General features: G+C 63.8%; 49 protein-coding genes and 1 riboswitch (1 of these 50 running past the window's edge). Of the genes, 29 read left to right on the top strand and 20 right to left on the bottom strand.

Annotated elements, in window-relative coordinates; all coding sequences use genetic code 11:
• A protein-coding gene (locus FJ964_RS08955; RefSeq protein ID WP_140550059.1) for a type II secretion system F family protein crosses the window boundary here: on the top strand, positions 1 to 826 show its 3' portion. It extends 191 nt beyond the left edge of the window; the window shows 826 of its 1017 coding nt (coding positions 192-1017); the start codon falls outside the window, past its left edge; the stop codon is at positions 824 to 826.
• An 82-nt stretch (positions 827 to 908) separates the two neighbouring features.
• On the opposite strand, the gene FJ964_RS08950 is transcribed toward FJ964_RS08955, so the two are convergent.
• Complete coding sequence (locus tag FJ964_RS08950; protein WP_140550483.1) at positions 909 to 1730, bottom strand: tetratricopeptide repeat protein; 822 nt, start codon at positions 1728 to 1730, stop codon at positions 909 to 911.
• Positions 1731 to 1860: 130 nt separating this feature from the next.
• On the opposite strand from FJ964_RS08950, the gene FJ964_RS08945 reads away from it, so the two are divergent.
• The 5 genes from FJ964_RS08945 to pdeM all read left to right on the top strand — a co-directional run bounded on the left by FJ964_RS08945 (position 1861) and on the right by pdeM (position 7905).
• Positions 1861 to 3225 carry a leucyl aminopeptidase family protein gene (locus FJ964_RS08945; protein ID WP_140550058.1) on the top strand — a complete coding sequence of 455 codons (1365 nt, stop codon included), beginning with the start codon at positions 1861 to 1863 and terminating at the stop codon, positions 3223 to 3225.
• A 77-nt stretch (positions 3226 to 3302) separates the two neighbouring features.
• The gene (locus FJ964_RS08940) at positions 3303 to 3653 is read left to right on the top strand and encodes a MarR family winged helix-turn-helix transcriptional regulator (RefSeq protein WP_140513216.1); all 351 of its coding nucleotides are present in this window, start codon (positions 3303 to 3305) and stop codon (positions 3651 to 3653) included.
• Between the two features lie 29 nt (positions 3654 to 3682).
• Positions 3683 to 4543: an NlpC/P60 family protein gene (locus FJ964_RS08935; protein WP_140550057.1), complete on the top strand. Its 861-nt coding sequence runs from the start codon at positions 3683 to 3685 to the stop codon at positions 4541 to 4543.
• Positions 4544 to 4642: 99 nt separating this feature from the next.
• Positions 4643 to 7192, top strand: a complete 2550-nt coding sequence (locus tag FJ964_RS08930; RefSeq protein WP_140550056.1) for a ligase-associated DNA damage response DEXH box helicase — start codon at positions 4643 to 4645, stop codon at positions 7190 to 7192.
• On the top strand, positions 7189 to 7905 hold the full coding sequence (gene pdeM / locus FJ964_RS08925) for a ligase-associated DNA damage response endonuclease PdeM (RefSeq protein ID WP_140550055.1): 717 nt from the start codon (positions 7189 to 7191) through the stop codon (positions 7903 to 7905). The genes FJ964_RS08930 and pdeM overlap by 4 nt, the downstream gene beginning before the upstream one ends.
• Positions 7906 to 7910: 5 nt before the next feature.
• On the opposite strand, the gene FJ964_RS08920 is transcribed toward pdeM, so the two are convergent.
• Genes FJ964_RS08920 through FJ964_RS30945 form a run of 4 tightly spaced genes read right to left on the bottom strand, consistent with a single transcriptional unit; the run spans position 7911 to position 12669 of the window.
• Positions 7911 to 8846: a DmsC/YnfH family molybdoenzyme membrane anchor subunit gene (locus FJ964_RS08920; RefSeq protein ID WP_140550054.1), complete on the bottom strand. Its 936-nt coding sequence runs from the start codon at positions 8844 to 8846 to the stop codon at positions 7911 to 7913.
• A 6-nt stretch (positions 8847 to 8852) separates the two neighbouring features.
• Positions 8853 to 9587, bottom strand: a complete 735-nt coding sequence (locus tag FJ964_RS08915; protein WP_140550053.1) for a 4Fe-4S dicluster domain-containing protein — start codon at positions 9585 to 9587, stop codon at positions 8853 to 8855.
• Positions 9584 to 12514 (bottom strand): molybdopterin oxidoreductase family protein, encoded by a 2931-nt coding sequence (locus FJ964_RS08910; protein WP_140550052.1) that lies wholly within the window; start codon positions 12512 to 12514, stop codon positions 9584 to 9586. The genes FJ964_RS08915 and FJ964_RS08910 overlap by 4 nt, the downstream gene beginning before the upstream one ends.
• On the bottom strand, positions 12511 to 12669 hold the full coding sequence (locus tag FJ964_RS30945; RefSeq protein ID WP_181172418.1) for a hypothetical protein: 159 nt from the start codon (positions 12667 to 12669) through the stop codon (positions 12511 to 12513). The genes FJ964_RS08910 and FJ964_RS30945 overlap by 4 nt, the downstream gene beginning before the upstream one ends.
• 122 nt (positions 12670 to 12791) lie before the next feature.
• Between FJ964_RS30945 and FJ964_RS08905 the strand changes: the two genes are divergently transcribed.
• Positions 12792 to 13694 (top strand): LysR family transcriptional regulator, encoded by a 903-nt coding sequence (locus tag FJ964_RS08905; protein WP_140496685.1) that lies wholly within the window; start codon positions 12792 to 12794, stop codon positions 13692 to 13694.
• 12 nt (positions 13695 to 13706) lie between these two features.
• On the opposite strand, the gene FJ964_RS08900 is transcribed toward FJ964_RS08905, so the two are convergent.
• From FJ964_RS08900 to FJ964_RS08885, 4 genes are all read right to left on the bottom strand, one after another.
• Positions 13707 to 14963: an Hsp70 family protein gene (locus FJ964_RS08900; RefSeq protein ID WP_140550051.1), complete on the bottom strand. Its 1257-nt coding sequence runs from the start codon at positions 14961 to 14963 to the stop codon at positions 13707 to 13709.
• 179 nt (positions 14964 to 15142) lie between these two features.
• Entirely contained in the window at positions 15143 to 15931 is a 789-nt protein-coding gene (locus FJ964_RS08895) for a TIGR02186 family protein (protein WP_140550050.1), read from the bottom strand.
• Positions 15931 to 16854 (bottom strand): sulfite exporter TauE/SafE family protein, encoded by a 924-nt coding sequence (locus FJ964_RS08890; RefSeq protein ID WP_140550049.1) that lies wholly within the window; start codon positions 16852 to 16854, stop codon positions 15931 to 15933. The genes FJ964_RS08895 and FJ964_RS08890 overlap by 1 nt, the downstream gene beginning before the upstream one ends.
• A 191-nt stretch (positions 16855 to 17045) precedes the next feature.
• The gene (locus FJ964_RS08885) at positions 17046 to 21050 is read right to left on the bottom strand and encodes a peptidoglycan-binding protein (RefSeq protein WP_140550048.1); all 4005 of its coding nucleotides are present in this window, start codon (positions 21048 to 21050) and stop codon (positions 17046 to 17048) included.
• A gap of 446 nt (positions 21051 to 21496) precedes the next feature.
• Between FJ964_RS08885 and FJ964_RS08880 the strand changes: the two genes are divergently transcribed.
• The 8 genes from FJ964_RS08880 to FJ964_RS08845 all read left to right on the top strand — a co-directional run bounded on the left by FJ964_RS08880 (position 21497) and on the right by FJ964_RS08845 (position 31006).
• Entirely contained in the window at positions 21497 to 21958 is a 462-nt protein-coding gene (locus FJ964_RS08880) for a MerR family DNA-binding transcriptional regulator (RefSeq protein WP_140497287.1), read from the top strand.
• A 266-nt stretch (positions 21959 to 22224) separates the two neighbouring features.
• Positions 22225 to 24015: an acyl-CoA dehydrogenase gene (locus FJ964_RS08875; protein ID WP_140550047.1), complete on the top strand. Its 1791-nt coding sequence runs from the start codon at positions 22225 to 22227 to the stop codon at positions 24013 to 24015.
• A 108-nt stretch (positions 24016 to 24123) separates the two neighbouring features.
• Positions 24124 to 25293, top strand: coding sequence for an acyl-CoA dehydrogenase family protein (locus FJ964_RS08870; protein WP_140550046.1), 1170 nt, complete (start codon positions 24124 to 24126; stop codon positions 25291 to 25293).
• 31 nt (positions 25294 to 25324) lie between these two features.
• The gene (locus FJ964_RS08865; protein ID WP_140550045.1) at positions 25325 to 26533 is read left to right on the top strand and encodes an acetyl-CoA C-acetyltransferase; all 1209 of its coding nucleotides are present in this window, start codon (positions 25325 to 25327) and stop codon (positions 26531 to 26533) included.
• A gap of 14 nt (positions 26534 to 26547) precedes the next feature.
• Complete coding sequence (locus tag FJ964_RS08860) at positions 26548 to 28767, top strand: 3-hydroxyacyl-CoA dehydrogenase NAD-binding domain-containing protein (protein ID WP_140550044.1); 2220 nt, start codon at positions 26548 to 26550, stop codon at positions 28765 to 28767.
• A 64-nt stretch (positions 28768 to 28831) separates the two neighbouring features.
• Entirely contained in the window at positions 28832 to 29377 is a 546-nt protein-coding gene (locus tag FJ964_RS08855; RefSeq protein ID WP_140550043.1) for a thioesterase family protein, read from the top strand.
• A 121-nt stretch (positions 29378 to 29498) separates the two neighbouring features.
• Positions 29499 to 30143 (top strand): helix-turn-helix transcriptional regulator, encoded by a 645-nt coding sequence (locus FJ964_RS08850; RefSeq protein WP_140496665.1) that lies wholly within the window; start codon positions 29499 to 29501, stop codon positions 30141 to 30143.
• 11 nt (positions 30144 to 30154) lie between these two features.
• The gene (locus FJ964_RS08845; protein WP_348642853.1) at positions 30155 to 31006 is read left to right on the top strand and encodes a thermonuclease family protein; all 852 of its coding nucleotides are present in this window, start codon (positions 30155 to 30157) and stop codon (positions 31004 to 31006) included.
• Here FJ964_RS08845 and FJ964_RS08840 read toward each other — a convergent pair.
• A complete protein-coding gene (locus FJ964_RS08840; RefSeq protein WP_140550042.1) occupies positions 30972 to 32618 on the bottom strand; it encodes a lysine--tRNA ligase in 1647 nt (548 codons plus the stop codon). The two genes, FJ964_RS08845 and FJ964_RS08840, sit on opposite strands and share 35 nt — an antisense overlap.
• Positions 32619 to 32778: 160 nt before the next feature.
• Here FJ964_RS08840 and FJ964_RS08835 point away from each other — a divergent pair, with 160 nt between their 5' ends.
• Positions 32779 to 33186, top strand: coding sequence for a tellurite resistance TerB family protein (locus FJ964_RS08835; RefSeq protein WP_140550041.1), 408 nt, complete (start codon positions 32779 to 32781; stop codon positions 33184 to 33186).
• A gap of 69 nt (positions 33187 to 33255) precedes the next feature.
• Here FJ964_RS08835 and FJ964_RS08830 read toward each other — a convergent pair whose 3' ends face one another.
• Positions 33256 to 34107 (bottom strand): transporter substrate-binding domain-containing protein, encoded by an 852-nt coding sequence (locus tag FJ964_RS08830; protein WP_140550040.1) that lies wholly within the window; start codon positions 34105 to 34107, stop codon positions 33256 to 33258.
• Positions 34108 to 34168: 61 nt separating this feature from the next.
• Here FJ964_RS08830 and FJ964_RS08825 point away from each other — a divergent pair, with 61 nt between their 5' ends.
• The 3 genes from FJ964_RS08825 to FJ964_RS08815 all read left to right on the top strand — a co-directional run bounded on the left by FJ964_RS08825 (position 34169) and on the right by FJ964_RS08815 (position 36594).
• Positions 34169 to 35095: a LuxR family transcriptional regulator gene (locus FJ964_RS08825; protein ID WP_224713275.1), complete on the top strand. Its 927-nt coding sequence runs from the start codon at positions 34169 to 34171 to the stop codon at positions 35093 to 35095.
• 96 nt (positions 35096 to 35191) lie between these two features.
• The gene (locus FJ964_RS08820; RefSeq protein WP_140496654.1) at positions 35192 to 35830 is read left to right on the top strand and encodes an acyl-homoserine-lactone synthase; all 639 of its coding nucleotides are present in this window, start codon (positions 35192 to 35194) and stop codon (positions 35828 to 35830) included.
• Complete coding sequence (locus tag FJ964_RS08815; protein ID WP_224660301.1) at positions 35827 to 36594, top strand: enoyl-CoA hydratase-related protein; 768 nt, start codon at positions 35827 to 35829, stop codon at positions 36592 to 36594. Before FJ964_RS08820 ends, FJ964_RS08815 begins: the two co-directional genes overlap by 4 nt.
• Before the next feature lie 56 nt (positions 36595 to 36650).
• Here FJ964_RS08815 and ppk2 read toward each other — a convergent pair whose 3' ends face one another.
• Complete coding sequence (gene ppk2 / locus FJ964_RS08810) at positions 36651 to 37559, bottom strand: polyphosphate kinase 2 (protein ID WP_140550039.1); 909 nt, start codon at positions 37557 to 37559, stop codon at positions 36651 to 36653.
• A 194-nt stretch (positions 37560 to 37753) separates the two neighbouring features.
• Between ppk2 and FJ964_RS08805 the strand changes: the two genes are divergently transcribed.
• From FJ964_RS08805 to FJ964_RS08795, 3 genes are all read left to right on the top strand, one after another.
• Positions 37754 to 39019, top strand: coding sequence for an ATP-binding protein (locus tag FJ964_RS08805; protein WP_140550038.1), 1266 nt, complete (start codon positions 37754 to 37756; stop codon positions 39017 to 39019).
• Positions 39020 to 39131: 112 nt separating this feature from the next.
• Entirely contained in the window at positions 39132 to 39857 is a 726-nt protein-coding gene (gene phoU, locus FJ964_RS08800) for a phosphate signaling complex protein PhoU (protein ID WP_140550037.1), read from the top strand.
• A gap of 97 nt (positions 39858 to 39954) precedes the next feature.
• Positions 39955 to 40962: a magnesium and cobalt transport protein CorA gene (locus FJ964_RS08795; RefSeq protein WP_140550036.1), complete on the top strand. Its 1008-nt coding sequence runs from the start codon at positions 39955 to 39957 to the stop codon at positions 40960 to 40962.
• Between the two features lie 65 nt (positions 40963 to 41027).
• Here FJ964_RS08795 and FJ964_RS08790 read toward each other — a convergent pair whose 3' ends face one another.
• Entirely contained in the window at positions 41028 to 41546 is a 519-nt protein-coding gene (locus tag FJ964_RS08790; RefSeq protein ID WP_140550035.1) for a GcrA family cell cycle regulator, read from the bottom strand.
• 355 nt (positions 41547 to 41901) lie between these two features.
• On the opposite strand from FJ964_RS08790, the gene FJ964_RS08785 reads away from it, so the two are divergent.
• The 3 genes from FJ964_RS08785 to FJ964_RS08775 all read left to right on the top strand — a co-directional run bounded on the left by FJ964_RS08785 (position 41902) and on the right by FJ964_RS08775 (position 45183).
• On the top strand, positions 41902 to 43101 hold the full coding sequence (locus FJ964_RS08785; RefSeq protein ID WP_140550034.1) for an aspartate aminotransferase family protein: 1200 nt from the start codon (positions 41902 to 41904) through the stop codon (positions 43099 to 43101).
• Between the two features lie 15 nt (positions 43102 to 43116).
• On the top strand, positions 43117 to 44028 hold the full coding sequence (argF, locus tag FJ964_RS08780; protein WP_140550033.1) for an ornithine carbamoyltransferase: 912 nt from the start codon (positions 43117 to 43119) through the stop codon (positions 44026 to 44028).
• 123 nt (positions 44029 to 44151) lie between these two features.
• Positions 44152 to 45183, top strand: coding sequence for an Hsp33 family molecular chaperone (locus FJ964_RS08775; RefSeq protein ID WP_140550032.1), 1032 nt, complete (start codon positions 44152 to 44154; stop codon positions 45181 to 45183).
• 198 nt (positions 45184 to 45381) lie between these two features.
• On the opposite strand, the gene apaG is transcribed toward FJ964_RS08775, so the two are convergent.
• On the bottom strand, positions 45382 to 45774 hold the full coding sequence (gene apaG, locus FJ964_RS08770) for a Co2+/Mg2+ efflux protein ApaG (protein WP_140550031.1): 393 nt from the start codon (positions 45772 to 45774) through the stop codon (positions 45382 to 45384).
• A gap of 231 nt (positions 45775 to 46005) precedes the next feature.
• On the opposite strand from apaG, the gene FJ964_RS08765 reads away from it, so the two are divergent.
• The gene (locus tag FJ964_RS08765; protein ID WP_140550030.1) at positions 46006 to 47157 is read left to right on the top strand and encodes a ceramide glucosyltransferase; all 1152 of its coding nucleotides are present in this window, start codon (positions 46006 to 46008) and stop codon (positions 47155 to 47157) included.
• A gap of 22 nt (positions 47158 to 47179) precedes the next feature.
• On the opposite strand, the gene FJ964_RS08760 is transcribed toward FJ964_RS08765, so the two are convergent.
• On the bottom strand, positions 47180 to 48370 hold the full coding sequence (locus FJ964_RS08760; RefSeq protein WP_140550029.1) for an O-succinylhomoserine sulfhydrylase: 1191 nt from the start codon (positions 48368 to 48370) through the stop codon (positions 47180 to 47182).
• 57 nt (positions 48371 to 48427) lie between these two features.
• A riboswitch (SAM riboswitch) is annotated at positions 48428 to 48505 on the bottom strand.
• Between the two features lie 77 nt (positions 48506 to 48582).
• Between FJ964_RS08760 and FJ964_RS08755 the strand changes: the two genes are divergently transcribed.
• Positions 48583 to 49677 (top strand): 2'-deoxycytidine 5'-triphosphate deaminase, encoded by a 1095-nt coding sequence (locus tag FJ964_RS08755; protein ID WP_140550028.1) that lies wholly within the window; start codon positions 48583 to 48585, stop codon positions 49675 to 49677.
• A 98-nt stretch (positions 49678 to 49775) separates the two neighbouring features.
• Positions 49776 to 50549, top strand: coding sequence for an ABC transporter substrate-binding protein (locus FJ964_RS08750; RefSeq protein WP_140550027.1), 774 nt, complete (start codon positions 49776 to 49778; stop codon positions 50547 to 50549).
• 48 nt (positions 50550 to 50597) lie between these two features.
• Here FJ964_RS08750 and araD1 read toward each other — a convergent pair whose 3' ends face one another.
• The 4 genes from araD1 to chvE form a co-directional block, all read right to left on the bottom strand.
• Positions 50598 to 51590 carry an AraD1 family protein gene (araD1, locus tag FJ964_RS08745; protein ID WP_140550479.1) on the bottom strand — a complete coding sequence of 331 codons (993 nt, stop codon included), beginning with the start codon at positions 51588 to 51590 and terminating at the stop codon, positions 50598 to 50600.
• A 199-nt stretch (positions 51591 to 51789) separates the two neighbouring features.
• Positions 51790 to 53082 carry a multiple monosaccharide ABC transporter permease gene (gene mmsB, locus FJ964_RS08740; RefSeq protein ID WP_140550026.1) on the bottom strand — a complete coding sequence of 431 codons (1293 nt, stop codon included), beginning with the start codon at positions 53080 to 53082 and terminating at the stop codon, positions 51790 to 51792.
• On the bottom strand, positions 53079 to 54611 hold the full coding sequence (mmsA, locus tag FJ964_RS08735; RefSeq protein ID WP_140550025.1) for a multiple monosaccharide ABC transporter ATP-binding protein: 1533 nt from the start codon (positions 54609 to 54611) through the stop codon (positions 53079 to 53081). The genes mmsB and mmsA overlap by 4 nt, the downstream gene beginning before the upstream one ends.
• 98 nt (positions 54612 to 54709) lie before the next feature.
• On the bottom strand, positions 54710 to 55780 hold the full coding sequence (gene chvE / locus FJ964_RS08730; protein WP_140496611.1) for a multiple monosaccharide ABC transporter substrate-binding protein: 1071 nt from the start codon (positions 55778 to 55780) through the stop codon (positions 54710 to 54712).
• A 290-nt stretch (positions 55781 to 56070) separates the two neighbouring features.
• Between chvE and FJ964_RS08725 the strand changes: the two genes are divergently transcribed.
• The gene (locus tag FJ964_RS08725; RefSeq protein WP_140550024.1) at positions 56071 to 57060 is read left to right on the top strand and encodes a LysR family transcriptional regulator; all 990 of its coding nucleotides are present in this window, start codon (positions 56071 to 56073) and stop codon (positions 57058 to 57060) included.
• Here FJ964_RS08725 and FJ964_RS31205 read toward each other — a convergent pair.
• On the bottom strand, positions 57038 to 57671 hold a 634-nt coding region (locus tag FJ964_RS31205), incomplete at its 5' end, for a hypothetical protein (protein ID WP_210243365.1). The genes FJ964_RS08725 and FJ964_RS31205 overlap by 23 nt on opposite strands.

The raw sequence follows: 57671 nt of genomic DNA, 5'->3' as shown, positions 1-57671 counted from the left end.
CGAGGCGGATCGCCGCCGCAAGGGCCTGCGCGAGGAACAGTCGATCGGCATGCGCAACATCGTCGACCGGCTCGACCTGCGGCGCGCCCTCGCCGACGAGGGTACCTTGCAGAAGCTCAAGGTTGCCGGCTTTCGTGGGCAGAACCCGCTGACGCGGTTCCTCTTCTTCCGCCTCGTGCTTCCGTTTGCCGGCTTCGCACTGGGCGTGATCTACATATTCGTGCTCGGAGGACTGCCGCAGCAGCCATTGTTCATTCGGCTGTTCGTCTGCGTCCTCGTTGCCTATGGCGGCTTCTACGCACCGGTCGTCTACGTCAACAACCGCGCCACCAAGCGCAAGCAATCGATCCAGATGGCATGGCCGGACGCGCTTGACCTGATGCTGATATGCGTCGAGTCTGGCATGTCGGTGGAAGCGGCACTGCGCAAGGTCGCCGACGAGATCGGCGTCCAATCGGTGGCCTTGGCGGAAGAATTCATCCTGACGAACGCCGAGCTTTCCTATCTGCAGGAGCGCAAGCAGGCCTATGAGAACCTCGCCAGCCGCACCGGCCTGGAATCCGTCAAGTCGGTGTCGCAGGCACTTGTCCAGGCCGAGCGTTATGGCACCCCTGTGGCGCATGCGTTGCGGGTGCTCGCGGGTGAAAGCCGGGACCAGCGCATGAATGCCGCCGAGAAGAAGGCCGCCGCCTTGCCGCCCAAGCTCACCGTGCCGATGATCCTGTTTTTCCTGCCGGTGCTGTTCGCCATCATCCTCGGCCCTGCCGGTATCCAGGTCAGCCAGCGCGGCATCTTCGGCCAGGCGCACGAAACCAGCAGCCAGTAGGTGGATCTGACCGATCCAAAGAAAAACCGCGCGGCCGACGCAGCGCGGTTCTCTTATGCATGGTTTGGTGGCTGGGTGTCGCTCAGTTGGTCGCGGCTTTCGCCTTGTCCTGGTCCTTGAGCTGGCTCCAGGCATTTTGCTGAGCCAGCATCTGCCTGAGATAAGCGACATTGGCCTGCGCCTGTTCGGGTGACAGCTCCTGCGAGGCGATCTTCTCGGCTTCGTCGAAGCGGCCCTGCAGGCCGATGACCAGCGCCAGGTTCTGTCGCACGCGGCTGTCAGCATTCGGCTGCTGTGCGGCCGAGCGCATATAGGTTTCGGCAGTGCGCAGGTCGCCTCCCAGCACATAGGACATGCCAAGGTTGGAAAGCACCGAAGGTTCGTTCGGCTTGAGCTCCAGCGCCTTGCGGTAGAGTTGGCGCGCGTCGTCCTTGTGTCCGAGCTGATCGAGAATGGCCGCTTCCGCCGACACCAGCCTCCAGTCGGGATATTCCGGCGTCTGCGCCCGGCGCACCGCGTCAAGCGCCGCCTCGAACTGGCCGTTGGCGGCCAGCGCCTTGCCGTAGGCGGCAAGCACGTCGCGATCCTTGGGATAGGCGATCGCCAGCTTGCGCATCACGGCAAGCGACTGGTCGGCATCGCCATCCATCTGCAGCGCAGCGGCGAAGTTGGTCGCTATCCGCTTGTCGTTGGGATTCCTGGAATAGGACTGGCCAAGCGCTGCCGTCGCATTGTGCAATTCTCCCGCCGACATGGTCTCCAACGGCTTGCCGCTGGTGCGTCCGATCGAGCCTGTGCTGATCTTGTCGGTTCCGCAGCCGGCAACACCTGCGGCGAGGGCGAGCATGAAGGCCGTGGTGATGAGCCGCTTTCCGGTGGTGTTAATCGTGCGGTTCGTCGGCATCGGCACCCTGGGCCTCCATTCATGCGCGCGGCCATTGCGTGGCCATCTTCCCTGTCGAAGAAATATTCTGTTAACCCTAACGGACAGTTAAGAAGCGCCGAATCGACGGACGTCGGCAGGAGAACATCGAATGTCAGTGGAACTGGTCGAGAACAAGCTGAACAACCCGCTTCCTGTCCATCTGGTGGCCAAGGACGGTCTGGAGACGGCCGGTCTGGCGTCATCTGCCGTGGCGTGGGCCAGGGCCAACGGCTTCTCCGGCGAAGCGGGCAGGACGCTCATCGTGCCTGCAGAAAACGGCGCACTCGGCGGTGCCTTGTTCGGTATTGGCGACGGCGAGGGCGCGCTGGCCGTCGGCGCGCTGGCGAAAGGCCTGGCGGAGGGCGACTGGCACTTCGCCTCCTCGCCGGCCCGGCCGGAACTGGCGGCAATCGCGCTGGCCCTCGGCGGCTATGTCTTTACCCGCTATGGCAAGAAACCGGGCAAGGCGCTGCGCTTCGAATTGCCGGCCGGCGTAGAGGCAAAACGCGTTCGTCGCATCGTCGAAGGCATCTTCCTGACGCGCGATCTTGTCAACACGCCGACCAGCGACATGGGGCCGGACGAGCTGGAGAAAACGGTTCGAGCCCTGGCCGAAATTCACAAGGCCGAAGTGTCGGTTATCAAGGGCGACGATCTCATCAAGCAGAATTTCCCGATGATCCATGCCGTCGGCCGGGCTTCGTCCAGTGCGCCGCGCCTTATCGACATGGGCTGGGGGCCAAGGAGCGCGCCGAAAGTGACGTTGGTCGGCAAGGGCGTCTGTTTCGACACCGGCGGCCTCGACATCAAGCCGTCGTCCGGCATGCTGTTGATGAAGAAAGACATGGGGGGTGCCGCCAATGTGCTGGGTCTGGCCTCGATGATCATGGCCTCCGGATTGAACGTGCGGCTGCGCGTGCTTATCCCGGCCGTCGAGAATTCGATCGCCGGCAATGCCTTCAGGCCTGGCGACGTGTTGGCGAGCCGCAAGGGCATGTCAGTCGAGATCGGCAACACCGATGCCGAGGGAAGACTGGTTCTGGGCGATGCGCTGGCGCTGGCCGACGAGGAGGAGCCGCAATTGCTTGTCGACATGGCGACGCTGACCGGCGCTGCTCGTGTCGCGCTAGGTCCGGACCTGCCCCCCTTCTACACCGGCGACGAGGCATTGGCCTCGGAACTGGCGGCCGCCTCGCTGGCGGTCGAGGATCCGCTGTGGCGCATGCCGCTGTGGCGGCCCTATGATGCGAAGCTGTCGTCGAAGATCGCCGACATCAACAATGTCACCACGGATGGGTTCGCCGGTTCCATCACCGCGGCGCTGTTTCTCAAGCGCTTTGTCGAGAAGACGGCAAGCTGGGCGCATTTCGACATCTTCGCCTGGAACCCCGCCGATCGTCCGCACGGACCTGCCGGCGGCGAGGCGCAAGGCATCCGCGCACTGGAGCACGTCATCTCGAAGCGTTTTGGCTGATGTGGAGGTGATTTTCAGGGCCGGCAGATTGCCGAAACTGAAACGGAACCGAAACAATTTGCCGTCATTCTCGTGCGATGTCGATTTCGATGCGCCCGAGCCAGGCCTTGCGACTGTGGCAGCAAGTGATGCTGTCGCAGGTGCGCGACGACGCGCCTGATCTCACCATGCGCCAGACGGCTATCCTGTTCACCATCTATCTCGATCCGCCGCCGCACACGGTGCGCGGGCTGGCGGCCCGTCTCAACGTCACCAAACCGGTCATCACCCGCGCGCTCGATACGATGGGTGCGCTCAAACTGGTGTCGCGCCATCGCGACGAACTCGACAAGCGCAACGTGCTGATCAAGCGCACGGTCGAGGGTGCGCTCTTTGTCGAGCGCTTCGGTGATGGTATCATCGCCAAGGCACAAGAGCTGCCTATCTGACGACCAGCCGTCTCAATGGATGAACTAATTTGACCGCCAGGGATGCCCGCCTCCACGCCTTTCGGCCCGATCTTGCCGATGCGAGATTGAAAGGAGAGGTCGCTGCCGACCGCTTTGTCGCCGGCCGGCCGGCGCGGATTTCGGTCCCGGTGGCCGATATCCGCAAGGCTCCGCGTCCGGACGCTGGTGTCAACACGCAAGCCCTATTCGGCGATGACGTGCTCGTTTTCGAGGACAGAGAGGGCTGGGCCTGGATCCAGGCCGAACGGGACGGTTATGTCGGCTATGTCGCCGACGCCATGTTGGGCGGGCGGGATCATGCGCTCACCCATATCGTCTGCGTGCCCCGAACTTTCCTCTATCCGGGCCCGGATCTGCGCCTTCCGATCGCGGGCCAGCTATCGATGGGGTCCGCCGTCACGGTGACGGGTTCCGCCGAAACGCGCGGCACCCACTATGCCGTCCTGCCCTCCGGTCAGGCAATCATCGCCGGTCATCTGCGCCCTGTCAGCAATGTGGCTGGCGACTATGTTTCTGTGGCCGAGATGTTTCTCGGCACTCCTTATCTCTGGGGCGGCGTTTCGGGTTTCGGCATAGATTGCTCCGGCCTCGTGCAACTGGCGATGCGCATGGCCGGCGCCGATGTCCTGCGCGATTCCGACATGCAGGCGCAGAGCATCGGCGAGCCGCTCGATCCGGGCCCGGATTATTCCGGCCTGCGCCGCGGCGATCTCGTTTTCTGGAAAGGCCATGTCGCCATCATGGCCGACGCCGAGACAATGATCCACGCCAACGGCCACACCATGCTGGTGTCGCGCGAAGGTCTGAAGGAAGCCGTCGCCCGCATCGGCTATCTCTACGGCGGGCCGACGGGGTTCCGGCGGCCGTAGGCCGATCCTCCCTTTCCCTGGGGAAAGGAAAAAACTGCTCGATCACCTTTTGTTCCGATTGTTCTTGGCGTTCGCGCGCCGTCGCGCTACCTCTGACGCGTGACAGAGAAGCCGCGCCTTGCCGACCAGAATGCCGCCGTCGTCCTGCCCGAGCCATTCCTCAGATGGTTCGGCGAGAAGGGCTGGTCGCCGCGCGCGCACCAGCTCGAATTGCTGGCGAGGGCCCAAGCAGGGCAGTCGGTGCTGCTGATCGCGCCGACCGGCGCCGGCAAGACCCTGGCCGGGTTCCTGCCTTCGCTGACTGAACTGGCCGTCAGAGCCAGGCGAAAGCCGGGGCAGGCCTATCGCGGCATCCACACGCTCTACATCTCGCCGCTGAAGGCGCTGGCTGTCGACATCGAGCGCAACCTCGGCAAGCCGGTGGAAGAGATCGGGCTCTCCCTCACCATCGAGACCCGCACCGGCGACACGCCGGCGCACAAGCGCCAGCGGCAGAAGCTGGTGCCGCCCGACATCCTGCTCACCACGCCCGAGCAGCTTGCGCTGCTGATCGCGGCACCCGATGCCAGGCGTTTCTTCGAGGACCTGCGCTATGTCGTGCTCGACGAGTTGCACTCGCTGGTGATTTCGAAGCGGGGTCATCTCCTGGCGCTTGGCCTGGCGCGGCTGCGCCAGTTCAGGCCCGAGCTTCAGACCATCGGACTTTCCGCCACGGTGGCAGAACCGGACGAATTGCGCCGCTGGCTGGTCGGCCAGAATCCGTCCGAAAATACGGCGAGCCCCGACATGGCCGAGCTGATCGTCGTTACCGGCGGCGCGAAGCCCGAAATATCCATCCTGGACTCGGAAGAGCGCGTGCCCTGGGCCGGGCATTCGGCCCGCTACGCGACGCCCGAGATCTACCGCGAGATCAAGCGCCACAAGACGACCCTGCTGTTCGTCAACACGCGCAGCCAGGCGGAGTTGCTGTTCCAGGAATTGTGGCGCGTCAACGAAGATACCTTGCCGATCGCGCTGCATCACGGATCGCTCGATGTCGCGCAGCGGCGGCGGGTCGAGAAGGCGATGGGCGACAATGCGCTGCGCGCCATCGTCGCCACCTCGACGCTCGACCTCGGCATCGACTGGGGCGACGTCGACCTCGTCGTGCATGTCGGCGCACCGAAAGGAGCGAGCCGGCTGGCACAGCGCATCGGCCGCGCCAACCACCGCATGGACGAACCGTCCAAAGCCATCCTCATTCCGGCCAACCGCTTCGAGGTGCTCGAATGCCGGGCAGCGCTGGACGCCAACTATTTCGGCGCGCAGGATACGCCTCCACTGGTCGATGGCGGGCTCGACGTGCTGGCGCAACATGTCCTTGGCTGCGCTTGCGGCGCGCCGTTCCGCGCGGATGATCTTTACGAGGAGGTGCGGTCGGCCGCTCCCTATGCCGGGCTCGATCGGCCGACATTCGACCGCGTCGTCGATTTCGTCGCCACCGGTGGCTATGCCTTGAAGAGCTACGAGCGATACGCCCGCATCCGCCTCAACAAGGAGGGGTTGTGGCGGGTATCCAATCCGCGCGTGGCCCAGCAATACAGGCTGAATGTCGGCACCATCATCGAGGTGCCGGCGCTCAACGTGCGTTATGTCCAGGCAGGCAGCAAGGGTTCCGCGTCGCGCGGCGGCCGGGTTTTAGGCAAGATCGAAGAGGCTTTCCTCGAGACGCTGACGCATGGCGATACCTTCATGTTTGCCGGCAAAGTTCTTCGCTTCGAAGGCATTCGCGAGAATGAGTGCTTCGTCTCTAACGCGCCCGGCAGCGACGCGAAGGTGCCTTATTATGGCGGCGGCAAGTTCCCGCTTTCGACCTATCTCGCCGAACAGGTCCGCGCCATGTTGGACGATCCGCAGCGATGGAAGAAACTGCCCGAGCAGGTGGCCGACTGGTTGCGCTTCCAGGCCGACAAATCGGTGCTGCCTAAACGCGACGATCTGTTGATCGAGACCTTTCCGCGCGGCAACCGCCATTATCTGGTGGCCTATCCCTTCGAGGGCAGACTGGCCCATCAGACGCTCGGCATGCTGCTTACCCGCCGTCTCGACAGGGTCGGCGCCAGGCCGCTTGGCTTCGTCGCTACCGATTATGCCTTGGCCATTTGGTCGCTGGGCGACATGGGCGCGATGTTCAAAGCCGGAAAACCCTCGCTCGGCGCGCTTTTCGATGAGGACATGCTGGGCGACGATCTCGAGGCCTGGCTGGCAGACAGCTGGCTTCTCAAGCGCACTTTCCGCAATTGCGCGCTGATTTCAGGGCTGATCGAAAAGCGTCATCCCGGCAAGGAGAAGAGTGGGCGTCAGGTGACCGTCTCGACGGACCTCATTTATGACGTCCTGCGCAGCCATGAGCCGGATCACATATTGCTTCAGGCGACGCGCGCGGATGCGGCGGCGGGCCTGCTCGATGTCAGCAGACTTGCGGACATGCTCTCGCGCATTCAAGGTCGAATCATGCATAAGAACCTCGAACAGATATCACCGCTCGCCGTGCCGATCATGCTCGAGATCGGCAAGATGCCGGTTCACGGCGAAGCCGATGAAACGCTGCTGATGGATGCGGCGACGCTGGTTGAGGAAGCCATGGGGCCGGAGATGGCTGAGGAATGAATTTTTCGCTGGCGCGCTCATCGTTGATCGCCGAGGCAGATCTGGTCGGCATCGCCGGCGAACGTGCGATCTGCGATCCGCGCGGCGTGCTCTACTTTCCCGAGCTCAAGCTTCTGGCCGTTTCCGATCTGCATCTGGAGAAAGGCTCATCGCTGGCAAGGCGCGGCACGCTGCTCCCGCCCTATGACACCGGCGCGACCTTGCTGAGACTGCAGGCCGTCATCTCAGACTACCAGCCGGCAATCGTCATTAGCCTGGGCGATTCCTTCCACGATGGCGGCGGCGCCGAGCGCATGCATCGAAGTTTCCGCGAACGGCTGGAGGCGCTGATGGCGGGCCGCGACTGGTTCTGGGTGGCCGGCAACCATGACCCGGAGGCGCCGGCCGACCTGCCGGGCGAGACGGTGCGCGAACTCGCCATCGGCTCGTTGCTGTTCCGGCACGAGCCGTCGAAGCTGCGCGTCGAGGGCGAGATATCGGGCCATCTCCATCCCTGCGCCCGCATCGTCCAGCAGGGCCGTTCCGTGCGGCGGCGCTGCTTCGCAGGCGACGGCGGCCGCATGATCATGCCCGCCTTCGGCGCCTATACCGGCTCGCTCAACGTGCTCGACCGCGCCTATGCAGGCCTGTTCCGCCTGGAATCGCTGATGGCCTATATGCTCGGCACGGACCGCATCTTTGCGATCTCGGGCTCGATGCTGCGGCCCGGCTGAAGCCGCTATTTCCCGTAGTAGAGGGTGACCGTGTGCTTCGCTTCGGCGAAGAACAGCCAACGCTCGACCAGCATGCCGGCAAATTGTGCGACAGCGGCGAACGCCGATGCGAGGGCCGCCAAAGGTGACGGCAAGGCGAAGGCCGCAATCAGCAGCAAGGCGGGCAGCGCGAAGCCCAGGAGTTGGGTGATCCGCCGCAGCTTTGCGCTGTGCTTGCGCGCGATGCGGAAACCCATTTCCTTGAGCAAATAATTTTCCTCGGTATGCGGCCATTCCAGCGACCGAACCGTCCCCCCGGCAAGCCCGGTTGCGGTGTTGGCGTTAGTGGGGATTTCCAATCGGTCGTTGTACCGCCAGGTCGCAAGCTTCCAGGCCCAACCGAGCAGGATCAGCAGTACGCAGGCCGCCAGAAGCATTTTCGAGCCGACAGCAAAACCTTGGCATAGCGCGGCCAGAAGCACACTGCCGGTCATCGCCGAGAAGATGAGGTAGCCAGGCAAAGTATAGCAGCTGTGCCACTGGGCGATCGGCTTCAGCGAGGCGTAGATCATGCCGGTCATGCACACGGTGACGATGGCGCCTATCGTTGCCAGAAGTCCGGCGGCGGCGACCCAGCCATCGAGCCGGCCAAGTATGACCCAGCCGACGCCGAACAGTCCCGCGGGGACGAAGGTGGCGATCGAGGCGACGCCTTCGCGCGACAGCCAGGAACTGCGCCATTGCGAGAAGGCGCGCCAGGCGCGTTCGGGGCGGCCGAGATGTCCGGTCGAGGACAACAGGCCGGCGGTGATCAGGCCGATCGCCAGTCCCGTGCTGATGAAGCCCAGCCAGAAATCGGGTGCGATGACGCCAAGTGGCGCCAGCACGCCAAGCAGCGCAAGCAGGCCGTAGCCGGCGCCGGTGGCGGTGGTGAAGAAGACGACGGAGAAGGCTGGATGCATGGGTGGTCAGTTCGAGAGCATGCGGTCGACCCAGCCGAGGAACCCACCCTCGGCCCGCACCGGCTCCAGGGTTGGCGCTGAAACCTTTGCGGTGCGTTCGGTATGCGCGCGCGGCGGCAGGTATTTGTTGGTCGGGCGATAACCGAGTTCCGGCATCAGGTCGACGCCGCCACGCTCCCCAACCAGTTGCGACACCGCCGAGGCGGGGTCGCCGAGATCGCCGAAATGCCGGGCGCTGGTCGGACAGGCCGCGACGCAGGCCGGCACGCGGTCCTCCTCGGCCAGATTGTCATTGTAGATGCGGTCGATACAGAGCGTGCATTTCTTCATCACGCCGACATCGGTGTCGAACTCGCGCGCACCATAGGGGCAGGCCCAACTGCACAGTTTGCAGCCGATGCACTTGTCCTCGTCGACCAGCACGATGCCGTCCGAGGCCCGTTTGTAGGACGCCCCGGTCGGACACACGGTGACGCAGGCCGGCGTCTCGCAATGCAGGCAGGAGCGCGGGAAGTTCACCGTGCGGCCGCCCATCGCGGTCGTGTGCTCGTAGCTGTGCACGCGATTGAACCAGACGCCGTCGACATGGCCGCCATAGGGGTCGATGTCGGTCAGCGGCGCCATGTGGCCGCCGGTGTTCCATTCCTTGCACGCGGTGACGCAGGCCTGGCAGCCGACGCAGGTGTCGAGGTCTATGACCAGCCCGAGTTTTTTTTCGGTATGGGCGGGGACGCAGGTCATTTGGCGGCTTCCCTGTTCATGCGAAATTCGGCGCCGAAGCGAAGTGTGTCCGGCGATGGCTGGAATTGCGGCGGCTGATGGAAGCGCTCGAATTGCGGCTCGGTGAAACCGGCTTCCTGCGCCGCGCATTTGACGATGCGCACCTTGAGATCGAACCATGCCGCCTGGCCGGTCACCGGATCGGAATTCGAATACCGCCTGCCGTTGGTGTCTGCCGTGGTCTGGTCGCCGATTATGTGGTTGAGCAGGAAGCCGCGATTGCTCTCGGCGGCATCGTCCTTCAGCCCCCAGCTGCCGCGCCTTTTGCCGATCGCGTTCCAGGTCCAGACCGTACTTTCGTTCACGCCGTCGACCAGCTTGATCTGCCCCTTGACCCTGCCATTGATGCTTTCGATCCAGACCCAGTCGTCGTCGGCAAGGCCGAGCCCCGCGGCGGTTTTCTCGTGCACGAACAGCCGGTTTTGGCTGGTGATCTGCCTGAGCCACGCGTTCTGCGAGCCCCAGGAATGGTACATGTGCATCGGCCGCTGCGTCAGCGCATGCAGTGGGTATTTCTCGGGATCGACGGCCGCTTCCTCGAAGGGCATGTACCAGAAGGGCAGCGGGTCCATATAGGTCTCGATGCGCTGGCGCTCACCCTCCGGCGGCAGGACACGGCCATGGCCGCGAGCGGCAAGCCGAAAGCGTTGCAAGGGTTCGGAATAGAGCTGGAAGACGATCGGCTCCGCCTTGGCGATGAAGCCCATCTGCACCGCGAAATCGAGATAGGACCGGTTGGCCATCTTGTAATAGCGCTGGTCCTCAGCGAAATCGTGGTGCCAGAAGCCGCCATTGTCGATGTAGCGCTGCAACTGGTCCGGGTTTGGCTCGCCCTTGCCGGTCGAATTGCCGTCCTTGCCGCGCCAGCCGGCAAGCGGGCCGATACCGGGCGTGCGCTCGTGATTGACGATGTAGTCGGCGTAGTCGGCGTATTTGGCGGCCCCGTCTCCCCCGACGAAACCGGGCAGGCCGAGCCGCGCGCCCAGTTCGATCAGCACCGACTGGAATGGGCGCACGTCGCGGTCCGGCTCGACGACGGGATGGCGTATGGCATCGCCCGGTCCGTCGGCATGGCTGATCGGCCGGTCAAGCAGGCTGATGCAGTCATGGCGCTCGAGATAAGTTGTGTCGGGCAGCACCAGGTCGGCAAACGGCACGGTCTCGGAATAATAGGCATCGGAATAGATGATGAAGGGGATCTTGTAATTGCCCGCCTCGTCGCGGTCGGTCAGCATGGAGATGGTCTCGACGGTGTTCATCGAGGAATTCCAGGCCATGTTCGACATATACATCATCAGCGTGTCGATCTTGTATGGATCGCCGGCCCAGGCGTTGCGGATGACGGTGTGCATCAAGCCGTGCGCAGCGAGCGGCGCCTCCCAGGAATAGGCCTTGTCGATGCGGGTCGGCACGCCTACCTCGTCGACCAAAAGGTCGTCAGGCCTGCAGACGAAGCCGAGCGGCGCCCCTTCGAGCGGCGTCATCGGCCGGACGTTCTTGCCGGCAGGCTTCGGTCCTGGCGGCGCACAACGCGGATAGGGCGGTTTGAAGCGGAAGCCGCCAGGGACGTCCACCGTACCGAGCAGCACCTGCAGCAGATGAATCGCGCGGCAAGAATGAAAACCGTTGGAATGGGCTGAGATGCCGCGCATCGCATGCATCGACACTGGCCGCCCCTTGATCGTCTCGTGGCGGCGGCCGGCCCAGTCGGTCCACGCCACCGGCAGTTCGATCGTCTGCTCAAAGGCGACATGAGCGAGCTCGGCGGCGGTCCCGCGGATTGTGTCGGCGGCGATGCCGCAGCGCTCCGCGACCGCATCGGGCGAATAGCTCTCATCAAGGTATCGATCGGCGATGAGCTGGAACACCGGAACGCAGCGACGGCCGTCGAGGGTGAAGCTGCCGGTCAGTGCCGGTTTGGCGCTGGCGTCGGTAGCGCGGACAGGCACCTTCGCCACCCTGTCCCAGGCGAGCAGGTTGCCGGCGCTGTCGCGGACAAACAGCCCGTCATCGGCCGCGCCCGGATCCTGGATGACGAGCACATGGGCGTTGGTGTAGCGCAGGAGATAGTCGAGATCGACGCGGCCGGCCTTCAGGAGCTCGTGGATGAGGGCAAACACGAACAGGCCGTCGGTGCCCGGCCGGATGCCGATCCAGTCGTCGGCGATGGCGTTGTAGCCGGTGCGGCATGGATTGATCGACACCACCTTGGCGCCGCGCGCCTTGAGCTTGCCGAGGCCGATCTTGATCGGGTTTGAATCATGGTCCTCGGCGACGCCGAAAAGCATGAAATATCGGGTATTGTCCCAGTCGGGTTCGCCGAACTCCCAGAACGAGCCACCGATCGTATAAAGCCCGCCTGCCGCCATATTGACCGAACAGAAGCCGCCATGCGCGGCGAAGTTCGGCGTGCCGAACTGGCTTGCCCACCAGCCGGTCAGGGACTGCGACTGGTCGCGGCCGGTAAAGAAGGCGAGTTTCTTCGGGTCACTGCGGCGGATATTCGACAGCCGCTCGGTCGCGATCGAAAAGGCCTCCTCCCACTCGATCTCCCGGAATTCCCCCGAGCCGCGCGGGCCGGTGCGCAGCAGGGGCTTTTTCAGCCGGGCAGGGCTGTAATGCTGCATGATGCCGGAGCTGCCCTTACCGCAGATCACGCCGCGATTGACGGGATGATCCCTGTTGCCGTTGATGTAGCGGACCTTGCCGTCCTTGATGTGCACGTCGATGCCGCAGCGGCAGGCGCACATATAGCAGGTCGTCTTGGCGACGCGGTCGGAGACGGCGGGCGAGGTGTCGACGCCATCGTCCTCGTCGGGTGCGTTCGTGTCGGCGAGCGGGCGTTGGGACGGGGCGGAATTCGCGCCGCGCAGGGGTCCTTGGGTCATGATCCCCGAGCGCTTTTGCGGTTCGCGGCTTTGGCCTTGGTTTTCGGCCCGGGACCGCGCATGTAATGCTCTTCCGGATGATAGCGATCGCCGGACAGCCGCCGCCGCAGACCGCGGGTCCAATGCGCGAACAGGGACTTGAACCGCCCGATCATTTCATTCTCTGTCAATCGGTGGCGAATTTTTTCTAACTTCGATTGAAAACTTAGAATAAAGCTATCAACCCGTCTAATCAGTTGTTCTTGTAAATTCGATCGATATTGGTTCTTAATGCCTTATGACACTTGACCAGTTGCGGATATTCGTCGCTGTGGCCGAGCGTGGCCACATGACCAAGGCGGCGGAGTTGCTGGGCATTTCCCAGTCGGCGGCATCGGCCGCCATCCGCGCGCTTGAAGAGCAGCACGGCGTCCATCTGTTCAACCGCGTCGGCCGCAACATTGAGCTTGCCCAGACCGGTCACCGGTTCCTGCCCGAAGCCAAGGCCGTGCTGGAGCGAGCCGCCGCAGCACGCAATGTGCTGGAACATGTCTCGCAGACGGTTGCGGGCAGCCTCTCCATCGCCGCCAGTCTGACCATCGCCAGCTACTGGCTGCCGCGCCGGCTGGCGTCCTTCCACGAAGCCTATCCTGCTGTCAGGCTGAGCGTCAGCATCGGCAACACCAGGCAGGTCGAAGCCAGCGTGCTGGATGGAACCGCCGATCTTGGCTTGGTCGAGGGGCGCACCGAGTCCGATATATTGCGCCGCGCCAAGGTCGATATCGACCGGTTGATGTTAGTGGTTGCCGGTTCTCATCCCGAGATCGCCGAAATCGCGCCGGGCCGCCCCGACATAAAAGGGCTGCGCTGGATCATCCGCGAGGGCGGTTCCGGCACGCGCGAGGTGCTGGAGGATCTGGCGCGCCGCGAAGGGATTTCGCTTGACGATCTGCAGATATTCCTGGTGCTGCCGAGCAACGAGGCGGTTCGCCAGGCGGTCGAGGCCGGTGCCGGAGCTACCATCATTTCGGAGCTCGTCGTTGGACGCGCCGTCGCCGAAGGCAGCTTGCGGTCCGTGCCACTCGAACTGCCGAAACGCGACTTCGCCATGATCACACATCGCGACCGCCAGGCAAGCCTGGCCCAGATGGCGCTCAAGGCCCATTTGGGGGCCGACGAGAAGGCGTCCGCGCGTTCGTGAATTGTCCGGATATCAGCCGAACTTTCGCTGCGCGTCCAGCGCAAGGCCAAGTCCGACCGAGCCGAACATGTCGCCCTCGATGACCGAAGCCTGAGGCACCAGCGACAGGATTTTTTGTCTCGCCAGCGGGATCGCGGTGGATCCTCCGGTCAGGAACACGGCGGTGATGTCGGTCGGCCTGACCCCGGCGTCGCCGATGGTCTGGCCGACCGTGGCGGCAACGCGCTCGATGTCCCTGGCGATCGTGGCGTCCAGCGCCTCTCGGGTGATCTCGGCGGCGAACTGGACTTCCGGCAGCCTCACCTCGACATCGGCCGAGACCTTGTCGGTCAGCTCGATCTTGGCCCTTTCGACAAGAGCGGCCAGCGCGTGCCCGTACCGGTGCTCGACGATATGGATGAAGCGGTCGACGAGATCGGCGCGCTCGGCCTCGTAGCGGATCTGGCGCAGATGCGTCATCGCCTTGGCCGTATAGACCAGATTGATGCGCTGCCATGTCGCAAGATCGATGAAGTAGCTGGCCGGCAGGTTGCGCTTGCCGTCCTTGGTCGGGCTGAGGTAGCCGAGTTCGGGCATCACATGCGCGATGCTGAGCAATCGGTCGAAGTCGGTGCCGCCGATATGGATGCCGCGGCTGGCCAGGATATCGTCCTTGCGGTCAAGCGAGCGGGCACGCTGCGGCGAGACCCTTACGATCGAGAAGTCCGATGTGCCGCCACCCATGTCGATGATCAGCGCCAGTTCCTCGCGCGTCACCTTCTGCTCGTAGTCGAGGGCCGCCGCGATCGGCTCGAACTGGAAGGCGATATGCCTGAAGCCCTGGGCGCGGGCAGCCCCTTCGAGCTCGCCTTGTGCCTTGGCATCGGCCTCGGCGTCGTCGTCGACGAACTGCACCGGCCGGCCGAGCACCACGTTCTCGACGGCGCCGCCGGCATCCTCCTCCAGCCTTTTGCGCAGATGGCCGAGGAACAGGCCGACGATCTCCATGAAGCCGATCGAGCGCGCCTTGATGCGCGTTTTTTCCTGCGCGAGCGCGCTGCCGAGCACACTCTTCAGCGAGCGCATCAGCCGGCCTTCCACGCTGTCGGTGTAATTGGCGATGGCGTGGCGGCCGAAACAGGTGCGGTTGTCCTCGAAATTGAAGAACACCGCGCTTGGCAGCGTGACCTCGCCGCCTTCCAGCGCGACGAGGTGCGGCTGGCCGCTCCTGACCACGCCCACGGTGGAGTTGGAAGTGCCAAAATCGATGCCGGCGAATGCTGGTCGCATCGCAGCCTCCTGTCATCTCTGCCAAGGCAGCGGTTCGGCGCCGCCCGTGAAGCGTGCGCTCTCTGTCGTCCGGGGTGGCCGGACCGCTCTGCCGAATTGAATTGTGCGTGTTGCCCGGCGGGCCGGGAGGTGGCGGTCTATAGCATGATCCGGGAAAGGGAAACCCCTTTGTAGGAGCCTCAGTCCTTGCGGAATATCAACCTTCCGAGCCAGCCCGTCACCATGGCCAGCGATATGGCGAAGACGCCGTAGAGGAAGGAATAGTCGTGGGCGACACGGAAGATCGACTGTTCGAAACCGGATTTGCGGATTTCGAGCTGGGCCGAGCTCTCCTTGATGAACAGGCCGCTCTTGAACAGGAAGGCGCGCGCCTTGTGGGTCCCGACCGGAACGTTCGGCGCCAGCCGCACAGTGGCGCGGAACAGGGTCTGCGACAGGAACTGCACGCCGCCGACATTCTCGCTGTAAAGGCCGGTCGCGGCCTTGCGTTCGCGCAACGCCGCGGTGAATTCCTCGATCGTGGCCGGGCTGTCGCCGGCGTCGGCCGGCTGCATGTAGAGATTGGAAGCGCCGAGCGACAACTGCCTGTAGCTGTTCGGTTCGGTGATGTCCTGCAACGGTCGCGTCGTCGCCACCGAATAGGACACCGGTACGTTTTCGAAGGTCTCGGATTCCAGATTGACCCAGACGCCGAGCACCCGGTCCTTGCGGCGCACCACTACCGGCTTGGGCGGGCCTTCGAGCACGACGATGACATCGTAGCGGCCCTGGCGCGCCACCAGCGGATCGGGATTTTCCAGCGAACCGAAAATGGTCAGGTCGGCACCGGAAAAACCGGCCGTGATCGACACGCTGTCGGTGGAGAGCCCGATCTGGATGCCTTCGGTCGGCGGCGTCTGCGCCTTCGCGGCTGCGGCGGCGATCAATGATAGGAGAGCCACGGTTGCGAGCGCTTTCAGGCCATTCATCAGTTGAAGCCCGCGCCGGACAGCGAATAAAGATTGGGCGGCGTGACGAAGAGGTCGATGGCAAGCCTTATCGCAACCGCCAGCACCAGCATCGCCAGCAGCGCTCTCAGCTGCTCGCCGCGCAGCCTCTGGCCGGCCTTGGCGCCGTATTGCGCGCCGGCGACACCACCGGCCATCAAAAGAAAGGCCAGCATCACGTCGACTGTCTGGTTGGTGGTGGCGTGGACAAGAGTGGTGTAGGCCGAGGTAAAGATGATCTGGAACAGCGAGGTGCCGATGACGACGTTGGTCGGCACTTTCAGCAGATAGATCAGCGCCGGCACCATGATGAAGCCGCCGCCGACACCCATGATCGACGACAAGAAGCCGATGGCCGCGCCGAGCCCAAGCACGGGGATGACGCTGACGAACAGCTTCGAGGCCCTGAACCGCATCTTCAGCGGCAGGCGGTGGATCCAGTTGTGCTGGCCGGATTTCTTCAGCACCGGCGCCGCGCCGCTGCGCGTGGCGCGCAGCGCATTGATGCTTTCGACCAGCATCAGCCCGCCGACGGTGCCCAACAGTATGACGTAGAGCAGCGAGATGAACAGGTCGAGCTGGCCGAGGCTGCGCAGGAAAGCGAAGACGTAGATGCCGCCGGTGGAGCCGACGATGCCGCCGGCAAGCAGCACCCCGCCGAGCTTGAAGTCGAGCGTGCCGCGCTTCATATGCGACAGCGCGCCGGAGAAGGACGAGGCGATGACCTGGTTGGCGCCGGTCGCCACCGCGATTGCCGGTGGGATGTTGTAGAAGATCAGGAGCGGCGTGATGAGAAAACCGCCGCCGACGCCGAACATGCCCGACAGAAAGCCCACCGCAGCGCCCATGGCCAGCAGCACGAAGACGTTGACGGAAATTTCCGCAATCGGGAGATAGATGCCCACCCGTCGGTCTCGATCAGTTTGCCAGTCGGCGAATACCGCCGTTGCGGATAGTATCCCACCGAAAAGCCAATTTTTCCTTGCGCCGAAGCGGCGGCGGGGTCAAACCCCGCCGCCGCCCCGAAACAAAAAACATCTCAAGCAGTTAACAGGCAAATGTGTGGCAGGGCGTCGCGGATACGACGCTCCTGCCGCTATTTGCGCGCCAGCAACGCCTTGACCAGCTTTTCGTCGACCGCACCGGTCGCAGGCAGCTTGTTGTCGGTCTGGAACGCGACGATCGCGTTCTTGGTTTTCGCGCCCATCACGCCGTCGGCGCCGCCGGCGTCGTAGCCGTTCTTGTTGAGGATGAGCTGGATGTTCTTGACCGCCTTCTTCATATCGATGCTGGCCGTCGTCTGGGGCGTGCCGTCTTGCCAGGATTCGGGGATGTCGGCCGAATTGGCAGCCTGGTCGAGCGGCTTGGCCTTCCACAATTCGGTGGCGGCGCGGGCGCGCTCGAGTTGCTCGGGACGCAGCGCATTGGCGATCTCGTCGCGCTTGGCGGCAGCGTCCTTGTCGCCGGTCTTGGCGACGAGCGCGAACCATTTGTAGGACTCCTCCAGGTTCTGCTTCATGCCGACGCCCTTGGCGGCGAGGATGCCGAGATTGAACTGGCTGTCCTTCACGCCGAGATCGGCGGCCTCCTGGAACCAGTGCGCGGCCGATTCATTGTCGGTCACGCCGTCAGCGGCCATGGCAAACAGCACGGCCAGATTGTGCATGGCGCTGGCGTTACCCTGCTCGGCGGCGAGTTGGTACCAGGTCTTCGACTTCTTGATGTCGCGCGGGACGCCGATGCCCTTCTCGTAGAAATTGCCGATGCGATACTCGGCCGGGGCGAAGCCGAGTTCCGCGGACTTTTCATACCATTTGGCCGCAGCCGCCATGTCTTCCTTGACGCCGCGTGCCTCGGAATAGCGCGAGCCGATCTCGAACAGCGCCTTGGCGTCGCCGGTGGCTGCGGCGTCGCGCAGCGCGACCGGGCCTGCATCGGCGGGAATGTCGAATTTGGCCGTGGCCGCGGAAGTGCCGGCGGGTACGACAGCGCCGGTGCTGTCCTTGGCCATGGCCGGTACAGCCACTGTCGGTTGGATATCGGCGTTCACACCCGCCGTTTGCGCCTCGCCGGCAGCAACGGCCGATGCCGGGGTAGCCGGGGCCGCTGTGACGGGACCGGCGGAAGTGGGTTCTGCCGAAGCCATCGCGTCGGAAGCTGCCGCGCCGGCAGGCAGAATGGGAGCCATCGCCGCCGGAGCCGGTTCCGCCGCCGGGCCGGCGTTGGTCGGCCCATCGCCGTCCGACGGCATGGCGAGCGCGGTCTGCGCCACCATGTCGTCCTTGGCCGCCGGAGCGGAGGGCTCGGCCTGCCTGACCTCACGGGCCGGTTTGCTGTTTGCCGCCCCCAACTGGGTTTCCGCCTTCGGCGGGCTCGCGAGGTCGACGGATGCGGTTTGCAGCGGTTGCGAGGCAACGGCCGGCTCGTCATTGCTTGCCACCTGGGCGGGATCGGCGAGGAACGCCTTGCCAAGCTGCAGGCCGGCAAGCGCCAGCATGATCGCGGCGGCCGCCATCAGAATCGGCTTGCGCCGCGCCTTGAGCAGGTCGCCGATCCTGAGCGCCTTCACCGGTCCCTTCATCGTCGACTGGCGCTTCAAGGCGTCGGCCTCGGCGGCGGCGGCCTGCGCCGCGCGGCGGGCAGCCGCGATGAAGTCCGATTTCGCGGCATCGCTGTCGCTGAGCTTTGCCGGTTGCCCGCGCTCATCACGCACACGCTTCATGATGGCGTTGAGGTCGGGCGCGCCGGAGCCGGGCTCCAGTGGCCGGTTGGCCATTTTCGGGTCGAGCGGCTCGTCGAGATCGACGCTCGGGATTTCTGCGCCCGGCACCGAGCCCGCCGGCGGCGGAACGTCTGCTTCCTTCTTGCCCTTGAAGGCGCGCGCCAGGCCGCCCAACATCGATTTGCGGCGGCCTGCCGGCTCGCCCTTCCCGGCGATCGGATCGGAACCAAGCGCGGCCATGGCGGCGGCCGCCGCCGCCTCCGCGGGCGAGCGCGCACCCGGCCCGCGTGGCGAAGCCGGCTGGCTGCGCATGATCGCGGCTGCGCGGCCGTCGAGATCGGCCATGTCCCCGGTCAGCGGCATGGGCTCGTCGATATCCATCGACGGAGCATCCACGGCCATCTTGCCGGCTCGCGCACGGCGCCTGCCGATTGCTTCATCCGGGCGCGCGTCCAGGAGCTCGCTCACCGCCTCGGACGGTTCGCTTGTTTCCAGCGAACCCAGCCTGTCGACGATCTTGAGCAGCGTGTCGTGGATGGCCTCGAACGTTCTCGAGTTGCGCTCGTCGGAACGGCGCGTCAGCGTTTCGAGCGTCTTCAGATCCTGGGCAAGGCCGGAAACCGCCGACGTGTCGGCGCCTGAGCCGGCCAGCGAGCGCACCGCGTTCTCGGCCGCCTCGCGCGCCGCACCAAGGATGGAATCGCGCGTTCCCGCCAGCGCCTTCTCGATTTCATTGAGGCGTGGGCTGATGTCCTCGAATTCCGGCAGCGGTGCGCTGGGCCTGGACAGGTGGGCGGACAGGCTGGCGACTTGCGCCTCCAGGCTGCGGATCAGCGCCGGATCGATGCCCGCGACTTGCGCGGCGGACGAGTCCAGCCGGCTCGAAATGTCTTCGAGCCGGCTTTCCAGGCCACGGATCGCGGCCTCGCCGGCGGGATCGGGAATGCGTGTTTCCATGCGCTTGGCTAGCGCCGTGAAGCGGGCATCGATGGCTTCCATGATGCCGGCGCCGTCGACTTGCGGCATGCGCTGGTCGAGCCGGTCGGCGACCTCGTCCAGCCGGCGCTCAAGATCGCGGAACAACATGTTGCCCTGTTCGATTGCGTCGCCCTGGCGCCGTTCCATCATCGACGACAGCACGTCGAAGCGTTGCTCCAGCCCGTGGAAGATATAGTCGGCGTCGGGCATGGCCGGCGCCTGGTCGATCTTGTCGGCGATGAGCGCGATCTGCTTGGCCAGCCGTTCCATTGCCTGCTCGGGCAGGGCGGCGCGTCCGGCGAGTTCGTCGACCCGGCTCGACAGCGTGTTCAGCCGGTCGACGACGGCGTTGCCGGGGTGGTCCTGCGCCACTTCCTCGATCTGCCGGGCGAGCGAATCGATCCGCTTCTCGATGCGCTCGAAGGCTTCATGGTCGAGCGAATTGGCCTGTGCCGCGACGGTTGAGGCGACGATGGCGCGGGAGATCTCGTCCAGCCGCTCATCGATCATGGCCAGTGTGCTGCCGCCGCGATTGTCCTGCTGGCTGGCGAAATGATCCACCGCGCTGGCCAGCGTGCGGACCTTTTCCTCCAGCGAGCGCAGTGACAGCGATTCCGGCAGGTTGTTGACGGCATTGCTGATCTGCTCCAACCGATCGTTCAGGCCCGAAATGGCGGGGTCCGGTGAGCGGTTGCGCTGGTCGGCGTCGACGCGGTCCTCGAAGGCCGTCCAGCGCCGATCGAAATCATCCCAGCGGCGGTCGACCTTCTGCACGCTCTCCTCGCGCGCCAGCGTGTCGAGCGCGGCTTTGACCTGTTCGAGTTCGAGCCGCAGCATGTTGACGCTTCTGTCGTCGCTTTTTTCCGACAGCGTCTTGATGGCGCCGGAAAGCCGCTCGAATTCGAGGCCAAGTTCGGCGCTGCCCTTGCCCGAAGCGCCTGACTTGGCGTTTGTCAGCAGTGCGCGGTCGATGTCCTTGCGCAGCGCCTCGAATTCGCTCTGCAGCCCGGCAGTCATCTGGTGGCGCAATTCCTCGCGCATGCCGCGCAGCTCGCCGGCGATCTTGCCGACCATGGCAACGCTGTCTTCCTGGCCGCGGATGCGGTCGATATCGCGGGCAAGGTTCTGGTAGTTCTGGCCGACGGCCGGCGCCGGCATCGGAGCCTGCGGGTGCGGCGCCGGCTCCTGGTACCAGCGCGGCTGAGCGGAAGGCTGTGCTGCGGGATAGCGCGGTTCGGCGCCATATTGGCGGGGGTCGGGACGTCCTATCGTGTCCTCGCGCGTCCTCTCGAGGCGCTGTTCCAGCGTCTCCAGCGAGCGGTTCAGCTGCTCAAGCGTGGTCTGAGGCCTGCGCTGCCTGCCGGCGTTGAGTGTATCGAGGTAGGACCGCTTGCTGTTCATCGGTGCGTCCGTCTTTCAGATTGGCCGGTTTGCGACCAGCTCCCCAAATCCTCGCCGGAACGAAGGCGGCCGCACCACGGTGGAAGACAAGCTTCCCGGGGTTCACCCACGCTCCGAAAAACCGTGAAAAATTCGATACAGGATAAACACGGGTAGCCGACATGCGCACAATTCGCCCAACGTGGTAAACAACGCGTTAACCAAGCTTAAGAAGTTGCGACGAAGTTCGCGGTGAACCGGCCGCTGCGGCATAAAGCGCCGCCCGCACAACGCCCTTGCGTCATGAGAGGCCTATCGGTATAGAATTGACGTAAACGTAAAAGGCGCATCAAGCGTGCTGTTTGCGATTTGTTTGTCGAAACCACGGCTGGAAGCACGCCCCCGCTTTCAGTCAGGCATCGCTTGGTCCAGGACCGCGACGCCACAGACGGGGAAAGCCAGTGACCATGAAGCTTATCTCGGCCGGCGAGACCGCGGCCAATACCAACACTATATCCGTTGACTCGGGCGAGGACCTCGTCCGCATCGGCGAAATGGCCAAGAAATACGGCGTGACGCTACGCACGCTGCGTTTCTACGAAGACAAGGGCCTGCTCAACCCGCAGCGCGACGGTTCAACCCGCCTCTACACGCGCCGCGACAGGGTTCGGCTGAAACTGATTTTGCTCGGCCGCAAGGTCGGGTTCTCGTTGCGCGACGTCAAGCAGATGATGGATCTCTATGATCCCACCGGCTCCAACACCAAGCAGTTGCGGCTGGCATTGGACAAGTCGGAGAAGCAGCTTGCCCGCCTCCAGAAGCAGCGCACGCTCATCGATGATGCCATCAGCGAGTTGAGCACCTCCATGGCTGCCGTCCGGCAGATGCTGGTCGAGCGCTCGGCGCCGCAGGCGAGCGTCGCCGGCTGATTTGGCCCCGCCGCCTTGCGGCGCAACATCCATGATCGAAAAAAGCCGTGTGGCGAGCGCCACGCGGCTTTTTTCATTGAGGGTTCCACCGCATGCACTGCATCGCGTCCCGTTTGCTGCGATGCAGGAGAAATTTTGTCGCATTAGCTGAATTGACGTTTACGCAAACGTCAATTTTTGTTATCTCCCGCTGCAACACGGGTCCGCATGCCACCCTGACATGAATTCGGGGGTTTCGGATCAGGTCCGCAGGGTGGAGGAAGAGCATGCCGATCTACAGGGCGCCGGTGCAGGATACGCTGTTCGTGCTCAACGAGGTGCTGGGCTACCAGCGCTATTCCAATCTCCCCGGCTTTTCCGATGCAACGCCCGACGTGCTGGAGGCGATCCTCGCCGAGGGCGCCAAGCTCGCGGAAAACGTCATGCATCCGCTCAACCGTGTCGGCGACATGGAAGGATGTGTGCGCCATGACGACGGCTCCGTGACGACGCCGAAGGGCTTCAAGGAAGCCTTCGATCAGTATCGCGAGGGCGGCTGGATGGGATTGGCGGCACCCGTCGAGTTCGGCGGCCAGGGCCTGCCCTATGCCGTGCATACCGCCGTGGCCGAGTACATGGTGTCGGCCAACATGTCGCTGATGATGTATCCGGGCCTGACACAGGGCGCGATCGCGGCGATCATCACGCATGGCACCGACGAGCAGAAGGCCAAATGGCTGCCGAAGATGGTCGAGGGCGCCTGGACCGGCACCATGAATCTGACCGAGCCGCATTGCGGCACCGATTTGGGCCTGCTGCGCACCAAGGCCGTGCCGAATGGCGACGGCACTTACAAGATCTCGGGCCAGAAGATATTCATCTCGGCCGGCGAGCACGACATGGTGGACAACATCGTCCACCTGGTGCTGGCCCGCATCGAGGGGGCGCCCGAAGGGGTGAAGGGCATCTCGCTGTTCATCGTGCCGAAGCTCAAGCTCGATGCTTCTGGCAATCCCGATGAGAGGAACGCCGTCTCCTGCGGTTCGATCGAGGAGAAGATGGGCATCCACGGCAATTCGACCTGCGTCATGAATTATGACGAGGCGCAAGGCACGCTGCTGGGCGAGGCCAATGGCGGCCTCAAGGCGATGTTCACGATGATGAACGAGGCGCGGCTCGGCGTCGGCCTGCAGGGGCTGTCGCTGTCGGAGATTGCCTACCAGAACGCCGTCGCCTACGCCAAGGACCGCTTGCAGGGCCGCTCGCTGTCGGGGCCGAAGGCGCCGGACAAGAAGGCCGATCCGATCATCGTCCATCCCGACATCCGCCGCAGCCTGATGACCATGAGGGCCTTCAACGAGGCCGGCCGCGCGCTGGCGCTGTGGACGGCGATCAAGTCGGACATCGCCCATCGCTCCGCAGACGACAACGACCGCCAGGCGGCCGACGACTACACCGGGCTGATGACGCCGGTGGTGAAGGGCGTGCTCACCGACAAGGGCTTCGATCACGCCGTGATGGCGCAGCAGGTGTTCGGCGGCCATGGCTACATCGAAGAGCACGGCATGAGCCAGTTCGTGCGCGATGCCCGCATCGCCATGATCTATGAAGGCACCAACGGCATCCAGGGGCTCGACCTCGTCGGCCGCAAGCTGGGTCTGAACGGCGGCCGCGCCCTGCAGGCCTTCTTCAAGGAAGTCGGCGAGTTCTGTGAAGAGAACCGCGCCGACGAGAAGATGGCCCCCTTCACCAAGGCATTGAAGAAGAGCCTCAACGATCTTCAGGCGGCGACCATGTGGCTGCTGCAGAACGGCATGGCCAAGCCTGACAACGCCGGCGCCGCCTCGACCGACTACATGCATCTCTTCGGCCTCGTGGCGCTCGGCTATATGTGGGTGCAGATGGCCAGGGCCGCTCAAGGCAAGGCGGGCGCCAACGGCGCGTCGTCCTTCTACGACAACAAGCTGGTGACGGCGCGCTTCTTCATGGAGCGGATCATGCCGGAAACCGCGACGCGTCTCGCCCGCATCTCCAGTGGCGCCGACACGCTGATGGCACTGCCGGCGGAAGCGTTCTAGAAATATCCTCTCCCTTGAGGGGAGGGCGGTCCAAAGGGCCGGGAGGGGTCGCCGCGACAGCGCGCGGATCTCAATTTCGATGGCAGACCTTGGGAGGAAGATCATCGCATGACCAACCCAGCCGAAATCCTTGGCCTGCCGAAGCCCGCCTGGGCGGCGGACGAGGTCGGCATGCTCTACGACATGGCGCACCGCTTCATGTCCGAAGAGATCGCGCCGCGTTACGACGAGTTCGAGAAGAACGAAATGGTCGACCGCGAGAGTTGGCTGAAGGCCGGTGCCGCCGGCCTGCTCTGCGCCTCCATGCCGGAGGAATATGGCGGATCGGGCGGCACCTTCGCCCATGAGAGCGCCATCATCGAGGCCATCGGCCATGTCGGCGTCGACGGCTTCGGCATCGGTCTGCACAATTCGATCGTCGCCCCCTACATCCTCCACTACGGCTCGGAGGAGCAAAAGAAGAAATGGCTGCCGAAGCTCGCCACCGGCGAACTTATCGGCGCCATCGCCATGACGGAGCCCGGCGCCGGCTCCGACCTGCAAGGCGTCAAGACGCGGGCCGAGAGGGACGGCAACCGATACAAGATCAATGGCTCCAAGACCTTCATCACCAATGGCCAGCTCGCCAATTTCATCATCGTCGTCACCAAGACCGATCCGGACAAGGGCGCCAAGGGGACTTCGCTGATCGTCGTCGAGACGGACGAGGTCGACGGCTTCGAGCGCGGCCGCAACCTCGACAAGATCGGCCTGAAGGCCAATGACACATCCGAACTGTTCTTCAACGATGCGCGCGTGCCGACCTCCAACCTGCTCGGCCACGAGGAGGGACAGGGCTTCATCCAGCTCATGCAGCAATTGCCGCAGGAGCGTTTGCAGATCGGCACCGGCGCGATTGCCATGGTCGAGCGCGCGCTGGCCCTGACCATCGAATACGTCAAGGAGCGCAAGGCGTTCGGCAAGGCGGTCATCGATTTCCAGAACACCCAGTTCAAGCTGGCCGAACTGAAGACCGAGGCCACGATTGGCCGCGTCTTCTACAATGATTGCGTGGCGCGCCACATCGATGGCGGCCTCGATCCGGTGACGGCGTCGATGGCCAAGTACTGGCTTTCCGACCTGCAGGGCAAAGTCGTCGACGAATGCCTTCAATTGCATGGCGGCTATGGCTACATGAATGAATATCCGATCGCCCGCATGTTCCGCGACGCCCGCGTCCAGCGCATCTATGGCGGCACCAACGAGATCATGAAATTGCTGATCGGCCGCTCGCTCTGAGCATCGATCGGCAAACCCAAGGAGCAGGAAAATGGCCGAAGCTTACGTCTATGACGCCGTTCGTACGCCGCGCGGCAGGGGCAAGAAGGATGGCTCGCTGCATGAAGTGCCGGCAGTGCGGCTCGCCGCCAGGACGCTCGAGGCGTTGCGCGACCGCAACGGGCTCGATACCGCAAATGTCGACGACATCATCTTCGGTTGTGTCGACCCGGTCGGCGAGGCGGGGTCGGTCATTCCGCGCGCCGCGTCCTTCGAGGCCGGCTACGCGACCTCGGCACCCGGCATGCAGATCTCGCGCTTCTGCGCCTCCGGCCTTGACGCCATCAATTTCGGCGCCGCCAAGATAGCCCAGGGCGCCGATGAGATCGTCATTGCCGGCGGTGTCGAATCGATGTCGCGCGTCGGCATGGGCGCCTCGGGTGGCGCCTGGTTCATGGACCCTTCAGTCGGCCTGCCCGGCTGGTTCGTGCCGCAAGGCATTTCGGCCGACCTGATAGCCACCAAATACGGCTTCAGCCGGGACGATGTCGACGCCTATGCCGTCGAGAGCCAGAAGCGCGCGGCAAAATCCTGGGCCGATGGCCGCTTCAAGAATTCGGTGATCCCGATCAAGGACCAGAATGGTCTCACCATCCTCGACCATGACGAGCATATGCGCCCATCGACCGACATGCAGTCGCTGGCCTCGCTCAACCCCTCCTTCGTCATCCCCGGCGAAATGGGTGGCTTCGACGCCGTCGCGGTGCAGAAGCATCCGGAAGTGGAGGAGGTCAATCACGTCCACCATGCCGGAAATTCGTCGGGCATCGTCGATGGCGCGGCGGCCGTGCTGCTCGGTTCGAAGAAGGCCGGCAAGGCCATGGACCTGAAACCGCGCGCCCGCATCCGCGCCTTCGCCAACATCGGCTCCGAGCCGGTGCTGATGTTGACCGGCCCGGTCGACGTCACCGAGAAGCTGTTGAAGCGCGCCAAGATGAAGCTGTCGGACATCGATCTGTTCGAGCTCAACGAGGCCTTCGCCTCGGTGGTGCTGCGCTACATGCAGGCCTTCGAGATCCCGCACGACAGGATCAACGTCAATGGCGGCGCCATCGCCATGGGCCACCCGCTCGGCGCCACCGGCGCGATGATCTTCGGCACCGTGCTGGACGAGCTCGAGCGCCGCGATTTGAACACCGCGCTGGTGACGCTGTGCATCGGCGCCGGCATGGGCACCGCAACCATCATCGAACGCGTCTGACGGGGAGAGAAACGATGAGCTACACCAATTTCACCCTCGACATCGACGCCGACGGTATTGCACTGGTCACATGGAACATGCCGGACCGCTCGATGAACGTCTTCACCGAGGGGGTGATGCGCGAGCTGAACGCCATTGTCGACAAGGTGGCGGGCGACGCCGCCATCAAGGGCGCGGTCATCACCTCCGGCAAGGATACGTTCTCAGGCGGCGCCGACATCACCATGCTCCAGAAGATGCTGACGACCTTCGCGGCTGAAAAGGGCAAGGATCTCGAAAAGGCCACCAGGGCGCTGTTCGAAAATGCCGGCACCATGACCGCCCTGTTCCGGAAGCTGGAAACGTCGGGTAAGCCGTGGGTTTCTGCAATCAACGGCACCTGCATGGGCGGTGCCTTCGAAATGTCGCTGGCCTGCCATGGCCGCGTCGCCGCCGATTCCGACAAGGTGAAGATGGCGCTCCCCGAGGTGAAGATCGGTATTTTCCCGGGCGCCGGCGGCACGCAGCGGGTGCCGCGTCTCACCGACCAGCAGCAGGCGCTGCAAATGCTGACATCGGGCCAGAACCTGTCGCCGCAAAAGGCTAAGTCGATGGGGCTGATCCACGAAGTCGCCGAGCCTGCCAAGCTGGTCGAGACCGCGAAGGCCATGATCAGGAACGGCCTCAAGCCGGTGGCACCGTGGGATGAGAAGGGATTCAAGCTGCCCGGCGGCCCGGTCTATTCGGCGGCGGGCGCCAATCTGTGGCCTCCGGCCATCGCCATCCTGCGCCGCGAGACCTATGGCAATTATCCCGCCGCCGCGGCGATCCTGAAATGCGTCTATGAGGGCCTGCTGGTGCCGTTCGACACCGCGCTCAGGATCGAACAGCGCTATTTCACGGAGATCATGCAGACCAAGGAAGCGGCGGCGATGATCCGCTCGCTGTTCGTGTCGTTGCAGGAACTCAACAAGGGCGCGCGCCGCCCGGCCGGCGTGCCGGAAACCAGGTTCAAGAAGATCGGTATTCTCGGCGCGGGCTTCATGGGCGCCGGTATCGCCTATGTCACGGCCAAAGCCGGCATTCCGGTGGTGCTACTCGACCGCGACATGGAGTCCGCCGAGAAGGGCAAGGCCCATTCGGATGGCCTGATTTCGGATCAGGTGAAGAAGGGTCGTGCCAAGCCCGAGGACAAGGACAGGCTCCTGTCGCTGATCACGCCGACATCGGACTATGCCGAGCTTGCCGGCTGCGATCTCGTGGTCGAGGCCGTGTTCGAGGATTCCGCGGTGAAGAAAAGCGCTACCGAACAGGCGGAAGCGGCGCTGAAGTCGTCGGCGATCTTCGCGTCGAACACCTCGACCATTCCGATAACCGCCCTGGCCAAGAATTCGGCGCGGCCGAAGAATTTCATCGGCATCCATTTCTTCTCGCCGGTCGACAGGATGATGCTGGTCGAAATCATCCTTGGCAAGAAGACCGGTGACAAGGCGCTGGCCACCGCGATCGACTTCGTGCGCGCCATCAAGAAAACGCCGATCGTCGTCAACGATACGCGCGGCTTCTACGTCAACCGCTGCGTCCTGCGCTACATGTCGGAAGCCTATAAGATGTTGATCGAGGGCGTTCCGGCGGCGATGATCGAGAACGCCGCGAAGGCCGCCGGCATGCCGGTCGGCCCGCTGGCGTTGACCGACGAGACGGCCATCGACCTCGCCCAGAAGATCATGAAGCAGACCATCAGGGATCTCGGCGACAAGGCGGTCGACCCGAAGCAGATGGCGCTGATCAACACCATGGTCGACGACCACGGCCGCTTCGGCCGCAAGAACGGCAAGGGCTTCTACGACTATCCGGCCAAGCCGGCCAAGAAGAAGCTGTGGCCGGGCCTCAAGGAGCTCTATCCGCAGCTCAAGCCGGAGAAGGTCGACTATGCGGAATTGCAGCAGCGCCTGCTGGTCACCATCGCGTTGGAAGCGGCTCGGGTGATGGAGGAGGGCATCGTCACCGATCCGCGCGAGGCCGATGTCGGCTCGATCCTGGCCTTCGGCTTCGCACCCTATACGGGCGGCGTACTGTCCTACATCGATGGCATCGGCGCCGGGCAGTTCGTCAAGATCGCAAAGAGCTTGCAGAAGAAATACGGCGCCGAGTTCAAGGCGCCCAGGCTGCTGCTCGACATGGCCGAGAAGGGCGAGACTTTCTACCAGCGCTTCGACCCCTACGCGAAGGGCGACGTGAAGCAGGCGGCCTGAGCGTGGCCGGAATCAAAGGTGCCGCGGCGTCCCTTGCGCGTCCGAAAAGACGCGCCGCGCCCTAATGTATGTCTGGGGACGCCTTGCGCGCATGATGGCAACGGCGGGCAGCCGTGGCTCCTACCAGATGGGTGACGAAAGCCGGTTGGCCTTTCGCTGCCTGCCGACGGACATCGATTTCAACCGCCATCTCAACAATGCCCGCTATATGATGCTGGCGGACCTTGGCCGTATCGATATCTTCATCCGCGCCGGCCTCATCAGGCTGGCGAGAACGAATGGCTGGGCGCCGATGATCGGCGGGCTGCAATCGGCCTATGTGCGTGAGATCAAACTGTGGCGGCGTTTCGAAGTGGTGTCTTCGATCGAGACTTGGGAAGGCAGCCAGGTCATCGGCAAGCACCGTTTCGTCCTCGACAACGGCGAGACCGCCGCATTGATCATGACGACGGCCGGCGTCTACGACCGCAACGCCCGGCGCTTTCTCGATATTGACGAGGTCGTCGCCGCGCTTGGGCGCTCCGCCCAGCCGCGTCCGCCCAGCGAAGCCGAGCGGGCGTTCATGGCCTCGCATCAAAACCTGCGCGATCAGGCCAAGCGGACGGGTTGACCTGGAAACCGGAATTGGCGCGGCCAGCAAAGATGTGGTGCGATGGCACAGCCGGTGGACAAACCTTCATTCGAAGACTAGAAAGGAAAGGCATTTTTTCCTTTTTGCAAGGAGAGCGGAATTGCTCTCGCATGATCGTGTATGGGCCGCCATCGACGCTCTGGCCGAGCGGTATTCGCTCTCGGCTTCCGGCCTGGCGAAGCGGGCCGGCCTTGATTCGACCGCCTTCAACAAGTCGAAGCGACTGTCGTCGGACGGCAGGCCGCGCTGGCCCTCGACCGAATCGCTGGCCAAGATCATCGAGGCGACGGGCGCTTCGCTCGACGAATTCACCGGGCTGATAGAAGGTCGGGCCGGCCACGGCGCGATGCCCGCCCGCGGGCGGGCCGTTCCGTTGCTCGGCTTTGCCCAGGCCGGCGCCGGCGGTTTTTTCGACGATGCCGGCTTCCCGGCCGGTCAAGGCTGGGATCTGGTGGAACTGCCGGCGCAATCGACCGAGAGTTCCTATGCGCTTCAGGTGCAAGGCGATTCCATGCTGCCGCTCTACCGCAATGGCGACGTGCTCATCGTCGAGCCGGCAGCCCTCATCCGCAAGGGCGATCGCGTCGTCGTCAAGACGACCGGCGGCGAAGTGATGGCCAAGGTGCTCGATCGCCAGACCGCCAGGTCGATCGCACTGGTTTCGCTCAATCCCGATCATCCGGACCGCGACATTCCGATGCGCGAGGTTGAATGGGTGGCGCGGATCGTCTGGGCAAGCCAATAGGGTGCGGGCGGGTGCGGCTTCCTCATCTTGTCCTTGCGGTTCTGATGATCCCGGTGATGGCCGCCCTGGTGGTCGCCGGCGGCCGCGCGCTGAAGGGCGGCGAAACTGCCGTCGCGGTGGAACAGATCGATCCGAGCGCCGACATGGTCTCCGAGCCAGGCACCGACGGCGTGCCGGAGGAGCCGGCCACATCGGCCATTGCCGCTCCGCCGCCCTCTGCCGCTAGCCCGCACTCGCGTGCGATCGATCCCCAGGTCGTCGCGCCACCGGAGCTTCCCAGCAAGGAGCTGGAGCGGGTGGAGCCGCGCGCGCCGCTAAGCAAGCTGGCGCTGGCCATGCCGCCCAAGCCGAAAATGCCGGACGACTGGAAAGGGACGAAGCTGTTCCAGCCGGTCGCGCCCGCCGCCGGCCTGATCGAGGCGAAGGGCTATTCGGTCGCGGTTTCCGGCATCGACATTGTCGGGCAGGACGAGACCTGCACCTCGGACGGTAAATCCTGGCCCTGCGGTGTCCGTGCGCGCACGGCGTTCCGCGCCTTCCTGCGCGGCCGGGCGGTGGTCTGCGCCGTGCCGCCGGAAGGCGGCCGCGACCTGATCGCGGCCGACTGCCGGATCGGCAAGCAGGATGTCGGCCAATGGCTGGTCGAGAACGGCTGGGCGCGCGCCGCCAAAGGCGGCCCTTATGTCGAAGTAGGGGAAAAGGCGCGCAGCGAAAGGAAAGGCATTTTTGGATCGGCGCCAAGCCTTTCAGGCGTGCCTTCGGTGCCGGCCGCACCTGCCCCGGCGCCGCAAGCGGCGGGTTCGATCCTGGAAGAGGTCGACGGCGTTCTCAAGCCAGCTGACCAGCCAACGCCTTCTGAATGAGCCCGCGCGTCTCGGCAATGCCGTAGAGTGCCGCGAACGAGCCGAAGCGCGGGCCGCGCTCCTGGCCGATCAGCACCTGATAGATCATCTGGAAGAAGGCGCCCGAAACGCCGGGACCACCTTCGGGACTCTTCTTGGAATGGTCCTGATAGCGTTCCACCTTGCGTGCGACGTTGAGCGCGGCGTTCTGGATCGCCTCGCCGTCCGAGCCCGCCGGCAGGGCGCCAAGCGCCTGTTCCAACGCTTCCAGCGCCTGCCGCTCGACGTCGTCGGGCGCGCGGAAGGTCTTCGTCGGCTTCACGAAATCGTCGAAATAGCGGATCGCATAACCCGTCAGCCTGTCCAGCTCAGGATGGGTCGCCGGCGTCACGCCACGCACGTGGCGCGAGATGAAGCCCCACAGCACGTCCTTGTTCTGCGCATTGGAGGCGCTGACCAGGTTGAGCAGCAACGAGAACGGCACGGGCATGTCGACGGCGGGCGGATTGCCGTCGTGCATGTGCCAGACCGGGTTGCCCAGCCGTTCCTTCCAGTCCTGCCTCCGATAGGCTGCAAGGAAGGTGTAATATTCGTCCACCGCCCGCGGGATGACGTCGAAATAGAGCTTCTTGGCCTGCCGCGGCCGCTGGTACATATAGAGGCCCAGGCTCTCCGTCGGCGCATAAGTCAGCCACTCGTCGATGGTCAGCCCATTGCCCTTGGATTTGGAGATCTTCTGGCCGTTCTCATCCAGGAACAGCTCGTAGACGAAATGCTCCGGCGCGTGCCCACCCAGGATGTTGCAGATGCGGTCGTAGACCACTGCATTGGTCTGATGGTCCTTGCCGAACATCTCGAAATCGACCCCGAGGGCCGCCCAGCGCATGCCGAAATCGGGCTTCCACTGCAGCTTCACCTTGCCGCCGGTAACCGGAAGCGTGGTCTCGGTACCATCATCGTCGAAAGTGATGGTGCCCGCCCTGGCATCCACATGCTTCATGGGTACGTAGAGCACGCGGCCGCTCTTCGGCGAGATCGGCAAGAACGGGCTGTAGGTCGCCTGCCGCTCCTCTCCCAGCGTCGGCAGCATCACCGCCATGATCTGGTCGTAGCGTTCGGCCGCGCGCAACAGCATCGCGTCGAAGCGGCCGGTCTTGTAGTACTGCGTCGCGCTGGCGAACTCGTAGTCGAAGCCGAACGTATCGAGGAAGCGGCAGAGCATCGCATTGTTGTGGTCGGCGAAACTCGCATAGTCGCCGCCGAAAGGGTTGGGTACCGAAGACAGCGGCTTGTGCAGATGCGGCTCCAGCGCCGCGCGATCCGGCACGCTGTCGGGTATCTTGCGCATGCCGTCCATGTCGTCGGAAAAGCACAGCAGCTTGGTAGCGACCTTGTCCTGCGTGATGACGCGGAAGGCATGCCGCACCATCGAGGTGCGCGCCACCTCGCCGAACGTGCCGATATGCGGCAGGCCGGACGGGCCATATCCGGTTTCGAAGAGCACGGTTTGCGGGAGTTCGCGGCCCTTGTAGCGCTCGATGATCTTGCGGGCTTCCTCGAACGGCCACGCCTTGCTTTCGGCGGCCGCCGCCAGCACTTCGGGATTGAGATCGATGATGTTTGATCCCGCCATGTCACTGTTTTCCAAAATTAGACGCCGGCAAAGCCGCAAGTGAGGATTTTCAACCGGTCTCTATGCGCGCCTGACCGGAGCGTCAACGAGCGCGGCGCTTTTTCCTTGCAGCGCAGGGAACGCGTTCCTACCTTCGCAGCCCGTATCGAGGAGTTGTTGAATGCCGACCCCGCATGAAGCGCTGATCTACCTCATGGTCATCACCTCCGCCTCCGACCGCGACATGACGGATGTCGAGCTGGCGCGGATCGGCGAGGTCGTCCGCTCATGGCCGGTGTTCGAGGATTTCGACCACGACCGCCTGGTTGGCGTCGCCCAAGCCTGCCAGAAGAAGCTGCATGAAAAGGGCGGGCTGGAGGGTGTCCTGGCAGGCGTGGCCGAGGCCCTGCCGGAGCGCCTGCGCGACACCGCCTATGCGGCCGCCTTCGAGGTCGCGGCCGTCGATCTCGAAATGCGGATGGAGGAGGTGCGGGTGCTCCAGCTCATTCGCCTCAAGCTCGATCTCGACACGCTGACCGTCGCGGCGATCGCCCGCGCGGCCAAGGCGCGCTTGCGCACGCTGACCTGAGCGCCGACACTCAACCCGATCGGAAGAAACTGACCGGGACCGGATCAGAAAAAGCTGACCGGGACCGGATCAGAAGAAACTGACCGGGAAATAGCGCAGGTAGAACTCGGCGAACGTGCCTTTCAGCGAAATCTCTTGCAGCGCGTAGTCGAGAGCGGCGGCCAGCGCCGGGTCATCGGATCGGGTGGCGATGGCCATGCCCGAACCCAGATATTCCGGCGCCAGATAAGGTCCGCCGGCAAAGCGGCAGCAGCCGGCCGCATCCGAACCGCCCAGCCAGAAGGCGAAACGCATGCCGTCGCCGAAGGCGGCGTCGATCTTGCCGGCCTTGAGGTTGGCGTAGAGGTCTTCCGGCCTGTCGAAGGTGACGACCTGAACGGTATTGAAATAATCGCGCAGCATGCGCTCATGCGCCGAGCCTGATATCACGCCGACACGCTTGCCGCGCAGCTTGGCGAACAGCGGCTCGGTCAGCGCCTCGCCCTTCGGCATGATGAAACGCGCCGGAAATTGCAGGTAAGAGCGCGAGAAGGCGTATGTCTGGCGTGACTGCGGCGTCGCGGCGATGCCGGCGATGATCGCTTCGCCTTCGCCTTTCTCAAGCGCTCCTTCGAGCTCGGCCCAGGGCAATGCCTGGATCTGACATTTGTCGACGATGCCGAGCTCGGCGCAGATGGCGCGCGCCAGGTCGATGTGGAAACCGGACAGCTTTCCCGCGCCGTCGAGAAAATTGAAGGGCGGGAAATCGGTTGTGGTCAGGAACCGCAACCGCGGCAGTGCGGAGAGGTCCGGTTTCGGCAGCCGCTCCTTGGCATCCCACAGCACCGGCACCTGCGGCTCGGCCGCGTGCGCGCCCTCACCGAACGCCAGCGACGCGATCAGCATCGACGCAAGAACGAGGAACCTCCGCTGGAACGCCATGATAAAACTTCCACCGCACCTGTGTTCGCATCGGTTCTGGTACGAAAATAGTACAGGCACAATGCTTTTTGATTTCAACGCGTCGATTTCAGGATATGCTTTAGCAGGTTTGCAAACAGCGGTGGCTGCCTTGGTGGGGGACCAGGGTCGAGAACCACAACCACAAGGCAACGCTTTGCAATCCCTGGTCGGTGGCGAAGTGCCAACAAGGCACGGATCATCGATTTCAACGAGGCAACATGGGGTTGATGTTGCGATGGGTCAGTTCGATCGCACGCTGGAATATATAGATCGTCTGCAGCATGCCGGAACGGCGGCTGCGGTTTGCGAGAGGCTGTTGGGCATAACGTCGGATTTTGGCCTGACCGCTCTGATGGCGGGCACCGTGCCGCAACCGGGCACGCCGACCGGCCAGCAAAAGCAGCATGTGCTGCTTTGCGACTGGCCTGTCGAATGGCTGGAGCGCTACGTGGCGCGCAACTATGTCGATCACGACCCGATCGTCAGCCACATGAAACAGTTGCAGGCGCCGTTCCAGTGGCGGGAAGCGGCCCAGGGCGTTAGCATCGACAGAAGCAGCGGCGAGGTAATGGGCGACGCCGTCGTGTTCAAGCTGCGCGACGGGCTGGCCTTCCCGCTCATCACGCTCGACGGCCAGATCGTCATGGTGTCACTGGGCGGCGAGGCCGTGGAACTGTCCGCCGCCGAGTTCGGCCTGGTGTCGCTGGTGTCGACCTATGCGGTGGGCCGGGCCATGCAACTCCACACGAAGGCCAGCAAGACCATCGATAACGTCGAGCTGACGCCGCGCGAACGCGAATGCCTGCAATGGGCCGCCGTCGGCAAGTCCGAATGGGAGATTTCGCAAATCCTCGGTATCTCCGAACACACGTCGGAGAAACACCTCCTTAACGCCAAAAGCAAACTCGGCGCCGTCAACCGCGTACAGGCAGTCGCTGAAGCGATAAGGCGCGGCTATATTAGTTAGGTCGGCCGGGTCGGCCTAGAAATTCCTGCCTACGTGATCGCGTAATTTTCTTGCGAGGGCACGGCCGTATCTTCCTCTTGAACAGGAGACGGCAAAATGATTTTTTCCCTTACAACAAAAGAACTGATGGAACATCCCGATCTGTGGGAGGCCGTGCATCGGCTGCGCTACAGGATTTTTGTCGAGGAAATGGGGTGGGAGGACCTGCGGCGCCCCGATGGCTTCGAGATCGACCAGTTCGATCATGACGAAGCGGTGCATCAGATCGTCATCAGAGGTAACGAGGTCGCGGGCTATCAGAGGATGTTGCCGACCACGCGGCCACATCTCTTGACCGAGGTGTTGGCCGATCTTTCCGTGGGAACGCCGCCTTCGGGTCCGAACATCTGGGAACTGACCCGCTATGCGGTCGCCCCCGGCTTTCGCGACGGCCGCCGAGGCGTCTCGACCGTCGGTACCGAGCTCATTGCCGGCTTCGTCGAGTGGGGGCTGAAGCGCGGCGTCGACAAGGTGATCATCGAGTTCGAGCCGATGTGGGTGCTGCGCGCGCTCCAGCTGCATTTCCTGGCCACGCCACTGGGCTATCAGCGCACCTATGGAAACCAGCAGGTCGTCGCGACGCTGCTCACCTTCAACGAGCACACGCTGGATGTTGTGCGTTCGCGTCGCAATCACCACGCTCCCGTTCTGGCCAGGGGATATCCCGATATGTTCGGGCAAAGGCGGGCGTCATGAGATCGGAAACGGCCATGAGCCCGCACCCGCAACCCGAACTGCGCAACCACACGCTGATCGTCACGGTATCGTCGACCGACGGTCGGCCGGTGCTCGACAGAAGGGCCTATGAAAGCCTGGCAAGGACATTTCATGAAGCCGCCGACAATGACGATGTGCGTGTCGTCGTGCTGCGGGGCCTGGCGGGTTGCTTCTGCCTCGGCGGCGACTTCTCCGAATTCCTCGACGCTACCAAGCACCAGAAGCTGATCGCCGCCGTCACCGACATGTTCCGCACGCTGGCGACATTCCCCAAACCCATACTGGCCTGTGTCGACGGCGATGCGGTCGGCGTCGGCTGCACCATCCTGTTCCATTGCGACATGGTGATCGCGTCCGCCGAAAGCACGTTCCGGGTGCCGTTCGTCGATTTCGGCCTTGTGCCGGATGCCGCGACCAGCATCCTGGCGCCGCAGAAGCTCGGCTATGCCGGCGCCTTCCGCTTTTTCTGCCTCGGCGACACGCTGCGCGCCGACGACGCCAGGGCGCTCGGCCTGGTCGCCGAGATCGTCTCCGAAGGCAGCGTCGAGGAGGCAACCCTCGGCCGGGCAAGGCAGCTCGCCAGGAAGCCGGTCGCCGCACTTTTGCAGACGCGCGGCCTGCTCAAGGGGAACCCCGCGGAACTTTGCGAACGCATCGATCAGGAGATTTCGCTGTTCCAGCAGGCACTGCAGGACGACACCACGCTGCGGCGGCTGCAGCGCATTGCCCGGTTGGCGGCCTGAGCGTCGCGCCGAAGGCGTTGCGCCACGCGGTGCACTGCCGCGTGGCGCAGGCACTGTCAGTCCTGTTTTGCTAGGAATGACGGGCCTTCGCCGATGATTTTCTTGTCTTCCTTGCCGATGATGTCGAGGTCGCGGCCGTCATATGGCAGCGACAGGAGGATGCGCCGCATCACCGCCAGCCGCGCGCGGCGCTTGTCGTTGGCCCGCACGATGATCCACGGAGCGAATTCCTTGTGGGTGCGCTCGAACATGGTGTCGCGCGACCGGGTGTAATCGTCCCACTTGGTGATGCCGGCAATGTCGATCGGCGAAAACTTCCAGCTTTTCAGCGGGCTGTGGCGGCGATCGTGAAATCGCTCGAGCTGCGTTTCCCGGCCGATGTTCAGCCAGAATTTGAAGAAGTGGATGCCGTCATTGACGATCATCCTTTCGAAGTGCGGCGTCTCGTCGAGAAACTTCTCGTGCTGTTCGGGCGTGCAGAAGCCCATCACCGGTTCGACGCCGGCGCGGTTGTACCAGGAACGGTCGAACGTGACGAATTCGCCCGCGGTTGGGAAATGGTCCGCATAACGCTGGTAGTACCATTGCCCCAACTCGGTCGGCGTCGGCTTGGTCAGCGCCACGTTGCGTGCCGTGCGCGGATTGAGGTACTGGCGCAGGACGAAAATCGTGCCGCCCTTCCCGGCCGCGTCGCGGCCCTCGAACAGCGCCATCATCCGCTTGCCTGTCGACAGCAGCCACGCCTGCGCCTTGACCAGCTCGATCTGCAATGCCTCGAGCGTCTCGTCGTACTCGTCGCTTTTCATCTTCTTGTCGTAGGGGTAGCCACCCGCGGTCAGCTTGCGCTCCTCGACCCAGTCCGGCAGTGCCGGATTCTCGATGTCGAACTCCCGCTCCTTGCCGTCGATCCTGAGCTTCAGCGGCCCCGGGGTCGGCGCGGCGGTGTTTTCCTTGGCTTTTTTCATCGAGACGAACCTTTCCAGCTTACGGACTCGTGCTATTGAGCCATTGCAGTGCCGCGCGCCGCTTCAGACGCAAAGGGCGCTGCACTTTTGGATTTTGCGCATGATCCTTTCCGAAAATCGATTCTGATTTTTCGGCGTCATGCGCCAGGCCGGTCCAGCGAAATTGCCGGACCGGGAGCGGGGCGCAGGCGCGAATGGCTGAGCAGGGCGCAGACGAGAAGGGTATGGCGCAAGCGCTTGCCGCGCGGCTGTGGAACAGCCGATGGTTGCTGGTCGCCGGTCTTGTCGCGGTCATGGCGGTTTATGCCTTTGCGAGCATTTCCGCCTATGTGCTGCTGCCGGCGCTGGCTTTGCTGCTGGTGGCGGCGATGATGCCGGCCGGAGCCACGCGCCAGCCCGGCGAAAGCGGCGCGGCGATCGAGGCCATCGGCCTGCAGCGCCTGTCCGGCGAATATCTGGCGGCGGCCGTCGCCGACCCCTTGATCATCTTCGATCATGCCGCGGGGATCGTCCATGCCAACGCGGCCGCCTTCGCCGCCTTTGGCGGCATCGCCCCGGGCGTATCGCTGTCGCTGAAATTCCGGGCGCCCGAAATGCAGGCTCTTCTGGACGGCGTGCTGTCGGGCGAGGTCGCGTCGGATGTCATCGACTACACCGAGAGGCTGCCGGTCGAGCGGACTTACCGGGTCAGTGCCTCCTCGGTCGGCCACGGCACTGATCTCTACGTGATGGTGTTCAAGGACCAGAGCGAAGCGCGCCGCATCGACCGCATGCGCGCAGATTTCATCGCCAATGCCAGCCACGAATTGCGCACGCCGCTCGCCTCGATATCCGGTTTCATCGAAACGCTGCGCGGACCGGCCCGCAACGATCCGGCGGCGCGCGAGCAATTCCTGCAGATCATGCAGAACCAGACCGGCCGCATGGCACGCCTGATCGATGACCTTTTGTCGCTGTCGCGGCTGGAGATGAAGCCCTATCTGCGGCCGGGGACCGAGGTCGATCTGCGCCAGACCGTCGACAGCGTCATCGATTCGCTGGGCCCGCTGGCGCGGGAAAACGGCGTCGTCATCGAGCGGGATTTCGCCGACGGCCCTCTCGACGTACCGGGCGACCGCGACGAACTGTTCCAGGTCTTCGAGAACCTTCTGGAAAACGCCTGCAAATATGGCCAGTCGGGCGGCCGCGTGGTGGTGTCGATCGCGCGCGGCGACGCCGAGGGCGAAGCGGGCATCGACGTGACGATCAGGGACTTTGGCCCTGGCATTCCCGAGGAGCACATTCCGCGCATCACCGAACGCTTCTATCGCGTCGACGTCGAGAGCAGTCGAACCCAGAAGGGTACGGGCCTTGGCCTGTCGATCGTCAAGCATATCCTGACGCGCCACAACGCCAGGCTCTCGATCAAGTCCGAAGTCGGCAAGGGCGCCGCCTTCTCGGTTCATTTGCCGGCGGCCTGAGCCGCCCTAGTTACCAAGGTGCCATTTCTTTTTTCTGTCATCCGGTTAGCGTATCAGCGGGGATTCGAGGAAACGACTCAAAATCAGATCATCCGTGGGAAGGCATCCGGTCATGCAGTCCGTGCACATAGTCAGCGCCTATGACGAGGAGCTGAAAGATCTGTCGAAGCGCATCGCCGCCATGGGCGGACATGCCGAACGCATGGTCGAACAGGCGATCTCCGCCCTGGTCAACGCCGATCCCGGCCTTGCCCAGAAGGTGATCCGCGACGACGCCGTCCTCGACGAAGGCCAGCGCGAAATCGACGACAGGGCAATCATCATCATCGCCAGGCGCCAGCCGATGGCGACGGACCTGCGCGAGATCGTCGGCGCAATCCGCATCTCGGCCGATCTCGAGCGGGTCGGCGATCTCGGCAAGAATGTCGCCAAGCGTGTGGTGGCGGTTGCCGACGGGCGCCAGCCGACCAGCCTGTTCCGCGGCCTCGAAGCCCTGGCCGACCTGGCGTTGACCCAACTCAAGGAAGTGCTCGACGTCTACGCCTCGCGCTCGGTTGAAAGGATCGGCTTCGTACGTGACCGCGACGACCAGATCGACGCCATGTACACGTCGCTGTTTCGCGAATTGCTGACCTACATGATGGAAGATCCGCGCAACATCACGCCTTGCACGCATCTGCTGTTCTGCGCCAAGAACATCGAGCGCATCGGTGACCATGCCACCAACATTGCCGAGACGATCTACTATATCGTCACCGGCGACCAGATGCCTGCCGAGCGGCCGAAGGGCGACAAGACGGACAAGATCGGCCTTTCCGCAACGCAGCCGGTCAAGTGAACGCACTTTCTCTCGAACGCTAGGTCGTATTGCGCTAGAATATCTCCGAGGCAAGCCTGCTGGTTCCCCAGGAAAGGCAGTGCTTCGGGAGGCTGCGATGGAATATGTCCGGGATTTCAAGCCCGCGCCGCCGACGTCGGCCGTCATCGCCTCCAGCGTCTACACAGCCGGGCGCCGCATCGCCGACATCCCGATCGAGGAAGCCGGCGAATGGGCCAGGAAAGCGGGCCACGTCGTATGGATCGGGCTGCTCGAACCCGATCGCGAGCTTCTGCTGCGCGTCCAGGCGCAATTTCATCTGCATGAGCTCGCGATCGAGGATGCCGAGCATCCGCACCAGCGGCCGAAGATCGAGCAGTATGGCGATGCGCTGTTCATCGTCGCCCGCACCGCGCAGCTGATCGAGGGCCGCGTCACCTTCGGCGAGACGCATCTGTTCGTGGGCAGCGGCTACATCGTCAGCGTCAGGCACGGCCCTTCGACATCCTATGCTGTCGTGCGCCAGCACTGGGAAAGCTGCCCGCATTCACTGGCCAAGGGCGAGGATTTCGTCCTCTATGCCATTCTTGATTTCATCGTCGACAACTACATGCCGGTGCTCGAGCAGATCGAGGATGAGGTCGAGGCAATCGAGGACCGGGTCCTGCTGAAGCCGATGAGCGGCCCCGATATCGAACGCCTTTATATGCTGCGCCGCGATCTGTTGCGGCTGCGCAATGCCGCACTGCCGCTGGTGGAGGTCTGCCGCCGGCTGACCAGCGCCGACCTGCCGCAGATCCATTCAGCCATGCACCCGCTGTTTCGCGACGTGACCGACCATATCCGCACCGTCCAGGAAAAGATCGACAGCTTGCGAGAAGTGCTGGCCTTCGCCTTCGAGGCGAGCCTGCTGGTGGGCCAGAGCCAGGAAACGGCGATCTCGAAAAAGCTCGCCTCATGGGCGGCAATCCTGGCTGTGCCGACAGCCTTCGCGGGCATATACGGCATGAATTTCAGCGACATGCCGGAACTGAAAATGGAATACGGCTACCCGATGGTGCTGCTGGCGATCGCGCTGATCTGCAGCTTCCTCTACTGGCGGTTTCGCAAGAATGGATGGCTGTGAGAGTAGGGCAGTAGGCTAAAAGAACGCTCGCGAGCGCAAATTCTGCGCTACTGCCTTATACTCCCTTATCTATTCCGCCGCCGCTCCGCCGCCGGCTGGAAAGCCACACGGGCGTGATATTTGCAGTACGGCCCTGTTTCGGCGGCTTCGTTGCCGCAGAAATTGAAGTCCTCCGACAGCGGATCGCCGTTCGGCCATTTGCAGGTGCGCTCGGTGAGTTCGGTGAGCTGGAGGTGCCGCGAGATCGGCACCACCACATTCTCGACCGGCCGGATATAGTGGCGGGCCACCGGCTCGGCATCGAACTGCGCCTGCAGCGCCGTTGCTCCGATCGACGTCGTAACGTGGCGGGTCGCACTCGCGGCACGCGACACCGATTTCTGCGCGCCCGACCCTTGCGCCGTCTTCTTCTGGCGTGCCGGCGCCGCCGTGGCGCGCCCTCGGCCCGACAATTTCAGCCGGTGCACCTTGCCGATGACCGCATTGCGGCTGACCCCTCCAAGCTGGGCAGCAATCTGGCTTGCGCTCAGACCCTCCGACCACAGTTTCCTGAGAAGTTCGACCCGCTCGTCAGTCCAATTCATGACCGCGCTCCTGCTAAGCGTACGGCAATCGGAATCCATTCCCGGCCCAGCACCACTGCTGGGGCAGACACCACATATATCTGGTGATTAGGTCCGCCGCACGAAATCTAGTTATTTCCCGACTACAACTACCTTATGCGCTGACTCGGTGACAAGAGTCCGAAGTGCAACACGAATCGGTTTTTTCGGTTTTCCCCAACTTGCCAGCTCACTTATGAGCCGGCGTCCCGTCGGGAGGCTTGCCGCGCGCCACTACGCGACGTTTTCGTTGACTTCATGGCTGAAAAACCCGATAAGCCGCAAAGGCCGCCGCTTTGGCGGCTTTTTTGATTTTCCGGTTCCGGAGACGCATATAATGAGCGGTTCGGCGCTTTTCGAGACCTTTGCTCGCGCACCCCTGGCCTTCGACCATGGGGAAGGCACCTGGCTGGTTACCGACAAGGGCGAGCGATATCTCGATTTTGCCGGCGGCATAGCCGTCAATTCGCTAGGCCACGGCCATCCGCATCTGGTTGCGGCGCTCACCGAGCAGGCTGCCAAGCTCTGGCACGTCTCCAATCTCTACGAGATCCCGGGGCAGAGCCGGCTCGGCGAGCGGCTGGTCGATGCCACCTTCGCCGACAAGGTGTTCTTCACCAATTCGGGCGCCGAGGCGCTGGAATGCGCGATCAAGACGGCGCGGCGCTACCATTTCGTCAAGGGGCATCCCGAGCGCTTCCGCGTCATCACTTTCGAGGGCGCCTTCCATGGCCGCACGCTGGCGACCATCGCGGCCGGCGGCCAGTACAAATATCTCGAAGGCTTCGGCCCCAAGGTCGAGGGTTTCGACCAGGTCGGCTTCGACGATATCGACGCCGCCGAAAAAGCGATCACGCCGGAGACCGCGGCCATCCTGATCGAGCCGGTGCAGGGTGAGGGCGGTATCCGCCCGGTGCCGACACAGTCGCTGAAGCGGCTGCGGCAGCTCTGCGACCAGCACGGCCTGCTGTTGATCTACGATGAGGTCCAGTGCGGCATCGGCCGCACCGGCAAGCTGTTCGCGCATGAATGGTCGGGGGTCGCTCCCGACATCATGGCCATCGCCAAGGGCATTGGCGGCGGCTTCCCGATGGGCGCCTGCCTTGCCACCGACGAGGCGGCTGTCGGCATGACCGCGGGCGTCCACGGCACTACGTTCGGCGGCAACCCGCTGGCCATGGCGGTCGGCAATGCCGTGCTCGACGTGGTGCTGGAGGAGGGCTTCCTGGCGGCTGTGCAGCGCAAGGCGCTGTTGCTGAAGCAAGGGCTGGCAGGGGTGGCCGACGAATTTCCCGAGGTCATCGAGGACATCAGGGGCACTGGGCTGATGCTGGGCCTCAAATGCGCCATGCCCAACGGCAAGGTGAACATGGCGCTGCGCGACCAGCATCTGCTCGCGGTTCCGGCCGGCGACAACGTCATTCGCCTGCTGCCGCCGCTCACCGTCACGGACAGCGAGATCCACGAAGCGCTGGCGCGCATTCGCGCCGGCGCCAAGGCCCTGTCCGAGGCCATCGCCGCTGAAGCCGCGAAGTAAATTCGAAAGCTCCTGATGTCACTTCGTCATTTCACCGACCTCTCCGCCGTTTCCGAAGGCGACCTGCGCTCCATGCTGACCGACGCAGTGGAGCGCAAGGCGCGCCTCAAGGCGGGCGAGCGCTCGAAACCGCTCGAAGGCAAGGTGCTGGCGATGATCTTCGACAAGCCGTCGACGCGCACGCGCGTCTCCTTCGATGTCGGCATGCGTCAGCTTGGCGGCGAGACCATCATGCTGACCGGCACCGAGATGCAGCTCGGCCGCTCCGAGACCATCGCCGACACAGCCAAGGTTCTGTCGCGCTATGTCGATGCCATCATGATCCGTACCACCTCGCATGAGCGGCTGCTGGAGCTGACGGAGAATGCGACCATCCCGGTGATCAACGGGCTCACCGACGATACCCATCCTTGCCAGCTGATGGCCGACATCATGACCTTCGAGGAGCATCGCGGTCCGGTCGCCGGCAAGACCATTGCCTGGACCGGCGACGGCAACAACGTGCTGCATTCGCTGCTGGAAGCCTCGGCGCGGTTCCGCTTCAACCTCAACGTCGCGGTGCCCGAAGGCAGCGAGCCGGCGCAGAAGCATGTCGACTGGTCAAAGGCGCATGGCGGCAAGCTCTCCTTTACCCGCTCGCCAGAGGAAGCCGTCGACCAGGCCGACTGCGTCGTCACCGACTGCTGGGTGTCGATGGGCCAGGAGCACCGCGCGCGCGGCCACAACGTGTTTTCGCCCTACCAGGTCAACGCCAAGCTGATGGCCAAGGCAAAGCCCGACGCGCTGTTCATGCATTGTCTGCCGGCGCATCGCGGCGAGGAAGTGACGGACGAGGTCATCGACGGTCCGCATTCGGTGGTCTTCGACGAGGCAGAGAACCGGCTCCACGCCCAGAAGGCCGTGCTTGCCTGGTGTCTTGGGGCCTGAAGTGGACTTGAAGTGTCTTGGCGCTTGACGTGCCGGGGAACTTGATCTCCGGAGGCGCGATGCCTATCTGCGCGGCATCACGCAAATCAAGCGCGTTTAGACGCCTGCTCCCCAAAGGGCGGCATGGCCGCGCCCTGGAGCTTTGTCATGCTGGAAACCCATCAAGTGGCTGAACATCACCCCAAACTCGGCGAATTCGGTTACGCCGGCGATGATCACGTCGTGCCCTTCGAGGTCGGCCCGCTCGATGTGCGCGGCCGCACCGTTCAGCTCGGGCCGATGCTCGATGCGATCCTTGGCCGCCATGATTATCCCGAGCCGGTCGCCCGGCTGCTCGCGGAAGCCTGTGTGCTGACGGTGCTGCTAGGCACCTCGCTCAAGTTCGAGGGCAAGTTCATCCTGCAGACCCGCACCGACGGGCCTGTCGACATGCTGGTCGCGGATTTTTCCACGCCCTCGGCGCTGCGTGCCTATGCGCGCTTCGATGCCGACCGGCTGGAGGCGCTGATTGCGGCCGGCGAGACCTCGCAGCAAACGCTGCTCGGCAACGGTGTGCTGGCGCTGACCATCGACCAAGGTGCTCACACGCAGCGCTACCAGGGCATCGTCCAACTCGACGGCGAGACCCTGGAAGAGGCCGCGCGCACCTATTTCCGCCAGTCGGAGCAGATCCCGACCGATCTCCGGCTGTCGGTCGCCAAGCTTTTGACGCCCGGCCCCGGCGGGGCGCGCGAGCAGTGGCGGGCGGGCGGCATCCTGGCGCAGTTCCTGCCGCAGGCCTCCGAGCGCATGCGCGTTCCTGACCTGCCCGGCGGGGATGGCGATCCGCGCGAGGAGATCCACGATCCCACAGACAATTCCTGGCAGGAATTGCTGGCGCTGCTCGGCACCATCGAGCCGACCGAACTGATCGATCCGACCATCGGCGCCGAGCGGCTGCTCTACCGTCTGTTCCACGAGCATGGCGTGCGCGTCTTCGGCGGCGTTCCCGTCGCCGACCAGTGCTCATGCTCCCGCGACAAGATCCGCGGCATCCTTGAGGGCTTCTCCGCGCAGGAGATCAAGGACAGCACCGAGGACGGCGGCATCCACGTCGCCTGCGAGTTCTGCTCGACGCAATATGACTTCGACCCGGCCGAGTTTGCGGCGCAGTGAAGTGCTTCCTTCTCCCCGTCACTATACGGGGAGAAGGTGCCGGCAGGCGGATGAGGGGCAGCGCTGAGTTCGGCGTTAGGGCAGTCTTCATTCGGTGCGCGAGATAGATCTCCAGAGTCGACGCCGCCCCTCATTGTCCTGCCGGACATTTCTCCCCGTATAGTAACGGGGAGAAAGAGGCTGTCGCCGCCGCTTTCGCTAATTCACCGTTCGCCTCGTCCCTGGCAGATCCAGCGAAAACGCGGGGATGGCGATGTCGAATGTCTCGCCCCGCTCGTTGCGCATGGTGTAGTGGCCGACCATGATCCCCGACGGCGTCGAAAGCGGACAGCCCGACGTGTATTGGTAGCTGTCGCCGGGATTGAGTTCGGGCTGTTCGCCGACCACGCCGGCGCCTCGCACTTCCTCGACGCGGCCCGCGCCGTCGGTTATGTGCCAATAGCGCGACAACAGCTGCACGAATTCGTCGGACTGGTTGTCGATCGTGATCTGGTAGCCCCAGACATAGCGGTTTTCCGTAGGATCCGAGCGGTCCTCGAGATAGAACGGCCTGACCTGCACTTCTATGTTGCGCGTGACGGCGCGGTACATGAGCGGCTCCAAAAACACATCCGGTGTGGAACATTCGACGCTCTTTACGGTTCGATCAACCGTGCGCGTCCGAGTTGCCACCTCCAGGGGCAAGTGCCGACAAACAATGTCATTTGAGTGACACATGACAATGATGGTGTGCGCCAGCAATGCCGGGCGACTCGGGCGCTCTGTCGAACTGTCGAAAACGGCGGCCAAGCGGGCCGGTTTTTCTGGAGTGACCGGATATCGATGGAACTCGCTCTCATAACCGGCTCGCTTTCGATCGCTCTCATCGCCTCAAATCTCGCCAGCATCCTGCTCGCCTGCTCGCGCCTGAAACGGCGCGCCGCCATCGCGCCGCCGGCCGGCAAGCCGCTGCCTGTGTCGATCGTCATCCCGGCGCGCGGCGTCGAGCCGTTTACCCATGAGACGCTTGAGCGCGCTTTCTCGCTCGACTGGCCGCGCTACGAACTGATCTTCTGTGTCGCCCATGCCGACGACCCCGCGGTCAAGCCGATCCGCGCCGCCATCGCCCGCTTTCCAGCCGTACCGGCCCGCCTGCTTACCGGCGACGACCGCATCAGCGCCAACCCGAAACTGAACAATTGCGTCAAGGGCTGGGAGGCTGCGCGCCACGACTGGGTCATTCTCGCCGATTCCAACGTGCTGATGCCGAAAGACTACGTCCAGCACCTGATGGCGGCATGGCGGCGGGACACCGGCCTGGTTTGCTCCACGCCGATCGGTTCACGCCCTGACGGTTTCTGGGCAGAAGTCGAATGCGCCTTCCTCAACACGCTGCAGGCGCGCTGGCAATATGCCGGCGAGGCGCTTGGCCTCGGCTTTGCCCAGGGCAAAAGCATGTTGTGGAACAAGCAGATGCTCGACGCCAATGGCGGCATCCGTGCGCTCGCCGCCGAGATCGCGGAGGATGCCGCGTCGACCAAGCTGGTCAACAGGCTGGGCCTGCGTGTCAATCTCGTCGCTTCACCGTTCGAGCAGCCGCTCGGGCGGCGCATGCCGGGTGAGATCTGGTCGCGCCAGACCCGCTGGGCGCGCCTGCGCCGCGTCACCTTTCCGCTGTTCTTCGCACCCGAGATCCTGACCGGCGTGGCGGCCCCGCTCGTGCTGGCGCTGATCGCCGCGGCCAGCGCCGGCGTCAGCCTGCCCATGACAGCGCTTTGCGTGCTGGCGCTCGCCTACCTGCCGGAATGCATGCTCGCCTCGGCAAAGGGCTGGTATCTGTCGCCGCGCATCGTCGCCTCGATGATCGCACGCGACCTGATGTTGCCCGCGATCTGGGTGCGCGGTTGGCTGGGCGGGGCCGTCGACTGGCGCGGCAACGCCATGACCATCGGCACCAAGGCGGCCGAGCTCGAAGAGACGCCGTCGCGCGCTTGATGTCGGCGGTTGAGTTCGCCCTCTATTTCGCGGCCTTCAACGCCTGCGCGATGTCGTCCAGCAGGTCGTCGGTATCTTCCAGCCCGACCGACAGCCTGAGCGTGCCGGGTCCGATGCCGAGCTCGGCGCGCGCTTCGTCGCTGAGGTTCTTGTGCGTCGTCGTCGCCGGATGGGTGATCAGGCTTTTGGCGTCGCCGAGATTGTTCGAGATCAGGACGATGTCGAGCGCGTTCTGCAAGGCGAAGGCACCCTGCTTGCCGCCCTTGACGTCAAAGCAGATCAGGGTGGAGCCGCCCGACATCTGCTTCTTCACGACGTCAGCCTGCGGATGGTCGGCGCGACCGGGATAGATGACGCGGGCGATCTCCGGCTGCTCGGCCAGGAAATCGGCGATCTTGCCGGCGCTTTCCGTCTGCTGGCGCACGCGCAGCGGCAGCGTTTCCAGGCCCTTCAGCAGCGTCCACGCGTTGAACGGCGACAGGCTGGGGCCGGTATGGCGGAAATAATCGTGCAGGTTCTCGTCGATCCACTTCTTGTCCGACAGGATGACGCCGCCGAGACAGCGGCCCTGGCCATCGATGTGCTTGGTCGCCGAATAGACCACGACATGCGCGCCGAGCTGCAACGGCTTCTGCTGCAGCGGCGTGGCGAAGACATTGTCCACGACCAGCCGCGCGCCGATCGAATTGGCAAGCGAAGCGACGGCTGATATGTCCACCACCTCAAGCGTCGGGTTGGTCGGGCTTTCCAGGAAAAACAGCTTGGTGTTGGGCCGCACCGCCTTTTCCCAGTTGGCGATGTCGGTGCCGTCGACCAGCGTCGCCTCGATGCCGTAACGCGGCGCCAGCGTCTCGACCACCCAGCGGCAGGAGCCGAACAGCGCGCGCGCCGCAACGATATGGTCGCCGGCCTTGACGCTGCACAGGAGTGCCGCCGTCACCGCCGCCATGCCGGACGCGGTGGCGCGCGCGTCCTCGGCGCCTTCGAGCGCGCACATGCGCTTCTCGAACATGTCTACGGTCGGATTGGCGTAGCGCGAATAGATGAAGCCCGGTTGCTCGCCCTTGAAGCGGGCTTCGGCGGCTTGGGCCGTCTCATAGACATAGCCCTGGGTCAGGTATATCGCCTCGGAGGTTTCACCGAAGCCGGAACGCAGGGTCCCGCCATGCACGAGTGCGGTCTGAGGCTTCCAGTTGCGCGTCTTGCTCGTCATCGTCCTATCCAAACACAAAAAAACCGGCCGCGAAAAAGTCGCAACCGGTCCATACGGCCTTGCGGCCCGACGGTCCTTTAGCGACTTGTTTAACGTGGCTGCAAGCCGACCGGCCAAATCACCACGGGATAACGACCCTTTAGACCCGCGCCACGCTTGCGTCAATTGCCGGCTTCATTAAGAGATTTGTACCAGCAGAGCGGAGCCAGACTTTGCGGCAGACAGGAATTCTTCCCGATCAGGACATTGCGGCGCTGTTCCAGTCCGGCGCGCTGAAGTCGTCGCGTGCGCTCGACGCCGACCAGATCCAGCCGGCCAGCCTTGATCTGAGGCTCGGCGACAAGGCGTGGCGGGTGCGCGCGTCCTTCCTGCCGGGTCCCAATCACAAGGTCAGTGAAAAACTCGACCGGCTGAAGCTGCACGAGATCAGCATGGCCGACGGCGCCGTTCTGGAAACCGGCTGCGTCTACATCGTGCCCCTGCTCGAAAGCCTGGCGCTGCCGGCGGAAATTTCGGCGTCCGCCAATCCCAAGAGCTCGACCGGGCGGCTCGATATCTTCACCCGCGTGATGACCGATCGCGGCCACGAGTTCGACAAGATCGCCGCCGGCTATCATGGCCCGCTCTATCTCGAAGTCAGCCCGCGCACCTTCCCGATCGTCGTGCGCGCCGGCTCGCGCCTTTCGCAGATACGCTTCCGCACCGGCAATGCGCTGCTCTCGGAAGCAGAGTTGCATCAATTGCACCGGGCCGAAATGCTGGTCGCCACCGAACCGCCGAACATCTCCGGCGGCGGCATTGCATTGTCGATCGATCTCAACGGCGACAGTGACGGGCTGGTCGGCTATCGCGGCAAGCACCATACCGGCCTCGTCGATGTCGACAAGCGCGCGGCGCAGGAGATCGTCGACTTCTGGGAGCCGATCCACAAGAGCGGCGCCGGCGAGCTGGTGCTCGATCCGGACGAGTTCTACATCCTCGTCAGCCAGGAAGCGGTGCATGTGCCGCCGCTCTACGCGGCCGAAATGACGCCCTTCGATCCCTTGGTGGGCGAGTTCCGTGTCCACTATGCCGGCTTCTTCGATCCGGGCTTCGGCCACTCGGCGGCCGGCGGCACCGGCAGCCGCGCCGTGCTCGAAGTGCGCAGCCATGAGGTGCCGTTCATCCTCGATCATGGCCAGATCGTCGGCCGGCTGGTCTACGAGCATATGCTGAAGCGGCCGCAGGCGCTTTACGGCACCGAGCTCGGCTCCAACTACCAGGCGCAGGGCCTGAAGCTGTCCAAGCACTTTCGCGCCGCGCCCTGAACGCTCATCACCGTCAGGCAAGATACTTGCCTGCGCCGGCCCGCCATGCTTGGCTGCCTCGCCGGCCGCCGACGTGGCGGTGCTCAAGGGGAATGAAAATGCAGATTTCGAAATGGATCATATCGACGGCGGCCGCCGCCATGCTGACGCTTGGTGCCGGCGCCCTGTCGGCGCATGCGGCGGAGAAAATCAAGATTGGCACCGAGGGCGCCTACCCGCCGTTCAACACCATCACGCCCGACGGCAAGGTCGAGGGCTTCGACATCGACATCGCCAACGCCTTGTGCGCGCAGATGAAGGTCGAATGCGAGATCGTCACCCAGGACTGGGACGGCATCATCCCGGCGCTGCAGGCCAAGAAATTCGACGCCATCATCGCTTCGATGAGCATCACCGAGGAGCGCAAGAAGCAGGTCGCGTTCACCCACAAATACTATACGACGCCGCTGTCGCTCGTCGCCCTGAAGGACAGCGACATCGCCTCGACCGAACCGGCGGCGCTCGCCGGCAAGACGGTCGGCGCCCAGGCGGCGACCACGCAGGCCAACTACGCCCAGGACGTCTATGGCAAGGCCGGCGCCGAAGCGAAGCTCTATCCCACCCAGGAAGAGGCAATCACCGATCTCCAGAACGGCCGCCTCGATGCCGTCCTTTCCGACAAGTTCGTGCTGATGGACTGGATGAAGAAGGCGAGCGACGGTTGCTGCAAGATGGTCGGCGACGTCAAGGGCACCGAGACCGAAGCCGGCATTGCCGTGCGTCTCGAGGATACGGCGCTGCGCGACAAGCTCAACGCAGCCATCGACGCCATCGTCGCCGACGGCACCTACAAGAAGATCCAGGACAAGTATTTCGACTTCGATATTTATTGAGATGGAAGCTGCCGATCTCCTCCCACCAGGGAGGAGATCGCGCTCATCTCACAGCGCCTTCACCGCCACCTTCACCGGCTTTTCGATTTCGAGCGGGTTGCGCAGCGGCAGGCCGAAATCCCCGGCCTCGATCTCGAACACGTCGCCGGCTTCGGTCTTGATGCCGTCGGCGAAGGACAGGGTCGCGGTGCCGAACATGTGCACATGCACGTCGCCTGGCTGGCGGAAAGCCGAATATTTGAAATGGTGGTGTTCGAGATTGGCGATGGTGTGCGACATGTTCGCTTCGCCCGACAGGAACGGCTTTTCCCACATCAACTTGCTGTCGCGCCAGATGCGCGAGGAGCCCCTGATGTCGGCGGGCAGGTCGCCGACCAGGATCTCCGGTCCGAAGGAGGCGTTGCGCAGCTTGGAATGGGCGAGGAAGAGGTAGTTCACGCGTTCGGTCACATGGTCGGAAAATTCGTTCGACAGCGTGAAGCCGACCCGGAACGGCGCGCCGTCGTCGCCGATGACATAGATGCCGGCAACCTCGGGCTCCTCGCCGGCGTCCTTGGCGAAGGCCGGTGACAGGAGCGCGGCACCCGGCGCCACGGCCATCGTGCCATTGCCCTTGTAGAACCATTCCGGCTGCACCCCGATCTGGCCTTTCGCGGGTTTGCCGCCTTCCAGCCCCATGCGGAACATCTTCATGGAATCGGTGAGCTGCTCCTCGCCGTCGGTGCTGAGCTTCTTGTGCATGGAATCGCGCGTCGCCGCCGAGCCGAGATGCGTCAGCCCCGTGCCGGTCAGATGCAGATGCGCCGGATCGGGATGATTGATCGGCGACAGCAGCCGCCCCTTCTTGTAGGCGGCGTCGAGATCGACGGTCTCGCCGAGCCCCTTGCGTTCGATCAGCGCGGCAAGGCCGACGCCGGTACGAGCGGCTTCCATCGCCAGCGAATAGACGCTGCGCGCGCCGTTGATGATCCGGGTCTTGCCGCCCGTGCGGGCAACGACACGGATGGTCTCGGCGTCGTCGAGAATCTGCGAGATCAGCATGATCAGTCCTCTCTCATATCTTGGCATGGCTGCCTTCTGGCAAACCCTGACCTGCGCGGCTCGGACTGGCCGTGCCACGGGTTGAACTCTTCGTCCGGATTGCGCTCGCGAGCCCGGTCCCTGAAGGACTTCTTCAAGCCGGCGAATTGCCGGCAACGCCGCGACCGTATGCCTCCTGCTTGCCTCGCCTGAAGCCTGTTCAGGCCTTGTTCTTGTTGTAGACGTCGAAGATAACGGCGCCGAGCAGCACCAGGCCCTTGACCACTTGCTGCCAGTCGACATTGACGCCCATGATCGACATGCCGTTGTTCATCACGCCCATGATGAAGCCGCCGACCACCGCGCCGATGACCTGACCGACGCCGCCCATCGCCGAGGCGCCGCCGATGAACACCGCGGCGATGACGTCGAGCTCGCTGCCGAGGCCTGCCGCCGGCACGGCTTGGCCAAGGCGCGCCGCGATGATCAGGCCGCCAAGCGCCGACAGCACGCCCATATTGACGAACACGTAAAGCGTCAGGCGCTCGGTCTTGATGCCCGACAGCTGCGCGGCCTTGGCATTGCCGCCCATCGCATAGATGCGCCGGCCGATCGTCATGCGCTTGGTGACGAAGACGAACAGCGAGATCAGCAGGCCCATGACGAGCAGCACCACCGGCAGGCCGCGGTAGCTGGCGAACTGGTAGACCAGGAACAGCGCCAGCGCGCTGCCGACCAGCGTCTTGATGACGAACAGGGTAAAGGGCTCGGCCTCATAGCCGTGGCGTTCGCGTTTGCGTCGCGTCCGCAGCCCGAAATAGGCGTAGGCCAGCACGGCGACCAGGCCCAGCACGATCGTCGTCATGTGCAGCGTCAGGCCGCTGCCCATAATCGTCTTGCCGGCTGCATTCACCGTTGGCGGGATCAGCGTCAGCGGTCCGATGACATCTGGAATGAAGCCGGAGCTGAGCGCCTTGAACTCGGGCGGCAGCGGCCCGACCGAAGATCCGCCGCCGAGCAGCGCCTGGCAGATGCCGCGGAAGATCAGCATGCCGGCCAGCGTCACGATGAAGCTCGGTATTCGATGGTAGGCGATCCAGTAGCCTTGCGCCGCGCCGATCAGGCCGCCCACGATCAGGCAGACGATGGAAACCACCAGCGGGTTGCTGAATATGCCGAGAGGCCAGATCACCATCATCATCGCCGCCAGCGCGCCGATGAAGCCGGCCACGGACCCCACGCTGAGGTCGATATGGCCCGACACGATGACCAGCAGCATGCCGAGCGCCATCACGATGATGAAGGAGTTCTGCTGCACCAGATTGCTCAGGTTCACCGGCTTGAACAGCGTTCCCGAGGTGGTGAACTGGAAGAACACCATGATGGCGATCAGCGCCAGGATCAGGCCGTATTCGCGCAGGTTCGTCGCCAGCGCCGATACGGCGATGCGTGGACGCTGCCCGACATCTTCGGCGACGTTGCTCTGCGGGGCGGGGGCGCTTTCCGTGCTCATGCTGCTTTTCCTTCTCCCCGAACGATGGCGCGCATTATTCTTTCTTGGCTTGCGTCCGCCGCGGGCATTTCGCCGACGATGCGGCCTTCGTTCATGACATAGATGCGGTCGGTGATGCCGAGCAGTTCTGGCATTTCCGACGAGATGACCACGATCGCCTTACCTTCGGCCGCAAGGCGCGCGATGATCGTATAGATTTCATATTTGGCGCCGACATCGATGCCGCGCGTCGGCTCGTCAAGGATCAGCACTTCCGGGTCGGCGAACAGCCATTTCGACAGCACCACCTTCTGCTGGTTGCCGCCGGAAAGATTGCCGGTCATCTGATAGACGCTGGAGGCGCGGATGTTGGTCTGCTTGCGATAGTCGTTGGCGACGGCAAGCTCGCGCAAATCGTCGATCACGCTGTGGCGCGACACGCCGCCGAGATTGGCCAGCGTAATGTTGTGCTTGATGTGGTCGATGAGATTGAGGCCGTAGGTCTTGCGATCCTCGGTCACATAGGCAATGCCGTGTTCGACCGCCCTGCTCACCGAGGAGACATCGATCGGCTTGCCCTTGAGCAGCACCTCGCCGGTGATGCGGCGCCCATAGGAGCGGCCGAACAGGCTCATGGCGAATTCGGTTCGCCCGGCGCCCATCAGCCCGGCAATGCCGACCACCTCGCCCTTGAGCACATTGATGTCGATGCCCTTGATCACCTGCCGCTCGGCATGGAGCGGGTGAAAGACCGACCAGTTCTTCACTTCGAACACGACCTCGCCGATAGCAGGCTCGCGCGGCGGATAGCGGTCGTCGAGCGAACGGCCGACCATCGAGGTGATGATGCGGTCTTCCGAGATGTCCTTCCTGGACAGCGTCTCGATGGTTCGCCCGTCGCGGATGACGGTCACCTTGTCGGCGACCCGGTTCACCTCGTTGAGCTTGTGCGAGATCAGGATCGAGGTCATGCCTTGTCGCTTGAATTCGAGCAGAAGGTCGAGCAGCGCCTGGCTGTCCTTCTCGCTGAGCGACGCCGTCGGCTCGTCGAGGATCAGGAGCTTGACCTCCTTGCTCAGCGCCTTGGCGATCTCGACCAGCTGCTGCTTGCCGACACCGATATTGGTGATCAGCGTCTTGGGGTCCTCCTTGAGGCCCACCTTCTTCAGCAGGGCGCTGGTGCGCGCCTCGTTGGCATTCCAGTCTATGACGCCGTATCGGGCGTGTTCGTTGCCGAGGAAGATATTTTCGGCGATCGACAGCATCGGCACCAGCGCAAGCTCCTGGTGGATGATGACGATGCCCTTGCGCTCGCTGTCATGAATGCCTTTGAATTGGCATTCCTGGCCCTGAAAGATGATCTGGCCGTCATAGGTGCCGGAGGGATAGACGCCTGACAGCACCTTCATCAGCGTCGATTTGCCGGCGCCGTTCTCGCCGACCACGGCATGGATCTCGCCTTCCTCGACCCGAAGGTTCACGTTCGACAGCGCCTTGACGCCGGGAAACGTCTTGGTGATGTCCTGCATCTCCAAAATCGTCGAGGCCATGGTAAAAGTGCTCCTGCGAGACCCGCAACAATACCGGGGTCGCTGGTGAACGAAAAGGGGCCCTGCGTTGCGCAGGACCCCTGGCTATGCAACCGAATTTACTTCAGTTCGTCGGCCTTGATGTAGCCGGAGTCGACGACCAGAGCCTGGTAGTTCGACTTGTCGACCTCATGCGGCGTCAGCAGGATCGAGGGAACGACCTTGACGTCGTTGTTGTAGGTCTTGGTGTCGAGGCCTTCCGGCTTGCCGCCCGAGAGCACCTTGTCGACGAGCTCGACGGTGGCCTTGGCCAGTTCGCGGGTGTCCTTGAACACGGTCGAGTACTGCTCGCCCGAGATGATCAGCTTCACCGAGGCGGTCTCGGCGTCCTGGCCGGTCACGATCGGCCACGGCTGGGCTTCCGTGCCGTAACCGACGGCGCGCAGCGAGGCGGTGATGCCGCGCGACAGGCCGTCATAGGGCGACAGAACGCCATCGACGCGGCTGCCGTCCGAGTAGTTGGCCGACAGCAGATTGTCCATGCGGGCCTGGGCGGTGGCGGCGAGCCAGCGCAGCGTGCCGACCTTGTCCATGCCGGTCTGGCCGGACTTGATCTTGATCGAACCGTCGTCGATCAGCGGCTGCAGCACGGAAATCGCGCCGTTGTAGAAGAAGAAGGCGTTGTTGTCGTCGGGTGAGCCGCCGAACAGTTCGACGTTCCACGGCTTGGTATTCGGGAAGCGCTCCTTGAGGCCCTTCACCAGCGAATTCGCCTGGATCACGCCGACGCCGAAATTGTCGAACGTGGTGTAGTAGTCGACATTGGGCGTCTTCTTGATCAGGCGGTCATAGGCGACGACGACGACGCCGGCGTCAGCGGCCTTCTGCAGCGCATCCGACAGGGTGGTGCCGTCGATCGAGGCGATGATCAGCGCCTTCGGACCCTTGGTGATTTCGTTTTCCAGCTGGCTGAGCTGGTTGGGGATGTCGTCCTGCGCATATTGCAGGTCGACCGTATAACCCAAAGCCTCAAGCTGGGACTTGACGGCGTCGCCGTCGTTGATCCAGCGCTGCGAGGTCTTGGTGGGCATCAGCACGCCGACGAGACCCTTGTCGGCGGCGTGCGCCGAATAGGTCATGGCAGCGATGCCAAGGGCCGCGACGGCGGCCAGCGTCTTGATGATCTTCACAATTACTCTCCCTGGTTGATGGACGCGACACCTCGGGGCTTCGCGGGCCGCGCAGGCGAGCAGGAGCGCAAGCGCCGCTGTCGTCTATCGATCTCCGGTATCCTCCCAATCGGCCCTGGGACTGATTTCAATCGACACGATTTTCCTCGTCATCGACTGGCATGCCCCAGGACGCGCGAAGGGTGTGTCCCTTTGCCATAACTGTCAAATGCGATCTTTGATGATTGCTATACCGAAACTGGTATACGTTGATGCCGAACTCAAGGGGCATTGGGAGCGAAGGGAAATCCATGGCCACGTTGCGCAATCCTGGTGGGATTTCAGAAGGTTACGGGGTGCTCCCCGGTGACGGCGAGACCCTGCTGCGCAGCGGCCTCAGCCTGCGCCATATGCGCATGATCGTAGCACTGGACGATCACGGCCGGGTCAGCTCCGCCGCGCAGGTCATGAATATCTCACAGCCGGCGGCCTCGCGCATGATCGCCGAGATGGAAGCCGTGCTGGACGTCACGCTCTGCGAAAGGCTGCCGCGCGGCGTCACCTTGACGCCCTATGGCAAGGCGTTGGCCAGGCGCGCGCGCTCCATCCTGCTGGAGATGCGTGAGGTCGATCGCGAGATCTCCGAACTCAAGGCGGGCAAGGGCGGCTCGGTGTTCCTTGGTGCGGTGACGGCGCCCGCGATCGAGCTCGCGGTGCCGGCGATCCGGGAAATCCGCCGCATCTACCCGCGCATCGAGATCACCATGCAGGTCGAGACCTCCAACGTGCTGGCGCGCGAGCTGATCGCATCGCGCCATGACTTCATCATCGCGCGCATCCCCGACGACCTCAACCCGCGGCTGTTCGAGTCCCGTGTCATCGGCGTCGAGAAAGCCTGCCTGATCGTGCGCCGGGGCCATCCGCTGACCGAGGGCAAGGCGGTGCGGTTGGAGGAAACCGCGGCCTATGACTGGGTTTTCCAGTCCGGCGGCTCGCCGCTGCGCCAGGCCATGGAGAGCAATTTCCTGAACCGCAACATCGCGCTGCCGGACCGCATCCTCAACACCAGCTCGCTGCTCCTGACCCTGGTCATGGTCGCGCACTCCGACGCCATCGCGCCTGTCTCGGTCCAGGTGGCGAAATTCATCCAGAATCCCGAGGGGCTGGCCGGCGCCATCGATGTCGTCCAGACCGAATTCGACATCGAGGTCCGGCCTTACAGCCTGATCACGGTGAAGAACCGCGCGCTGTCGCCGGCGGCGAAGATGCTGCATGACTTCATCCTGCGCGAAGTCGGGTGACCGGAACAAAAACCAGGTAAGTGCGTTCAAAGGCCAGTCGGCGTTCGCGCTGGGGCTCGTTTTGAGCTGGGGAACGATATGCCGATGGCAAACAACTCGGGAGATTTTGATGGAACGTCGGTTGTTTCTTACTGGAATGCTTGGCGTCGCGGGAGCAGTTGCTTTTGCAGGCCTGGCCGGACCCGGCAGAGCAGTTGCCGGGGTCCCGAACGGCAACGGAATCCTTGACGAGCTCGACAAGGACGACCTCGACAGGGCGGATGCGGCCGTCTTCGAAGGAGACGATCAAGCCGAGGTGGAGCAGATCTCGCATCGCCGGTGGCATCGTCCCTATGGACGCCGTAGGCGTCGCCGCGTCTGGCGCAGGGTCTGCCGTAGCTATTGGCGCCGCGGCCGCCGTCGTGTCCGCTGCTGGCGCAGGCGCGTCTGGGTCTGGCTCTGAAGCCATGCCGGGAAAACGGCTTGAGCGGTTTTCCCGGAATTGCGCACGAAACCGATAGTTGAAGCGGCTTGGGCCGGGCGTAGCCCTTGCGTTGAACGACCCGAGACATAGGTGACGAAACGTACCGGACACATGGGTAACACTTTTCGCTTTGCGGGAGGTGTTGATG

The sequence above is a fragment of the Mesorhizobium sp. B2-3-2 genome, from assembly GCF_006442295.1.
GTDB lineage: Bacteria > Pseudomonadota > Alphaproteobacteria > Rhizobiales > Rhizobiaceae > Mesorhizobium.
Note: the sequence above shows the minus strand (reverse complement) of the source record. Positions and strands in the feature narration are given on the sequence as shown.

Coding starts and splice junctions, on each gene's coding strand:
- araD1 (WP_140550479.1), bottom strand. CDS start 51,590: ATGCTGATCTCGCAGATTCTCGACGACGCCGAGACCATCCGTGTCGTT.
- FJ964_RS08920 (WP_140550054.1), bottom strand. CDS start 8,846: ATGCATCCAGCCTTCTCCGTCGTCTTCTTCACCACCGCCACCGGCGCC.
- FJ964_RS08805 (WP_140550038.1), top strand. CDS start 37,754: ATGGCTGAGCAGGGCGCAGACGAGAAGGGTATGGCGCAAGCGCTTGCC.
- FJ964_RS08910 (WP_140550052.1), bottom strand. CDS start 12,514: ATGACCCAAGGACCCCTGCGCGGCGCGAATTCCGCCCCGTCCCAACGC.
- FJ964_RS08835 (WP_140550041.1), top strand. CDS start 32,779: ATGCCGACCCCGCATGAAGCGCTGATCTACCTCATGGTCATCACCTCC.
- FJ964_RS08790 (WP_140550035.1), bottom strand. CDS start 41,546: ATGAATTGGACTGACGAGCGGGTCGAACTTCTCAGGAAACTGTGGTCG.
- FJ964_RS08945 (WP_140550058.1), top strand. CDS start 1,861: ATGTCAGTGGAACTGGTCGAGAACAAGCTGAACAACCCGCTTCCTGTC.
- ppk2 (WP_140550039.1), bottom strand. CDS start 37,559: ATGAAAAAAGCCAAGGAAAACACCGCCGCGCCGACCCCGGGGCCGCTG.
- argF (WP_140550033.1), top strand. CDS start 43,117: ATGTCACTTCGTCATTTCACCGACCTCTCCGCCGTTTCCGAAGGCGAC.
- FJ964_RS08820 (WP_140496654.1), top strand. CDS start 35,192: ATGATTTTTTCCCTTACAACAAAAGAACTGATGGAACATCCCGATCTG.
- FJ964_RS08870 (WP_140550046.1), top strand. CDS start 24,124: ATGACCAACCCAGCCGAAATCCTTGGCCTGCCGAAGCCCGCCTGGGCG.
- FJ964_RS08860 (WP_140550044.1), top strand. CDS start 26,548: ATGAGCTACACCAATTTCACCCTCGACATCGACGCCGACGGTATTGCA.
- FJ964_RS08855 (WP_140550043.1), top strand. CDS start 28,832: ATGTATGTCTGGGGACGCCTTGCGCGCATGATGGCAACGGCGGGCAGC.
- FJ964_RS08895 (WP_140550050.1), bottom strand. CDS start 15,931: ATGAATGGCCTGAAAGCGCTCGCAACCGTGGCTCTCCTATCATTGATC.
- FJ964_RS08785 (WP_140550034.1), top strand. CDS start 41,902: ATGAGCGGTTCGGCGCTTTTCGAGACCTTTGCTCGCGCACCCCTGGCC.
- FJ964_RS08775 (WP_140550032.1), top strand. CDS start 44,152: ATGGCCGCGCCCTGGAGCTTTGTCATGCTGGAAACCCATCAAGTGGCT.
- FJ964_RS08815 (WP_224660301.1), top strand. CDS start 35,827: ATGAGATCGGAAACGGCCATGAGCCCGCACCCGCAACCCGAACTGCGC.
- FJ964_RS08765 (WP_140550030.1), top strand. CDS start 46,006: ATGGAACTCGCTCTCATAACCGGCTCGCTTTCGATCGCTCTCATCGCC.
- FJ964_RS08750 (WP_140550027.1), top strand. CDS start 49,776: ATGCAGATTTCGAAATGGATCATATCGACGGCGGCCGCCGCCATGCTG.
- FJ964_RS08880 (WP_140497287.1), top strand. CDS start 21,497: ATGAAGCTTATCTCGGCCGGCGAGACCGCGGCCAATACCAACACTATA.
- FJ964_RS08725 (WP_140550024.1), top strand. CDS start 56,071: ATGGCCACGTTGCGCAATCCTGGTGGGATTTCAGAAGGTTACGGGGTG.
- FJ964_RS08950 (WP_140550483.1), bottom strand. CDS start 1,730: ATGCCGACGAACCGCACGATTAACACCACCGGAAAGCGGCTCATCACC.
- mmsB (WP_140550026.1), bottom strand. CDS start 53,082: ATGAGCACGGAAAGCGCCCCCGCCCCGCAGAGCAACGTCGCCGAAGAT.
- FJ964_RS08840 (WP_140550042.1), bottom strand. CDS start 32,618: ATGGCGGGATCAAACATCATCGATCTCAATCCCGAAGTGCTGGCGGCG.
- FJ964_RS08830 (WP_140550040.1), bottom strand. CDS start 34,107: ATGGCGTTCCAGCGGAGGTTCCTCGTTCTTGCGTCGATGCTGATCGCG.
- FJ964_RS30945 (WP_181172418.1), bottom strand. CDS start 12,669: ATGATCGGGCGGTTCAAGTCCCTGTTCGCGCATTGGACCCGCGGTCTG.
- FJ964_RS08760 (WP_140550029.1), bottom strand. CDS start 48,370: ATGACGAGCAAGACGCGCAACTGGAAGCCTCAGACCGCACTCGTGCAT.
- FJ964_RS08905 (WP_140496685.1), top strand. CDS start 12,792: ATGACACTTGACCAGTTGCGGATATTCGTCGCTGTGGCCGAGCGTGGC.
- apaG (WP_140550031.1), bottom strand. CDS start 45,774: ATGTACCGCGCCGTCACGCGCAACATAGAAGTGCAGGTCAGGCCGTTC.
- FJ964_RS08915 (WP_140550053.1), bottom strand. CDS start 9,587: ATGACCTGCGTCCCCGCCCATACCGAAAAAAAACTCGGGCTGGTCATA.
- FJ964_RS08875 (WP_140550047.1), top strand. CDS start 22,225: ATGCCGATCTACAGGGCGCCGGTGCAGGATACGCTGTTCGTGCTCAAC.
- phoU (WP_140550037.1), top strand. CDS start 39,132: ATGCAGTCCGTGCACATAGTCAGCGCCTATGACGAGGAGCTGAAAGAT.
- FJ964_RS08885 (WP_140550048.1), bottom strand. CDS start 21,050: ATGAACAGCAAGCGGTCCTACCTCGATACACTCAACGCCGGCAGGCAG.
- pdeM (WP_140550055.1), top strand. CDS start 7,189: ATGAATTTTTCGCTGGCGCGCTCATCGTTGATCGCCGAGGCAGATCTG.
- FJ964_RS08795 (WP_140550036.1), top strand. CDS start 39,955: ATGGAATATGTCCGGGATTTCAAGCCCGCGCCGCCGACGTCGGCCGTC.
- mmsA (WP_140550025.1), bottom strand. CDS start 54,611: ATGGCCTCGACGATTTTGGAGATGCAGGACATCACCAAGACGTTTCCC.
- FJ964_RS08900 (WP_140550051.1), bottom strand. CDS start 14,963: ATGCGACCAGCATTCGCCGGCATCGATTTTGGCACTTCCAACTCCACC.
- FJ964_RS08940 (WP_140513216.1), top strand. CDS start 3,303: ATGTCGATTTCGATGCGCCCGAGCCAGGCCTTGCGACTGTGGCAGCAA.
- FJ964_RS08825 (WP_224713275.1), top strand. CDS start 34,169: ATGCTTTTTGATTTCAACGCGTCGATTTCAGGATATGCTTTAGCAGGT.
- FJ964_RS08865 (WP_140550045.1), top strand. CDS start 25,325: ATGGCCGAAGCTTACGTCTATGACGCCGTTCGTACGCCGCGCGGCAGG.